The following is a 53,530-nucleotide window of genomic DNA, read 5'->3' on the forward strand; positions in this document are numbered from 1 at the left end:
GCTTCGGGCGGCTGGTAATGACAATAACGAGAAAAGAGCATCTACAACCATGGCATTACTGACTGAACATGAGCAGCGCCAAGTCGCCGAAGCGATTGCCCGGGTCGAAAAAACCACCGATGCAGAACTGGTGACCGTGCTGGCGGCGCGTGCCGACGATTACGCGTACATCCCGTTGCTGTGGGCCAGCCTCATCGCGTTGGTGGTGCCGGGCGTGGTGCATTACTTGTCGGGTTACCTGACCATGTACACCTTGCTGTTGGCGCAATGGGCGACGTTCATTGTGTTGTGCCTGGTGTTTCGTTTGCCCAAGGTCACCACCCGCCTGATTCCCCGTTCCGTTCGCCACTGGCGTGCCTCGAACCTGGCGCGTCGGCAGTTTCTGGAGCAGAACCTGCACCACACGCTGGGCAGCACCGGCGTGCTGATATTTGTCAGCGAGGCGGAACGCTACGTCGAGATTCTCGTCGATGACGGCATTTCCAAACGCCTGGATGACAGCAGTTGGGACGCCATCGTCAAAGCATTTACCCAGCAGGTCAAACAGGGGCAGACGCTTGCCGGGTTTATTACCTGCATCGAGGCGTGCGGGGAGTTGCTCAAGGTGCATGTGCCGGTGACGCAAACGCGCAATGAGCTGCCCAATCGCCTGGTGGTACTCGAATAACCCTGCCAACTCAGTTCCAAATGTGGCTGCTGGAACTGACCATTGGTCAAATAACTCCGTGCCGTTGAGGGTTATCCCCCCTAAAATGCCCGGCATTCTTTGCCCGAGGCGTTTTTGTTCATGTCCGTCATCGCTCAACCCGCCAGCCCTGCGCCGGATCATCACGCTCAGTTCATCCAGTTGCTGAGCACCAGCCTTGCGCAAAACGCCTTTATCAAGCTGGTGCTGGCCAAGTACGTCGGTGAAGAGGCCGAGCTGCAACGGCTGATCATCAAGCCGGTCACCGTCAAGGACCAGCCGTGCCTGTCCTTCGTGTACCGCTACAAGACCCGCGATATCACCAAGAATTTCCCCTTGGCCGACGGCGTAGCGGCGATTGCCGAGCTGTTGCCTGCGTCGTTCAAGAACGCGCATTTGCTGTCGCTGACCGACGAAGCCCAGCTTGAATACAGCAAGAAGAACAAAAGCTCACTGTTCAAAAGCAAACCGCAACAACTGCGCGAAGCACCGTCGGCCGAGCATAACCGTGAGAAGAACCGCTACCTCGACCTGAGCCGGCCGTTCCTCGCCGACCTGGGTGTGACCGACGCCAGGCAGGCGCTGATCCCATCGATGTCGCGCAAGTGGAAGCAGATCAACAAGTTCATCGAAGTGTTCAGCCATGCGCTGACAACGTCGCCGTTGAAGCTGGACCAACCGGTGCGCGTCGCCGATTTTGGTTCGGGAAAGGGCTACCTGACCTTCGCCATTCACGATTACCTGCGCAATACCCTCAAGGCCGAGGGCGAGGTCACCGGTGTCGAGTTGCGTGAAGACATGGTCACCTTGTGTAACAGCGCTGCTGCGCGCCTGGAGCATCCGGGGCTGGTATTCAAGTGCGGCGATGTACGCAGCGTGGCGCCCAGTGAGCTGGACGTGATGATTGCCTTGCATGCCTGCGACATCGCCACCGACTACGCGATCCACACCGGCATCCGTTCCGGTGCGTCGATCATCATGTGTTCGCCGTGCTGCCACAAACAGATCCGCCTGCAGATCCAGAGTCCGGCGTTGCTCAAGCCGATGCTGCAATACGGCCTGCACCTGGGCCAGCAGGCAGAAATGGTCACCGACAGCCTGCGTGCATTGTTCCTTGAAGCCTGCGGCTATGAGACCAAGGTGTTCGAGTTCATCTCGTTGGAACACACGAACAAGAACAAGATGATCCTGGCGGTCAAACGTGCCGAGCCTGTGGACAACGCGCAGCTATTGGCAAAAATCCAGGAGCTCAAGGCGTTCTATCACATCACCGAGCATTGCCTGGAAACCCTGTTGCGCGGGGATGGCTACCTGGCCTGAAATGGGCGCGGTCCCTGTGGGAGCTGGCTTGCCTGCGATGACCATGGTGGCTGCACCACCGCTATCGCAGGCAAGCCAGCTCCCACAGTTGGAATGCGTGTGTGGTTAGAAGAAGCGTGTGACGCTGATCTTCGCATCACGCCCCTTGGTGTAGGCGCGGTCGCCACTCAAGGCCGGGCGGAAGTTACTGTTGAACAGATTGTCCACCGTGAAGTTCACCTCGGTGCCTTTGAGGTAAGCCTGCTGCGGTTTCCATTTAGCGAACAGGCCCTGGGTGTTGTAGCGCTTGTTGCCATACTGGTCGAAGAACGAATCACCCACGCCGGAGCCTGGGCCACCGGAGTATTTGTCGCTGGGCAAGCGGTCGGTGGCACCGATGAACTGGCCCATCCAGCCCACCTGAGCATCCCAGGCCGGGATGTTGGTGCCCAGTACCAGCACCCATTTGGTCGGCGGGATATCCCGCGCCGCCACGTCCGGGCCCCAGGGGTTGGTGTAGGCGCCCTGGTGCTGGCCCTTGGCATAAGCAAACGACACCGAACCAAACAGGTAGGTGGAGTTATAGATCGATTCGAGTTCGACACCCTTGATGGTCATGCCGCCGATATTGCGATAGTTGGACATGGGCCCCGGCGGGCACGCTGAAGCGATGCTGCCGCCGTTGATGGCCTGGTTCTGACAGCCCACACCGGTGGCCTTGAAGATTTCGTCTTCGACCTTGTTGTGGAACAAGGTGGTGCGCAGTTGCAGGTTATCGTCCTGGGCAAACAGGTTGTCGAAGTTGGTGATGTTGCCCAGGGTGATCGAGGTGATGCGCTCCGGGTCCAGGTCCACGCTGGTCGCGGTACGGCTGCCCAGGCCCTGTACTTCATATTGTTCATCGATCACCGGCGCGCGCCAGGTCTGGCTCCAGTTGGCAAACAGCCCGACATTCGGGGTCACGGTCCAGAACAGCGCCAGACGTGGCGACCAACCGGTGTAGGTGCGGTCGCTGTAGTCGTGGCCAACCGCGGGGTCGGGGTTGTTGTAGTAGGGCGCATCGTTGCCCTCGCCGCGGTTGCGCACGTGGTCATAACGCAGCGACGGCGTGATCGTCACGTCGCCCAGGGTGACCGCGTCCTGGATGAAGAAGCTGTTGGTGTCGACTTTGCCGTGGGGCATAAAGCCTGGCTGGAAGTGCCCGTAGTTATAGCGCGGGGTGTTGTAGGTGCTGCCGGGCATCCACATTTCGGTTTCGCGGGTGTGCTTGCGGATCTGCCCGCCGACGGTCACCGCGTGCTGCAAGGGCCCGGTGTCGAAGAGGCTGACGTTGCGGATGTCCAGGTGCTTGTCGGTGTAGGCGGTGTCCATCTTGCGCCCGCCGGTGGCCAGTTGGAAAAACGCGGTGGCGTCACGCTCGTCGGTCTGTTCGGTGTTGGATTGGGAGTATTTGACGGTGAGGTCTACCAGCGGGTTATCCAGCGGCTGGTAGTGATACTTGCCAGACCAGGTGGTGTCGACCGTGTCGCGGTGCGCGAGGAAACGCTTCAACGCACCTTCGTAGCCGTAGCGGTCGATGTTGAACTGGGTGGGCGGCGTCGGGTAGCTCGCGGCGGAAAACGGCGTCCAGCGGTTGCTGTGAGAGCGCGAGTACGACAGGCCGACACTCTGCTCATCGGTGAAATACGCATTGACCTTGAACAACTTGCCGTCCACATCCTGCGCGCTGTTGGGCAGGCGCTGAGGGTTGATCGGGTACTCGTTGTTGTCGTTGGGTAACTTGGCGGCTACCTTCATATCGCCGCCGTCCCGTTGGGTCAGGTAGGCGAGGGCGTCAAAACGGCCATCGTCGGTGCGGCCATACACGGCACCGCTGTAGACCTGTTCATGGTCGTTGCTGGAGTAGCCGTATTTGAGCATCGCGCCGCTGTTGCGCCCGTCCTGGAGCAGGTCCGGGGCGTCCTTGGTGATCATGTTGACGGTGCCGCCGAAGCCGCCATTGCCGGTGAACGGCGAGTTGGGGCCTTTTTCCACTTCGATGCGCTTGATCAGCTCGGGTTCGATAAACACCGTGCCTTGCTGGTAGCGCTCAAAGCCGGTCTTGGTGGCGCCGTCGACGGTCATCGGCACGTCTTCGGCATCGCCGAAACCACGGATGTTGATGGTCTGCCCGCCAGGTTTGAGCGAGCCGCCCTGGCTGACGCCGGGCAGGGTCTGCAACAGGCTGGGAATGTTATTGGACTGGTAGCGGTCGATATCGGCCTGGGTCAGGGTGGAGCGGTTGACGGTGCTGGCGTTCACTTCGTTGCCGGTGCCGATCACGCTCAGTGTGTCCAGCTGGATCGCGGCGCTGCTGGTGGCCTTGCCCTCATCGGGGCGCACTACGTAGGTGCTGCCGACCTTGATCAGGGTGAACTCGCCGTTTTTCAGCAGCGAACGAATGGCCACTTCTGCGCTGTAGTCACCGTCGAGTGCCGGCGCTTTCAGGTTTTTGAGCAGGCTTTCATCGAACAGCAGCTGGATTTTCGCCTGCTGTGCCACCTGGCTCAGGGACGTGGCCAGTGACTGGGCCGGCAGGTGCAGCGTGAACGACTCGGCCTGGGCGTTGAGGCTGAAGGCCAGGCACGTGGCCAGGAGCGTGGGTCGAACAAACAGGTGCGAAGCGTGGCAAGGCGCGCGAAACATGAAATCCCCCGGGGCGGCTAAATAGCCAAAAAGGTGTGCGTATCAAACACGGACGGGAGGAAGACGGGGCAGGCCAAAAAAACCACACATGCGAATGCAAAATATTCTCATGTGTGCAGTGTTAAGGCTATTTGCTCGGCTCGACTCTCACACTGCCATCGGCCAAGACCACGGTTTTTACCGGCAACAGGGCGGGCAGGGCGTTGAGCAGTGCATCGGGGTCATTCACATCCAGGTTGCCCGACACCTTGAGTTGCGCCACGGCCTTGCTGACCTGCAACGGCGGCTGGGGACGGTACAGGCTCAGCTCGTCGATCAGGCTGGCCAGTTCGCGGTTGCGAAACGATAGATGCCCGCTGCGCCAATCAGCCACTTCTTCAGCGCTGAGGGTTTGTTGTTGCAGGGTGCCTTTGGCGTAGCTGTAAGCGGCACGTTGCCGGGCGCCGAGCAGGGTGATGGCGCTTTTGCTGTCCGGTTCGAACGCCACCTGACCATGGGCGACGCTCACCACCAGTTGCTGCTGGCTGCGGCGCACGTCAAAACCAGTGCCCACCACCCGTATGATCGACTCGCCGGCTTGCACGTAGAGTGGCCGCTCCTTGTCCGCCGCCACTTCGATATACAGCTGGCCTTTGTCCAGATGCAGAACCCGTTGATGGGCGCTGAAGTCCACGCGAAGCTGGGTGTTGGCATTCACATACAGGGTGCTGCCATCGGGCAGGTGCATGGTGCGCATACCTTTGGCATGAGCTGCGACCTGGGTGTGATACAGCTCGCGGGGGGCGCCGATGTGTGTCGCCAGCACGGCGCAAAGCAGGGCAGCGGCCACCGCCAGGGCCGGGCGCCAGAGGCTGAGCTTGCGTTTGGGCAGTGGTACCGCTTTGTTCAGTTGCTGCAACTGGGCGAGGTCGGCCCACAGTTGTTCGAATTCGGCATAGGCACGCGCATGGGCCGGCACCGCCTGCCAGGCGGCAAAGGCTTTGCGGTCGGCACGGCTGGCAGCGTTGCGGTTGCGTGCAAACCAACTGGCGGCTTGGGCGTCGATGGAGTCGCTCGCTTGGCTGTCCAGGGCGTCGATGTCGCTCAGGCGGTTCATTCTGGCTGCTCCGTGCCGGGGTCGGATTGAAGGCGTCGCTTGCAATGCAGCAGGGCCAGGGCGATGTGCTTTTCCACCATGCTGGTGGAGATGCCCATGCGTTCGGCGATCTGTGCCTGGCTCAAGCCTTCGAAGCGGTGCAGCATAAGGGCTTCTCGCCGGCGGGGCGAGAGTTCGGCGAGGACTTCTTTCAACTGTTCCAGGCGTTGCAGGCGAAGGGCGGCAGCCATGGGGTCGTGCTGTTCGTCGGTGACCGGCTCGATATCCATTGCGGCGTGGTCGGGATGGGCGGTGTGCCGTACCTTCTGTTTGCGCCAGTGATCGCGCAGCAGATTGCGCGCCATTTGGAACAGGAACGCCCGTGGCTGCTCGACCTTGGCCCGGTCGCGGTAGCCCAGCCACTGGGTAAAGACATCCTGAGTCATGTCTGCCGCGTCGCTGGCGTTGTCCGTGCGTTTACGCAGGAAATACAGAATATCTGCATAAAACCCGCGACAGGCATCGGCCGACGACGGGTCGGGCTTGGGACGAGACATGGATATCCTTCTTGACGAAGCACGGCGTGGAAAAGTCGTGAATGATATCGAGAATTATTGTTATTTGTCTCTGTTAATGTGCACCCTTTCATCACCTGTAGGAGCGAGCTTGCTCGCGAAAAACGAATAGGCGACACGAACACCCGAGGTGCTGCGTTATCGCTGGCGTGATTCGCGAGCAGGGTGTTATTTCAGAAGTATTTTGAGTTGTTCGATCCCTGCCTCGTCTAACGGAAACACCGGCAACCGTGGATCCCCCACTTCCAACCCGGTCAGGCGCAACCCGGCCTTGACCGTCGTCGGCAAGCCGCCCTTGAGGATAAATTGCAGCAACGGCAACTGCCGATAGAACAGCTCGCGTGCCTTGTTCAAGTCATTGGCCAGCACTGCCTGGTACAAGTCCAGGTTGAGCTGAGGGATCAAGTTCGGCGCCGCGGTGCACCAGCCTTTGGCACCGGCCGCGAAGGCTTCCAGGGCCAGCGGGTTGCAGCCGTTGTAGAAAGGCACGTCACTCTCAAGTTTTAACTGGTGCATGCGCTGGATGTCGCCCGTGCTCTCCTTGACCATGGTCACGTTGTCGACCTGCTTGAGGATGCGCAGGATCAAATCCACCGACATGTCGGTACCGCTGGTGGCCGGGTTGTTGTAGAGCATGATCGGCACGCCGACGCTGTCGCCGATCGCGGCGTAGTGGGCGAGGATTTGCGCGTCGCTGAGTTTCCAGTATGAGGCGGGCAGCACCATGACCACATCGGCGCCGTGCGCCTCGGCATAACGGGCACGCCGCACAGCCTTGGCGGTGGTCAGGTCGGACACGCTGACAATGGTCGGCACGCGCTTGGCGGCTTTTTCGATGCTGTAGGCACTGACATCGTCCCACTCGGCATCGCTCAGGTAAGCGCCTTCGCCGGTGCTGCCCAGCGGCGCAATGGCGTGGACGCCGCTGTCGACCAAGCGGTCGATGGAACGCCCCAGGGCGTCGAAGTCAACACGCTGACCATCAGCACTGAACGGGGTGATGGTGTAGCCGATGATGCCGTGAATAGTTGGATTGGACATGGGAAAACTCCGGTCAAAAAGGGGGCGATCAGTTCAGGCAATCGGCGTGTTTACGCAGGTTTTGCCGCGCGTAGTAATTGAACGCGGCGCCGTGGCGCTTGGGCTTGGAAATCCAGTCATGGGCCTCGCGCCCCAACTCCGGCAGGATCGGCTTGACGGTGCCCGCGGACATCGCCAGCAACTGCAACCTGGCCGCCCGCTCGATCAACTGCGCGATGACGCAGGCTTCTTCGATGCTGGCCCCGGTGGACAACTGGCCATGGTGCGAGAGCAGAATGGCGCGTTTGTCGCCCAGCGCCGTGGTGATGATTTCCCCCTCTTCATTGCCCACCGGTACGCCGGGCCAGGCCTGCAGGAACGCGCAATCTTCATACAGCGGGCAGAGGTCCATATGCGACACCTGCAACGGCACTTCCAGCATCGACAGCGCGGCAACGTGCGTGGGGTGTGTATGGATGATGCAGTTTACATCCGGGCGCCCGCGGTACACCCAGGTGTGAAAGCGGTTGGCCGGGTTGGGAATGCCATGCCCTTCGAGCACTTCCAGGTCTTCGTTGACCAGCAGCAGGTTACTGGCGGTGATTTCATCAAAACCCAGGCCCAGTTGCTGAGTGTAGTAGGTGCCCGGTGCAGGCCCCCGTGCGGTAATTTGCCCGGCCAGGCCGGAATCGTGGCCGTGTTCGAACAGAATTCGGCAGGTCAGCGCCAGCTTTTGCCGCTCGGTCCACGTATTATCTGCCAGGCTGTTTTGCATCTGGCTCAGGGCTTGCTTGACCAGTTGGTCTTTTGGGAGTGCTAATGTCTTGGCCATATCGGTGTCCTTTGGGTGGTTCAATGGACGTCGGATTTGCTGCTCGCCCGCTGCTCGCAAGGTCGTTGGGGACATGCAAATGACACTAAAGATGCTATATGACACTTTGTGTCATTGGCAAGCACGGCTCATCGCTTTCTGCATGGATTAACCGCAGCAAATGTCTATCCGTTTGAAATTATTGAGAAAAAAACTTGGCGTAACCCTGGAATCCCTGGCCGAAAAATCCGGGATGACCAAGAGTTACCTGTCGAAGGTGGAGCGCGGGCTGAACACGCCGTCCATTGCCGCTGCGCTGAAACTGGCCAAGGCCCTGAACGTGAAAGTCGAAGAGTTGTTCAGCGAAGACAAGGTCAGCCTCGACAGCTATAGCCTGGTGCGCAGCCATGAACGGCCCGACACGTCGCCGGGTTACGCGGTGCTTGCCCATCAAGTCAGTGAACGCAGCTTGTTGCCGTTTATCATCTACCCGCCGGCGGAGTTCACCGACAAGACCTTCAAGGAGCACTTGGGGGAAGAGTTTCTGTTCGTCCATGAAGGCCAGGTGGAAGTGGATTTCATGAGCGAGCGCGTGCTGCTGGAGCGCGGTGACGCGCTGCATTTCAATGCGCAGAAACCCCACCGGATTCGCTCGGTGGGGGAGGTGCAGGCGCAGTTGCTGGTGGTGGTGCACAGCGCGGAAGAATGACCGCGATCAGTATGTGAAATCAGTGTTCGACCGGGACTGAAAGCGCCGGATTACCCAGCGGATGCGTGCGCGCTGCGAAGAACTTCAACTGCGCCCCAGTCCCTTCAAACAGCTGTGAATACCGCTGCTTCTGCTGACGAATAAAGCCCTCAGTGCGCCCCGACACCGAGATTGCCAGGGTGGTGATGCCGGCCTGGCGAATCGCATCCACCAGGTGCTTATCCTGCGGCCCCAGGTCATGGCCGAAAATGCACAACGCGCCTGTATGGGTCAGCAACTGCTCATAACAGAACGACAGATAATCCGAACTGCGAATGCTCTTGAGCTTTTCCTCAACCTTGCCTTCGCTGACAAACAGCGGCACATCGTCCAGGGTCTTGATCGTGTTGTTGATCGCAAAACTGCTGAGCAAAGTGCTGTCGGTGGACGGCAGTTTGCGCGCCGTACCGTCAAGGTTGCGCACCAGATGCAGGCCGCCGTGCAGGTAGAGAATGCGCGTGGTGTCGGTGTGGGTATTGCGCAGATCAAAGCTTGAATCAGCGCTGCGGAACAGGTCGTCGATCCCTGGCGTGTGCAGGATTGCCCAGTAGTTGAGCAAGTCGTAGTTGCTGGTGAAGACGGTGGCGTAGCGTGCCAACTCAGCGTTGATCGTCGCCAGGGTCGATGGCTGCACCAGTCGCCACGGGATGTGGACGGTGTGGATGGTGTTGATCAGCGCTTCCTTGATTGCGTAGTAGCGATTACGCGGCGCCGCCGAACTGACCGCCAGGGCCTTGTTGACCCGGCTGGTGGTTTTCAAGGCGCCCAGGGCTTGCTCGAAACTGCGGGTTTGCAGGGCATCGAACACGCTGAGTTCGGATTGGCTCAGGGGCTTTTCTTCCACGGTGCGGGCGTTTTCGAACAACGAGTCGTAGGCAAAGTCTTCCCAGATCGTGCGGCTGGCGCCGTTGCCGATCAGAATCCCGCTGAAGTCGACGGTGTCGCGCAGGGCGCTCCAGTCTTCAAGGTGGGCGTCAATATCCTGGAAATCCTTCATTGCGGCGGGTCTACTCGAAATCGGCTGGGGGGTGACTTTATCACGAGCCGGCGTTGATCCTGATCAAGATGCGCCATGCGGTACCGGTGGATTCTGTCGGCATAAAGCCTCTGAGGATCGACCATGAGCAGCACATTCTTCATCCCCGCCGTCAACATCATGGGCAGCGACTGCCTCGACGAAGCCATGACCGCCATTCGCGCCTACCACTTTCGTAAAGCCTTGATCGTCACCGACGCCGGCCTGGCCAAAGCCGGTGTGGCGAGCCTGATCGCCGAGAAGTTGGCGATGCAGGATATTGACTCGGTGATCTACGACGGCGCCAAGCCCAACCCCACGGTAGAAAACGTCGAGAAGGGGCTGGCGCTGTTGCAACAGACGGCCTGCGATTTCGTGGTGTCCCTGGGCGGCGGTTCGCCCCATGACTGTGCCAAGGGCATTGCTCTGTGCGCAACCAACGGCGGACGCATCGGCGACTATGAAGGCGTCGATCAGTCGAGCAAGCCGCAACTGCCACTGGTCGCCATCAACACCACCGCCGGCACCGCCAGCGAGATGACGCGGTTTTGCATCATCACCGACGAAACCCGTCACGTGAAAATGGCCATCGTTGATCGTAACGTCACGCCGCTGCTGTCGGTCAACGACCCGGCGCTGATGGTTGGTATGCCCAAGAGCCTCACCGCCGCCACCGGGATGGATGCGCTGACCCACGCCATTGAAGCCTACGTGTCCACCGCCGCCACACCGATCACCGACGCCTGTGCGATCAAGGCCATCGAGCTGATCAGTGCCAACTTGCGCCTGGCGGTGCGCGACGGCAATGACATGGCCGCACGGGAAAACATGGCTTACGCACAGTTCCTCGCCGGTATGGCATTTAACAACGCGTCTCTGGGGTTTGTGCATGCCATGGCGCACCAACTGGGCGGTCTGTACGACCTGCCCCATGGCGTTTGCAACGCCGTGCTCCTGCCTCACGTACAAAGCTTCAATGCCAGCGTCAGCGCCAAGCGCTTGAGCGACGTGGCCCGTGCCCTGGGCGCGGACATCAAGGGCATCACCGTGGAGGAGGGCGCCCAGGCCGCCATCTCGGCAATACGCCGGCTGTCTCAGGACGTGGAAATCCCCGCGGGCCTGCGTGAGCTGGGTGCCAAGTTGCAGGACATCCCGGTGCTGGCTGCCAACGCGTTGAAGGACGCATGCGGGTTGAGCAACCCACGTCGGGCGGATCAGCGCCAGATTGAAGAGATATTTCGTAGCGCGTTTTGATGGGGCAGCCTCCGGCGGCAAGCGTTAAGCTACACGCTCAACACGTTCCACTTGAGCAAGTTTGCGGCGTGCCGCTGAGGTTCCCTAATGAGAGTTCTGTTATTCGGCGCCACCGGTATGGTCGGCCAGGGCGTGCTGCGCGAGTGCCTGCTCGCGGCGGATGTGCAGGAAGTGGTCGCCGTCGGCCGCACGCCCCTGACACAGGCACATGGCAAGCTGCATCAGGTGCTGCACAGCGACATGCTCGACTTCCAACCCCTGGAAAACCTGCTGCAAGGTTTTGATGCGTGTTTCTTTTGCCTCGGCGTATCGTCGGCGGGCATGAACGAAGCCCGGTACACCCACCTCACCTATGACCTGACCCTGGTGGCTGCCAGCACGCTGGCGCGGCTTAATCCGCAGATGACGTTCATCTACGTGTCCGGCACCGGCACGGACAGTTCCGAGACGGGCAAGTCGATGTGGGCACGGGTCAAGGGCAAGACGGAAAACGCTTTGCTGCGTCTACCGTTCAAGGCGGTGTATCTGTTCCGTCCGGGGATCATCCAGCCGTTGCACGGCGTGCGCTCAAAGACGCCCTTGTATCAAGCTTTCTACAGTGTGCTGGGGCCGGTGCTTTCGTTTGTGCGGCGGGTAAAACCGGCTTGGGTGGTGAGTACCGAGGCTGTTGGCCGGGCAATGTTGCAGGCCGCGAGCCAGGGCGCGCCGCAGCCGGTGGTGGAGCAGGCCCAGATCAATCGCTTGGCTGCTGAGCGCCACTGAACTGAATCAACGCCACGCCGCCGATCAGCAGCAACGCGCCCAACACTCGCGGCGTTGTCAGTTGGCGTTGCACCAGGCCGAACAGGCCGAAGTGGTCGAGCAGCAACGACGCGAGAATCTGCCCGGCCATTGCCAACGCAATAAACCCTGACGCGCCGAGCTTGGGCAACAGCATCAACGCCAGTGAAATAAAACACACGCCAAAGGCGCCACCGGCCCACATCCACAGCGGTGTCTTGGCGATAAACGTCAGGCTCGGCAAGGGTAGGCGCAGGGCGATAATCACCGGCAGCAGCACGATGATGCTCACTAACAACGACGCCAGCGTGGCCCACAATGGGTGGCCGAGCCCGCGCCCCAGGTTCGCATTGATCGCACTTTGAAACGGCACCACGGCTCCGGCGATCACCGCCAGCGCTAACAAACCCACCCAATGCAACACGCTCATCTTCACGCTCCCAGAAGTTTTGCTGGACTCTAGGCTATTCGTCACGCAAATTTAAATTCCAAGTTCTTATGTCGACCATGCATCTGATGAATGAACTGCGCCGCATCGACCTTAACCTGCTGGTGGTCCTGGACGCCTTGCTCAGTGAGCACCATGTGACCCGCGCCGCCGAGCGCCTGCACCTGAGCCAGCCGGCGGTGAGCCACGCGTTGGCGCGGCTGCGCGATATGCTTGGCGACCCGCTATTGGTGCGTCAGGGCGGCGCGCTGGTACCCACGGCTCGTGCCCTGGAGTTGGCAGCGCCATTGGCCCAAGCGCTGGGCCAGGTGCAGGCATTGTTGGCGCCGAATCGTTTTGACCCCGCCTCGGCCAAGCGCCGCTTTCGCGTGGCGATGTCAGACTACAGCGCGGCGATCCTGCTACCCGGGTTGGTTCGCATCCTGCGCAATGAAGCGCCTGGCATCGACCTGCAGATCATCCAGGCCAGCCGCGAAGGCATGGTTGATGGCGTGCTCAATGGCGATCTCGACCTGGCGGCTGGCGTATTCCCCGACATGCCCGCTGAACTGCGTACGACGGCCTTGTTCGAAGAGCATTACACCTGCCTGGTCGACCGCCACAGCCTTGCACCCGGCGGTGTGTTGGACCTGCCGACTTACCTGTCACGCCCCCATGTGCTGTTGGAAATGCGCGGCAGTGGCACGCCGGAAATCGAACGGGCACTGTCTGCAATTCGTGAACGGCGGCATGTGGCAATCAGCCTGCCGCATTGGGGCGTGGCGCCGCAGTTGATCAAGGGTACGGACCTGATTTTGACGGTGTCGTCCCGGGGTTTACTGAATATCGATCATCAACAGTTGCTGACCGTGCCACCGCCGTTTCATATTCCTTCGTTTGCTTTTGAGCTGGCCTGGCATATGCGGCGGGGTGGGGATGCTGGGTTACAGTGGTTGATTGCGCGAGTGCGCGGTGTATTGTCCGATGATCACCGATAATAAGAGAAAACCTGAATGCTGACCGGCTTCAACCACCTGACCCTGGCCGTCACCGACGTGCCGCGCAGCGTCAGTTTTTATCACGATCTGCTGCGCCTTCAACTCGATGCCACCTGGGATAACGGTGCGTACCTTTCATTGCCCGGGCTTTGGCTGTGCGTGTCGCTGGACCCGATGCGCTCGACCACTGAGGCAGTGGACTACACCCATTACGCCTTCACCGTCGATGCTGTTGATTTCACCGCGTTGGTCGGACGCCTGCGGGCCGCCGGCGTGCCGGAGTGGCGTGACAACCGCAGCGAAGGCGCGTCGTTTTATTTCCTCGATCCCGACGGCCACAAACTGGAGGTGCATGTCGGCGATCTGGCCTCGCGCCTGCAAGCCTGTCGTGCCAAGCCCTATGCCGGAATGAAGTTTTACCCACCGCACTGAAACATGCAGAATCCATCATCTTTAAGTGTCCGTCGGAGCGTCTATTTATGACCCTATCCTTGCTGCTCGCCGTACTGGCTTCGGGTTTTATTTACGGCATTACCCCGGGCCCTGGCGTCCTGGCGGTGTTCGGCATCGGTGCGGCCCGAGGCCGGCGTGCCGGTGCGGGCTTTTTGTGTGGGCATTTGCTTGGCGATGTGGTGTGGTGCAGCACTGCGCTTATTGCCATCGTCGGTGCGCGCGAAGTCGGCAGCAGTGCGTTCGATGTATTGGGTGTGCTCAGCGGTGTGTATTTGTTCTGGCTCGGCTGGCGTGCGATTCGTACCCAGCGTCGCAGCAGCGATGCGCCTCAGGGCGCGGCGCGCCACCCATTCTGGCATGGCATTGTGTTTGGCTTGACCAACCCCAAGGCTTACCCGGTTGCCGTGGCGACCTTCACCGCATTGCTGTCCAGCCGTGCCGAGTTGTTGACGTGGTCGATGCTGCCGACGTTGATATTCCTCAGCTTTGTAGGCGGCTTGTTGGCCTATGGGATTTTGATCGGTGTGGTCGGCGCCCAACGAGTGCGTACGGTGTATCAGCGCCATGAAATTCTGATCACCAGGCTCTGCGGCGTGATGTTCATCGGCTTTGCCATTAATGCTCTGGCGCACGCATTGCCGGGCTTGTTCGCAAACAAGTCGGCGTGAGGTAAAGACAACCGTTCGTCGCACTGGCAGGTTTTTTCGAAACCTTTGTGGCTCTGAAAATTCGAATTCAGGGCGGGTGTAGATCCCCGCACCTATTTTTGCTCTGGAGGAACCCATCATGAGCCGCATGGCTATCCGGTTACGCACCGCCAGTTTCGCGATGCTGCTGGGCCTCGGCGCCAGCAATGCTTTCGCCCAGTCGCCTGCTGAATTTATCGAGCAGGCTTCGGCCAAAGGTATGGCCGATATCGAAACCAGTCGCATGGCCCACGCCAAGACCTCGTCCCAAGAGATCAAGGACTACACCATCGAGGTCATCAACGAGCGCACCCTGGCCAATCAGCACTTGGCCGCCATCGCCAAGAAGCTCGATTTGCCGGTCGCGCCAAGGGAAAAGATCGTCGATAAAGCCGAAACTCTGATGCCTGAACTCAAGGACGGCGACTCCTTTGACGCCGCCTATACAGCCCAGCAGGTCAAGGAAAGTGAAGACGCCATCGCCCTGTTCAAGAAAGAAGGCGCCGCGTCGGATGTGCCGGAGATAAAAGCGCTGGTGGATGAGACGCTGCCCAAGCTTGAGGAGCGCCTGCAAAAAGCCCGTGCCCTGGCATCTACCTATGGCAAGGGTCACCAAGGTGACGGTTAAGACCGTCACCTGAAATGAAAACGGCGGTGGGAGCTATCCCAACCGCCGTTTTTTTATGCCTGGTTCAAGTCAGTCTTGGCCGGCGCCGCGTTGTCAGCGCAACCGTTGTTCACACTCAGGCTGCTGGCGCTGCCAATGTTGCGGTATTCCTGGCGAAGCTTTTCCAGCTCCTTGCGGTCCAGGCCATCGAGGCTGAGCACGGCGTTCTGGGCATCTTTGGACACGCGCAGCAGCTCGTCAATCTTGATATGCAGGATATCGTTGTCGCGGTTTTGCGTGTTCTGGATCAGGAACACCATCAGGAACGTGATAATGGTCGTCGAGGTATTGATGATCAGTTGCCAGGTGTCGTTATAGTGGAAATAGGGCCCACTCAGGCCCCATATCAGGATCAGCGCCACCGCTGTGTAAAAGGTTCGGGGGCTGCCCGCCCAGCGCGACAGGGTTTGGGAGACTGTGGAAAATTTCATTACCGTTTCCTTTGTGAAGAGGTGATAAATCATTGACCACGGCACCTCTCTGAAATTTCTTTTAACAATTGTCTCGCTGCCCAGCGCTGTAGGGTTCGGTCGCCTTTTAAGTTAGAACGCCAGCTCTGCCTGACCTGCGCCTTCCAGCGCCAGCAAATACTGCTTGGCCTGCAACCCGCCGGCAAACCCGGTCAGGCTGCCTGATGCGCCAATCACTCGGTGGCAGGGGGCGATGATTGAGATTGGATTACGCCCATTCGCCGCACCGACTGCGCGTACAGCCTTGGGGTTGCCGATCTGTTGGGCAATCTGGCTGTAGCTGCGCGTTTCGCCGAAGGGAATTGTCAGCAGAGCCCGCCAAACCTGTTTCTGAAAATCGGTACCGGCGAAATCCAGCTCCAGCTCAAATTGATTACGTGTTCCGGCGAAGTATTGCGTTAACTGGCGTTGGGTTTCCAGCAGTATCAGGCTGTCGTTGGCCTCGACCAATTGACCCAGGCGCACGCGGTTCGCGCGTTCCACTTCCCATAAAATGGCGCTCAGTTTGCCGTTGCGCGCCACCAGCGTCAGTTCACCGACAGGGGAAGGCATGAGCTTGAATTGGTAGGTCATGAGCGGGCTCCTCGAACAGGCGATTAATGGGGATGACGCTACTCTAGTTCCGCCAGCCGGTCGGGAAACTACGTTTCTTGCGGTCAAATTCTTTTCAACTGACTGTTCCAGTAAACCCTTCGGTTTTGCTCCGCCGCGATTATCGAGCCTGTTGCAATACCTTGAGTGCGGCCGAGGCCAGAAACCCCGAGCGGCTTTTTTCTTCCGGGTGATTCAGTACATAGTCATCGATACGATTCAACAGATACCCCGGCAGGGTGATGTTGAGTTTTTGCGCCTTGCCCAGGTACTTGGTGACGTCGATGTCTACCACCGCCCAGGTGCAGCCTGCGTACTGTGGGTTGGCGGCATGCAAGGTGACTTTCTGAGCGCTGGGGATCGGCGCGCCATCTTCTGCAAGGATTTCGAAGTGCCCCTCGATGGCTTCGCGAGCCATGGCCATGGCGTCGTCCAGGTCATCGCCGGCGGAATAGCAACCAGGAATATCCGGGACTTCCACGCCCCAGGCATGGTCCTTGTCGCCCGTTGAAATTGCGATGGGATAAAGCATATGTGTTGCCCTCCAGGGCCGGTTAACTCAGCAGAGCCTGTTTCAAAATGCTCTTGGCGGTTTTATCCAACAGGTCCTTTTTAGGATGAGGAATCGTGACCAGTCCGGGCTTTGTCGGGGGCTTGAAGTGGTGATGACTACCCCTGATGCGCACCAGATACCAACCGTCTGCAACGATGTGACCTATCAAGTATCGGCTATCCACATCACCTCCTTGTGGTGTGTGTTGGTGGTGACTATAACTACTGAAAAAAAATTATCAACACTCTACCTACCGACGGTCGATGTCCGGTATTTCGGTAGCGGTTGAATGAAGTGTATGAGGCCCGTGGAATGGCGTCGCCGAGACGTATTGCGGGATTTTTCGCGGTATTACCGGATGTGGAATGCCTCCCCGAGTACCCCCAGAAATGCGTCCACCAATACGCCTCTTTCTGACGTTGGGGTAAGTACCAGCAACTGCGCACATGCCTCCGCTTCCTGCATCGGCCGATACGTTACGCCTTTGTTCATCAAGCTCTGGGTGCATTCCGGCACCAGCGCCACGCCTTGCCCGGCCGCCACCAGGGCGATAATGGAGGTGATCTGTCGCCCGGTCGGCCCGGGGCGCAGCGGCTGGCCGTGGTGTCGGTAAAGTTGCTCAATGGATTGGTTCAAGCCAGACCCATAATCGGCCGGAAACAGAATCAGCGGATAAGTGCTCAGTTGCGCCACGCTGAGCATGGTTTGGCTGGCCAATGGGCTGTCGCTGGAGACGGCGGCCACCAAGCGCTCCTCGCCCAGCGATAACGCCTGGACCTCGGCGCTTTGCGGCCACAGCCGGCTCAAGCCGATATCCAGGCGTCCGTCCGCCACCTGGGCGCCCAAGCTGCCGGAGGCGCATTCCACCAGGGTCAATTGCACTTCGGGAAAGCGCTGGGCGAATGCCTGGATCGCCTGGCTGAACAGGTCCGACAGGGCAATTGAGCTGGCATATCCCAGCGCCAATTGGCCCGCGGTGCCGGCGGCCAATTTACCGGCAATCACTTGCGCCAGTTCTACTTGCTCCAACACACCGCGGGCATAGGGCAGGAATGCACGGCCCTGGGCGGTGAGGGTGACTGTACGGCTGGTGCGGTCAAACAGCTTGAAGCCCAACTCGGCCTCCAGCGCAGAAATCTGCCGTGTCAGCGGCGGCTGCGCCAGATGCAGGCGAAGTGCCGCGCGGCCGAAGTGCAGCTCTTCAGCGACCGTCAGAAAGTAACGCAGCTTGCGTAGGTCGAGCATCCTGGTCCTTGGGTATCAATCGGTCGGAATTCGGTATTGGTTAAAGACACGCCAGCCATTCTATAAAGGCCGCACGAAATAAAACGAGAGGTTTCATGAAGCCGCATTTGCATTGTGCCCGCCTTGCCCTGTTCCTGTGTGGCTGTGCGGCGTTCCTCAACCTCTACGCCACCCAGAGCATCCTGCAGGTGTTTGCGGCGCAGTTTGGCATCAGCGCCAAGGCTGCGGGCTGGAGCATTACCGTGACCACGCTGGCGGTGGCGATTACCGCGCCATTCGTCAGCCATCTGACGCGGCGCTTCGAGCAACGCACGGTGATAAGCGTAGCGGCGCTGCTGCTGGCGGGGCCGGCCTTGATGACGGCTTATGCTGACAGCTTCACTGAAGTGTTGGTGTGGCGCTTTGTCGAGGGCATGTTGATCCCCATCGTGTTTGCCACGAGCGTGGCTTACATCGGCGATCGTTGGAGCGGCGGCACGGTGACTGAAGTCACCAGCCTGTATGTGGCGGGTACGGTGCTGGGTGGGTTCGCCGGACGGTTCGTCACCGGGGTGGTGACCGAGTATGTGGGCTGGCGCGAAGCATTTGAGTGGCTGGCCGTATTGAGCTTGATGGTGGGTGGTTTTATCCAATTTCTGTTGCCAGCCAACCGCCCGCGGGTGAAGCCGGGCAGGGCGGCGTGGTCAGGTGTTTTGCGCAAGCCGCTGTTGGCCGCCTATGCCGTAGGCTTTTGTGTTTTGTTCTCGCAAGTCGCAGCCTTTACCTACGCTGGTTTGTACCTCGGCCTACCGCCGTTCAACCTTGGGCCCGCGGCCTTGGGAGCGTTGTACACGGTATTTCTATTGGCACTGATCGTGATACCTATCGCCGGCCGCCTCAGCAAAGCCCGCCCCCAGGCCGAACTGCTGAGCATCGCCGCGGTGCTGGGCGTTTTTGGTTCGGCCCTGACCCTGGTGCCTTCGCTGTGGTGCATTGTGGTGGGCCTGGCCTTGAGCTCCACCGGCGTGTTCCTCGCGCAGGCCGCCGCCAACGCCTTCATCACCGCCAGCGCGGGCAACAGCAAGGCAGGAGCGGTGGGGGTCTACCTGACCTGTTACTACCTGGGCGGCAGTTGCGGAGCTATCGTGCCGGCGCTGATTTGGGCGCGCTGGGGCTGGGCCGGGTGTGTGGGGCTGATCATCGGTTTGCAACTGCTGATTCTGTTGATCGCGCTGGTGGGCTGGAGGCCTGTTAACCCCGGGCTGATGAGTGCGCAACGTTCTTGAACCTCAAATCCCAGGCATAAAAAAACCGGTCACCAGGGACCGGTTTTTATGCATCCTTCGTCAGATTCATCCTGACGCAGGTGCCCCATTCAAGTGGAGCGGGTAGAGGGCTTGGAACTGATCACGTATTACGGGGCCTGTAGGTTCTCTCTTTTTAACTCCATACACGCCGCCATACAGAAAATGAGGGGCTGTTGCGGATCGCTAAGCCCCAGGGAGAGTGTTGCGTGACTGCTATTCGGTGCTGCCAGAATGGTCACGCGCGGCCTTTTTGTTGGCGATCCACTGTTCTATCTCGGCTGGATCAAATCGGAGTCGTGCACAGCGCGCGTCGCTGGTGGTGATCGGCTTCGGAAAGGACTTATCGCGCTCCCTCAGCTTATTCAATCCTGAGACGCTCTGCATGCCGATCATCTTGCTTGCTTCGACGTTGCTGATCAGGTTCGTGCGTTGTTGTTCCATGGTGGTTCCTCGCCGCTACAATGGCTTATTTGATTGGGTGAATAACTTGTCGTTTAGTCGTTTGAGTTCGTCGTCGTAGGCATTCCAGCCAAACCAGAAGCCCATGCCCTCGTCCGTTTTATGAATTTGCTTAGGTTTTCTCTCCGGTAAATTTAATACGGGCTCTGCCCCTGGCGCGTACAAGGTGTATCCGTCCAAATTAATAATCAGCCCGTTCTCAGTGGGTTTAATCGGGCACGGGGTATTCCCGGTCCCAATAACCTTTGCTCCGTTCATTATGAATTTGTCGCGGCCAGCTGGCGGGGTTGAATTTGTTTTGTCGTGGTTGATCCAATGTTTTGGTTCTGTCTGCACATAGCCTGACTTTTCATCACCATGCGGCTCTGGTGCTAATGGCTGGGTGTGCCGGACGAACTCGACGTTGTGCGCGATTTGTTCAGCTGGAATATCCGCCGGTGCGTCGCTGTATCGCTCCACAATCACCGTGCCAGGATTACTACATTCGTGTCGCGACACGTCTTCGGTATCCGTGGATGGTGTCGCGACATCTGCATTGAGCGCGGCGCTGGCGATCGCCTTGATGGTTTCGCACTCGGCGTAGAAGTCGTTCGGGTTGATCTTGGGCGTTCCCCAGTTGACAAGGTCTCGCACCAGGCACTCGGTGTTGCCCTCGACGTGGCTGAACACATTTGTCAGGCCTTTGCGCAGTCGCTCGTTCTCGGCTTCCAGCAGGTTCGCCCGGCCAGTTGCAAAAGCTCCCGCCTTGCTTTCGGTATTGATGATCTGTTCGGCCTTCGCGCAGGCAGCGGTAAGCCTGTCGATTTCTGCGGTGAGCACCAATATTGCCTTTGGATTCGCTCCCGCAATGAAAGCGGCGTTCGCCCGGCACTGCTCGTCAGTCTTGACCAGGCAGTTGGCGAAGGTGTTGGCGATCCGTCCACCGCGTTTGAGGCCGCTGGCGATGTAGCTGTACAGCACATTGTTGTGCTCGTTGATGTAATCGCCGTCGGTGATCCACGGCCCAGGGGTAGCGGCCTTGGCCAGGGCCGTCAGGTCAATGGCGAGCTTCTTTGCCGCATTCTTCTTACCCATGATTCGCGCCTCGTTGAAAGTGGTCAGCCAGCACCCGGCGTGCGTCGATACCGCACGATGCAGACATTGCGTATATCTGGCCGAACGTGGTTTCCCGGCGCTGCAGGGCGTTGAACAGTTCGATCAGGCGCTGGCCCACCGGCCCGTTGCGGCGGCTCATAGTTGGAACCCCTTGTTCTGTGGGAGCGGGGTGGCCTGCAATGGGCTAATTTCCGCCAATGAACTCGCCTGAGAAGCCCGAGCCGCCTCACTTGATGGGGCGGCCTGCTGTAGGAGCGAACTGTCCGGCAGGCAACTGATCCCGGTGTTATTTAATATCCAGCAGGTCACGCCGCGCGCGCTGTCGTGCTGCACGTCGATCACCTGCTCACCGGCCGAGGCCTGGCCGAAGATAAGCAGCAGGATCATAGGGATTATGGTTTTCATGCTGAACCCCGGTGCGGCCGAAGCCGCAGAAGAAATAAATGAATTGTTGAATTAGCAAAGGATTCTGCGGACAGGGCGCGCGAGCCGCTCGTTGAGCTTGACGTCGCCGTAGAGCCAGCCACCTCCAAAGTCCATGATGTAGGCGTGGTAGGCGGAGCGCTGCGTGCTGCTGATGTACCAGTCCCTCTCGAACGACTCGGGCAGGTACAGGTAGCCGTGATGCAGTTCGCCAGAGGAGGGCAGGTAGAAGTCGTTGTGCCCGTCGCAGGTGTAGGCATATGCAGCGTCTGCGGCCGGGTGAGAGCCGTCACGGTTGACCAGGACGGTGGTGTTCTCACGCCCGTCGATGTTGCTGGTGGCCTCGACGTTGGTGCCGTGCTCGCCGTAGGCGTGCCTGCCCAAGTCCACACTGGCAAAGATGATGTGGCACAAACCTTCGGGGTAGTGGCGCAGGCCGCCGTAGATCCCACCCTGTCCGGGCCAGTATTCGCCGATAGCTGGCGTAGCCATGCCCACCAATGAATCGGCGCGATCGCGAGCATCTGTATAAGGTCGGATCGGGGTGGTGACAGTGTTGGCCAACGCGTCGAGCAGGATCTGCTGGCGGTTCTGCCCATCCAGGTACTGGCGCACGGCCTGGATGAAAACACTGTTCATGCTGCGGTCGCTGGTATTCGCTGCAGCTTCAATATCGGCGCGCAGTCCGTCGGGCAGGCGCACCACAAACTTGTCAGCGGTGCGGGAATCGTAATTTGTGGCGCTCATGCGGATCTCCTTGCCGATGGCGCACATTTGCGCCACCTGCCGTTGGTGGTCGGTTACTTGCCGATGCCAATGAATGGGGTGGCGGTGCCGCTGGTCATGTACACCGGCAACTTGCCGTCCCACTTCTCAATAGCGTTGAGCTCGACCACGCCCGGGTTCTTGCGCAGTGCCTCACCCCGGATGTTCAGCGACTCAGCTTCACCCTGAGCCTTGAGGATGGCGGCGTCTTTGTCGCCCTGGGCGGCGGCGCGAACCTTGGCGGCTTCTGCCTCGGTCTGGCGCAACTCGTTCTCGCGCTGCTGGGCCTTCTGGGTGGCGGTGATACTGGCGTTGAGCGCCTCGACCACCTGGGGCGGCAACACGATTTCGCCATTCAGGTAAAGCGACTCGACTACGATGCCTTTGCTGTCAAAGTGTTGCTGAACCTGGGTCTCGATGGCTTTCAGGAACGCTTCCTTGCCCGGGCCATAGACCTCAGACGCCTTGACCTTCGATCCGGCGTTGTTGAAGGCATTGCGTACCACCTGCGGCACGTTCACCTCGATGATTTCATCCATCGACTTGCGGTAGGTCTGGAACAGCAGCGGTGCGGCGCCTTGCTTGGCGCGCAGCGTGATCCCGATCGGGGCGCTGATCGTCATGCCGTCCCGGTCCTGAAACTTGACCTGCTGCAGGTTGAAGTTCTGGTTGAAGGTGGGGAACAGGAACAGTTCTTCGTTCGGCGTCAGCCACTTATAGCCGACGGTGGCCTCGGTTGAAGCCACCCCCTTGTCACTGCCCATTAGGTTAACGATAACGCCCGTATAGCCGGCGGGGACTTTCGAGCAGCCAGCCATTACGGCAAGCGCGCACAGCATTAAGACGGCGGCAATCCGCTTCATTGGTCTTTCTCCAGGGGTGCGGCCGATTGGCCGGGTTTGGGGGTGGTGACGTAAACGAATATGCAGGCACTGGCGATAAGCCAGACGGCGGTGCCGAAGAAGCCGCCCACAACGTCTGGGGTGGAATCGCTGCTGATCAACTGTCGAGCGGCGAACAGCATCCAGGCGGCTGAAGCGCCGATGTAAAGCAGTGCCAAAAACAGGACCTTGAACAGTCGCCAAGGGGACAAAGGGGTACGGGGCATTACGTTTCTCCTGGCCGAGCGAATCCCGGCCGCGCTGTTGGCTTTCGCAAAAACTGGGTAGGTACTGACCTGGACCCGATACGGAGCCAGGTCACTACTTACTTCGGCGTGATGATTCCTTTGCGCATGGCCTCGGCCACCATGGCCGGGCGCTTGTACACCGACAGCTTGTGCATGACGCTTTCGATGCGACCCTTCACGGACCGCGGGGAAAGATCATCGCGTTGGGCAATCTCCTTGTCGGTCATGCCAGAGGCGACACTGAGTAGGCAGATCAGCTCTCGATCAGCCAGCCCTTTGTTCTTGTGCCCAATCCAGCCCGACATAGCGATTTTGTTGCGCATTTAGAAAGTACCGTTAGTTCCTTTTGAAAAAGATTGGGCTATGCGAAAGCGCATGTCAAGAACCAAAAGTTCTTTCTTTGTGCGTGGATGTTCCTTGGGTATGGGTTTAAGCGGGATCAAAGAGGTTTGTTAGGGGGATATGATATTGGCGCCAGATCAGGCGCCAGAGGGGTTAGCGGGCAAACATTGCCCACCAGAATACATGCCCAAGAATTTCGATCTGCTGCTCTTGGATTTCCTGATAGGTGTAATCCTCGTCAGGGTGTTCGTCACGGTTGAAGCTGCGCAGGCGAATCCCCATCGGCTGGCGATATATCTGCTTAACGCGTAGCAGGCCGTTATGACTGATGGCGTAGAGGTCGCCGTCCACGACATCTGCGAGCGAAGTCTTACCAGTGTTCACGCCCACCACCGCGCCGTCTCGAAGTACCGGGGTCATGCTGTTGCCGCGTACTGTGACGCACCGGGCCTTATCGAACTGCACACCGTTCTGGCGAAGACTTTTCTTGCCAAACCGTAAGTTCGAGTCGTGGATCTCTTCGATGGCGAAGCGGCCAGATCCCGCTGCCAGCTCCACTTCACGCAGAAACGGTACTGACACCTCATCGTCATCCAAGGGGGTCGATTCATCCCACACGGATAGCGAAAGAAGGTCAGGGTGATCGTCAGCCAATGACTGCGCCGCTTCGACACGATGATCTGCCTGGGCGCTTTCGCCAGAGCCCCAGGCCAGCCATTCAACCTTCACGCCCAACAGCTGCGCGAGTTTCGTCATCTTGGCGGCACCAGGAAGAGTTTCGGCATTCAGCCATTTGCCCACTGCTTTCGGGGTAACCCCTACATGCCTGGCCAGATCTGCGGCCATTCCGTAGGCAGGGTAGCCGGCCTTGAGAGCGGAGTTTTTGAGGCGCTGCGCGAATGCTTCGCGTGTTTCGTTGAGTACCATAAGTTCTATTGTCTCTTCTCTTGACGGAACATTCAGTTCCTGCGCAGAATGTACCCAAAGTACCTTCTTGAAATGGCAGAGGTGCCGCATGAACAGAATCAAAAAGGCCGTGGGGGATGTTGGCGGTACGCCGACGGCAGCAAAAACCTGCGGGGTTTCGACGCGATCCGTGAACAAGTGGATCGCTGCTGAGCGCCTGCCGCGCACCGAGTACACCGGTGAAACAAGCTACGCCAAAAAACTTGCTGCTCTATCGGAAGGAAAGTTCACGGCAGCTTGGTTGCTTGAAGTCGTGAATCGAAACCATGTTTTACCCGATGGCGTTGATTCTACGGCAGCCGGAACCTAAGGTTCAGCGCTTAAAGTACCTGTTAATTCGTACAGTCATAGACCGGAGTACGCCCGTTTTGAGCGGTTAGAGCATAAATTTTAGGCAATAAAAAACCCGCTGTGGAGGCGGGTTCTTAGTCGCTACCAGTGTGGAGCTGGTGGCTTTGGTACTACTTCGTCTGTGGAGGACGAAACAATGCAAGCGAAAAATAGCAATAAACCACCTGTAGCGCAAGAGGTGCTGCTTACTGACGCTATGCCGATCTTCGAAACTGATGAGGGCGGTCCGGAATCAAGCCTTATTCAGGTGTGCTCAGGCAAGCCCGCAGCCGAAGCCCTTAATCTCTCATCAATGCTTCTGGGAGCTGCGATGGAGATATTGACGAGTCTGACGGAGCGCGGCATGTCGACGAACGAAATCTTCGGAGTTCGTTTTCTCGTTGAGGCATCCGCAGCGCTGGTGGATGGATCTGTTCGCAGCGTTGAACTGGGCAATCGCCAGGGCGGTGTGCAATGAGCGATCAAATCCTCCCTGCTCTCGATTCAGACGTCATAGCCATCGTTCCAAAGGATCACCAGGATGCTGTCGTAGCGCTGCTGATCGCAGAGCGTGAACACGCTTCAACTTGGTGGACCATCCTAAACGAAATGCGCTGCCGAAACCTGCTGCCTGACTGGGCTCTGAAGATGGGTGCAGGTAGTCATCCTTCCTACGATAAATGGGACGCTGATTGTCGGGCCTCCAACCTGGCGTTGCTTGCCTATAAAGGGAACCTGAACGCTTTGATTTACCCAAGCAACAAGTTCGCGCCACATTCTGAGCAATCCGTGATCGTGGCGCGTGAATCGGGGGTGAAGCTATGAAGACTGACACCACTCTTCGCCTCACCCGCGCCCAATACCGCTCCTTTGCCGAACAGACTAAACAGGCCGGCTGTGCGCTGAGCCTTTCGACGTTCCGCGCCCTGGGCAATTGCTGGGGCATCTTCGATCCTCGTGCAAAGCTTGTCTGCCTGGACGTTTCGGCGGATGAACTGAAGTTCACTGAAGGCTGCGGCATTCAACTGTCCATCAGCGTGGATGCGGGCCGGCTACGCGGCAATCAGAGGCCCGAAATCGATTGGTCTGCGCTCGAAGACCACGAAATCTATCCGTTCATCGTCGCCCATGAAATCGGGCATCGCGTGGATAACTTCTGCTACTGGGACGCGGCTCGTATCGCTGATCAACAGGTCCGCAGGCGCTGCGAAAGTGTAATCCGCAGCATTAACGAGGTCTTGGCTGATCGCTATGCCTGGAGCCAGATCCGCCCTGGTGAGCCCGTCCCGCTGTGCGAGCTTGGGAAAAGCCTTCAGGAAGAGGTCGCCGGCGACATCGAACTGATGGACAAGTACATGCCCAGGGTTCGGCGTCAGCCCCGCGCGCTTCCTTCGGGCCGCTATCTCCACATTCCTGAAAAGATGCTCATGAGTGACGTGCATGTTTCTTTCATAGGCACCGGCGTCTCAGCTGCAGCAATTGAATCAGCTCGCCGCCCAAGAACCTACCGCCGCGACTCTCGTTCGAGGGTTTTCTGATGACCATCGCTAAATTCCAAGGTGGCGATGCCGTCACCATGTCCTCGCGTGAAATTGCCGATCTTGTCGGCTCTCGCCATGACAAGGTCAAGCAATCCATTGAGCGCTTGGCTGCTCGCAACGACAACACTGGGAAGCCCGTTATTTGTCTTCCCCCACTGGGGGAATACCTCGACAGCCTTGGCCGGCCTGCTACTGAGTACCTGGTCAACAAGCGTGACAGCTTCGTCGTCGTCGCGCAGCTCTGCCCGGAATTCACCGCGGCGCTGGTTGATCGTTGGCAGGCCCTGGAAGAGCAGGCCGCTCGCCCAATGACCCAGGCTGAGATCACTGCCGCCAATGCGAACCACCTGGTGGCTGTCGAGCGCCAGCAGCGGGAGCAGCAGGTGGCGCTGGAGCGGATCGAAACCCGGGTGGCCAGCGTCGAGCAGGTTCGCTACCTCGACTCAAGGCCCGCCGGCTTTGAGTCGATGACCACCATCCGCGAGCGCATCAGTCTGCGCCACGGGATGCCTCAGTGGGTAATCAACGCCGTGATGCGCGATATCGCCGGCGCGCCGTTGCCGTTCGCCATGGTGCGCAGCAAGCACGCTGACGACGGTGCCCAGCCATACCCGATCTGGCCTACCGCCGATATCACCCGACGCTTCGATCGGTTCGCCGCCGAGTGCACCTTTGTCACCTCCGAGCGCGCAACCCATCCCGACATTCAGCAAGGCCGCTTCAAGCTGCGCCAGAGGAATCACGCATGAAAAAAGTATTAGATATCCCTCCGCAGGTGCTGCCAACGGAATGCATCGACGAGAACCTGTATGAAAAAAACAACGACGCCGCACTGCTGTTGAAGTGCTTCGAAGTAGTGAAGGACGCGTTGGACGTGATCGCCGAGCCTGAGTATTCCATTGAAGATGGCGATGACACCCACATTGACCTTTACCGGGCCTACTATGCGCTTAAGGTCCTATTCCGGCGGCGCACCGGGCACGACGCCGCGCAAGTTGCCAAGGATCACTACGAGGCAATGGGCCGTCACCTGCTGGCGGGAGAGCCGCGCCCCGAAAACAAAATCCCCGTCCTTGTGTATCCGGCAGAGTGCCTGCCGGACGAAGCGTTCGACGGGCTAACCAATCAAGCGCTGGCTTGTGCTGCCTTCAACTACAGCGATCGTGTCCGGCGACTACTCAACGATCATTCTCCGACCGGTCTATCGCTAGACGAGGCGCGCACATTCTCCATTGACTCCACCACCGCCCTGCGCCTGCTGGTGTTGCGCCTGTCTGGAGGCTCTGTGGAGGCCATGGGCGCAAGCCTGGGCCGCAAGCCAGGGGAGACTCTGCAATGACCACTCCCATGGAATCAACTACCGGAATCCCGGTAGTTACGCCCGCCACCGGCGAAGTGGTCGCCGGCCCCTGGCCCTGCTATTCCAACTGCCGCAACCTGCCTGAACGCGAGCGCTGGGAGATATACGGCTTGGCCAAGGCTGGCCGTATGGCTCTGGAGGATCGTGGCGTCGTCATGACTGAGAGCTACGACGACTTCATCCGACGCGTTACGCGGGAGTTGGACATATGAGCATCATTCGCGCCCCTCGACCGGAGGGAAATTTCTACTTGCTCAACAAGTCGATCAGCGAAGACCAGCGCCTCAGCTGGGGGGCTCGCGGGATGCTGGTGTTCCTGCTGGGTAAGCCTGACCACTGGGAGGTTTCCACGAACCACCTGATCGGGCAGACCAAGGATTGTCTGGGAAAAGCATCGGGTCGCGACGCCGTACGCGGCTTGATTCGTGAGCTGGAGCAGGCTGGTTACCTGCAAATCTTCCTTGAGCGCGCCGAGGGTGGCGAGTTCGGCGGGCGGTCTTACACCGTGTCGGAATCACCGGCGACGGATTATCCGGGCCCGGTTGAACCGTCGCCGGTAAATCCCCCCCTAGTAAGTATTGAAGGTAAGCAAGGATTGAATAAAGCAGTAAGGACTGAAAAACCTTTGTGCGAAAACGAACTGGCGGAAGCGTTTGAGTTGTTCTGGAAGCTGTATCCCAACAAGAAGGCCAAGGCCAGCGCACGCAAAAAGTGGCTGAAGATCAAGCCAGACGCCGAACTGCGCCTGACCATGATGAACGCACTTGGCAATCACCGCCTTTCCCGAGACTGGACCAAGGATGACGGCCAGTACGTGCCGATGGCGGTGACCTGGCTCAACGGCGAGCGCTGGACGGACGTACTTAAGCCAGCAACAGCCGCCGGAGGCCAGGCGTTCAACAACCTGCCCAACCACACCACGGATATGTATCAAGGAGGCGGCAATGGCCCAGCGTTCTAATTTCCGTCGCCAGCCTGAAATGCGTACGTTCGAGGGTGGTTGCCCGCAGCACCCTGCAGTGAAAACCCGAAGTGAAGTGGAACAGTTCGACGGATCAATGCAGACCCGCCCATGCAAGCAGTGCCAGTTCCACGGGTTGCGTGTAGCTGAGGTGGGCAGTGAGGCGCATACGCAAGCGTTGGCCAGCCTCGCCGCTGAGCGCCTGAACAGCGCGCTGGTTGGCTCTGGAATCACGCCACGGTTTGCCGGATGCACGTTTGAGACCTACCGCGCCAAAACGCCAGAGATGGCGACGGCTCTGGAAAAGTGTAGGGCCTACGCTGATGACTTCGCCGAGCAGCACTACCCGGCCGGCCGCAACCTGCTGATGACCGGCAATATCGGTACCGGCAAGACGCACTTGGCCTGCAGCATCGTTCGGCGGGTGATCGAAATGAAGGCTATCGCGGTGATCACCACCGCCGCCGAGATCATCCGGGTATTCAAGCGCTCAATGACGCGAGACTCTGGTTACACCGAAGGAGACGTGATCGACGAACTTTCGGGTTTCGACCTGCTGGTGATCGATGAGGTAGGCGCCCAGGCCGGCACTGCGTATGAGCTTGGGGTGTTGCATGAGGTAATCGACAAGCGATACCAGCTCTTAAAACCCACGGTACTGGTATCGAATTTACCAGCAAAACCTGCCACTGACGCCGACGGCAAGCCGCTGCCCAGCCTGGAGCAGTACATTGGGGCTCGAGCTCTGGACCGACTCCGTGAGAACGGCGCGTTGCTGGCCGGATTCACCTGGGCTTCGGCGCGGGGGCGTGTATGAATCCGCAAGACAGGTATTACCGCCTTGAAGCGGAGCAGGGCGTGCTGGGCGCGATAATGATTGCTTCGCTCAACGAAAGCTCTGGAATGCTGGATGACATTATTTCGCAGATGAAATCCGGCGACTTCTGGCATCTGGATAACGCGGCACTTTTCGATGTGATTTGCGACTGTCATGCCCAGCACATGCCTGTGGATGCCGTCACACTCGGATCAATCCAACGAGCTCTGCCCAGTGGGGCGTCCACGCTGCAATACACCATGGATATTTGCCGCGGAGTCCCCTCGGCAGCGAACTGGAAGAGCTACGCCCAGACAGTGAGGAAGTGGGCGTTGGTGCGCCAGTTTCGCGACCTAGGGCGAATCGTGGACAGTTGTGTCGACGACGACCTGCCGGCTGATGAAATCCTTGAGCAGTGCGGCATGGCGCTGGCTGACTTACGAGACCTTCAGTCAGCAGGGAAGGGTGGTTACAAACGGATGAGCGAAGTGCTTCCGGTGGTTCTGGATAACATGGACGACGTGCTTAACGACCGCGCACCACCGAAACTTTCCACCGGCCTGGCTGATCTCGACAAGCTGATTGGCTTCCTGCGCCAGAAATCGATGGTGGTAATTGGTGGCCGGCCTGGCCACGGCAAGACGATGCTGGGCCTGCAGATCATGAACCACGTTGCTACGCGCGGCAGCGGCGTGGGGCTGGTAGTCAGCCTTGAGATGCCAGGTGAAAAACTGACTATCCGCACTATCGCGAGTCTCGGCGGCGTAGATCTGCGCCGCATGGATGAGGTCAAGTGCCTAGAAACCGAGGAGTGGAACCGGATCGGTCTTGCAGCGGCGAAGATCAACGATGCAGAGCTCTACCTTCTTGATACCCCTGGGCTGACGATGCCGGCAATCCGCGCTGAGGCCTTGAGACTCAAGCGCGAGGTGGGGCTCGATATCTTGATGATCGACTACGTGCAGATCGTTGGCACCGACGGCAAGTCGCAGAACCGCGCCGACGCGGTGGCCAAGGTGTCGATCGCCATCATGAACCTGAGTCGAGAGCTCGCCATTCCGATCCTGGTGTTGGCGCAACTGAACCGTGGCCCAGCCAATCGCCCGGGTAAGAAGCCGCAAGCGAGCGATCTCAAGGAAAGCGGGCAGATCGAGCAGGATGCCGACGCGGTGATCCTGGTGCATTACGACCGAGATTCTGAAATGGGGCAGCAGGGTGTCACTGAGCTGATTCTCGACAAAGGCCGGGAAGCTGAAGCCGGGTCATGCCTAGTGCAGCGCCAGGGTCAGTTTGGCCGATTCGTCAACTTTGCGGGCCGTGAACCCACCCAGGAAGAGGTGGAGATAAGCCGCCCCTTCTCCGAACAGTACAGAGGGAGAAAAAAGCCATGAATCTTTCGAAGCTATGGCCGCGCGCCAAAAAAGCGCCCGCCACCATGACCATCAAGGTCAGCTCTCGGTCGGTCGTGAAGGATAAGCGACCAACACTGAACGGGCCGCGCGAACTGCCAGACAACCTACCGGAGTGCGAGCAGCTCGATGAAGAGTTGCTCCGCGATTCCATTCGTCTGGAATGCCAGATCGGCATCGTGAGGGGAAAGTCCCAGGCCGAAGGGGAGTATGCAGACCCAAACTGGTACCACAAAGCAAATGCCGCGCTGAAGTACCTCCGGCATGACCGTCAGCGGCTGCTGGTGCACATGAAGCAACTGCGCACCGCGGCCAGGCGCACCGATCCTCATTGGCAAGGTCGGGACCAGGCACTCATCCGGGCACTGCGTGAAGAGCTGCCAGAAGGGCGCTTCGAGCAGATTGTCGAAGAAATCGAAATGAACATTGAAGCGGGGATACCCCAGTGAGCGAAGCCACCCAACTTATCCCTCGCAAAACGTTGAAGCCATTGGAGCGTGAACTGCTACGCGCCGGTAATCGATTGCTCCTTGAAGAAACCAACGGCCGTATCGGCTCGGCAGCGCTGATGGATCTTGTAACTGATTGGCTTGGTCATCGCTCGGCCATGGGATTTGAACAGTTCGCCGTATCGTGGATCGCCCAGGGCGGGGCAAAAAACAAAATCGCCGAGAGGCTGCTGCGAAAAATGTTCGGAATGAATGAGCCAGACCCAAGGAGAGCCGCATGAAGAAGCGCACCTACACCGACAAGCCCTTGGGCGACACCGAATACCTGCTGGAGCAATGGGGCTGGTGGCGCATGGATGGAATGGGCATTCCTCGGTATGTCTCCCCGCTGCTCGCGCTGATGCGTGACAAAGTTCAAATGGCGAGCGCTTCCAGCTACGTGATCACGGACGATCAGGCGCTTGCGGTGGATTCGGCCATGGCCAAGCTTACGCAGCGCAACGCACAGATGGGCTTGTTCCTCTGGCTCTACTTCGGGGCCAAATGGACGATGGTGCGTATAGGGGAGTCTGCTGGTATTTCTGAGCGGTCTACGCGGGAGTTGATCAGGTCCGGCGTTGGCTGGGTTGATGGTGTACTGCATGGAATGAGTGATGCCGCGTAGAAAAAGCTTTCAGGCCTGATAAAGACCTGTTTTTATGGCACGGTGTTCAGCTGTTCCAGCGCGACACAGAGGGATTCAAAGAGAGCTCGGCCGCAGAAATGCGCAGCCGGGCTTTTTTTCGTCCCGTATTTGGCGGGCTGTGCTTCGCGGGAGGCGACCGGCTTTGAACCCCGGACCACTGGAAACGGTGACTGTTCGACTCAGTGGCCCGCCGCCAATTCCAATGCCCTGCCACTGTGCGGGGCTTTTTCGTATCTGGAGGCCCGTATGGCAGCCCCGGACAGGAGTAGAAACATGGCCAACCCGACGCCCGAGAGCATCGTAGAGGTGGTGGGTGCGTCAGTGGCCAACAAGGGCATGCTGGTTGGCGGTGCTGCTGGCATGGTCGGCTGGTTGTCGCAAGTCAACTGGATCGGTATCGCTGGTGTGGCGGTTGCGGTGGTGGGTTTGCTGATCAATCTGTTCTTCCAGGTCCGCAAGGATCGCCGCGAGTCCATCGAAAGCGCTGCACGCCTGGAAGCCCTGAAAGAGCGGGCGCGGGCATGAATCCGGTCATCCGCCAGCGCATCGCCGTCGCGGCGCTGAGCCTGAGCGCCGCCGGCTTCGCCACCTGGCAGGCGAGCGAAGGGTTCACGCCTGTCGCTGTGATCCCCACCAAGGGCGACGTGCCCACCATCGGCCACGGCTCGACACGCTACGAAGACGGCCAGCCAGTCCGCATGGGCGACACCATCACCCCGGCCCGCGCCGAAGTCTTGGCCCGCAACCTGAACAGCCAGGCAGAGAAGCAATTCGCCGCATCGCTCCCGGGTGTGAAGCTGTACCAGGACGAATTCGATGTGTACATGGACTTTGTGGGCCAGTACGGCATTGGCACCTGGCTCAAGGGCTCGCCGCGCCGTGACCTGCTGGCCGGCAATTACGCCCAGGCGTGCCACGACCTGCTCAAGTACCGCTACGCCGCTGGCTTCGACTGCTCCACACCGGGCAACAAGCGCTGTGCTGGCGTATGGGCTCGGCAGCTTGAGCGCCACGCCAAGTGCATGGCCGCGCAATGAATCCCCCAACCCCCGAGGCAATCACCGTGAACGACCAAGCTATCGAACAGGAAATTCAGGCCAAAGGCTTGACCGCGCCGCGCGTCACCCCCGCAGACCTGCAAGCCAATATCGCGCACGAACACTACTTCACCGCCGCAGATGGCGTTCAGGCTGCTGGTGCTGTGCACCTGCCAGCGGGTGAGGGCTGGACGCTGGGCACGCTGCAGTTGCTGACCATCTGTGTCCTGGTGCTGCGCAATGGCTTCACGGTCACCGGCGAGAGCGCTTGCGCCAGTCCGGAGAACTTCGACGCCGAAGTGGGTCGCAAGATCGCCCGTGACAACGCTGTCGCCAAAGTCTGGCCGCTGATGGGCTACGAGCTGAAAGAACGCCTGCATCAGCGGGCTTTGCCGGCACAGTCGCCCACTGATCTGGAGCGCCAGCAATGACTCAACACTACGTCGGCACCAAGATTGTTATGGCTTGGGCCCAGGCTCACGCTGATGGCCGCGAAGGCTACACAGTGAAATACAGCGACGGTTACACAAGCTGGTGCCCCAAAGCTCAGTTCGAAGAATCCAACGTCGCTATCGGTCACGTCGGCCACATGCCACCGCACCAGCAACGCGTGATCGCCGAGCGTGAGCAACTGGCCGACCGCATACAGAAGCTGGAAGCGTTCCTGCACACCGATCTGTACGCCGGCCTGCCTGAGGACGAGCAACAACTGCTCAAGATGCAGGCCGATGCGATGGTGCTGTATCTCGGCATCATCAACACCCGCACCTCTAAATTCGCCTGAGGAATCCAGCCATGTCCCGCTACGTGATCGCCGCCATTGCGTTGCTGGTGATCGTGGCGGGCATCCAGACGCACCGCTTGGACAATGCGCAGACCGATCACGCGCAGTACGTGGCCAACGTCGCTACCCAGGCCCATGAAGCCAGCGAGAAGGCACGCCAGACCGAACAGCAACACCAACGAATCATTGACCAGGTACGCACCGATGCATCCAATCAAAAGATCAGCGACGACGCTCACGCTGCTGAGCTTGTTGCTGTGGGTGTCAGCCTGCGCGAGCAACAAACCAGCCTGCTTGCCGACCGCGCCGCCCTCCGTTCCCGCCTTACCGCAAGAGGCAAGACAATCGACGACCTTACCGATTTGCTCGCCGAGCTGCGCACAGAATCTGACAACCATGCGGGCGAATTGGCAGCAGCGCTTGACGCAAGTCGCCGGGCCGGTTTCGCCTGCGAACGCTCCTACGACGCCATGAGGGCACCCAAATGACCAAGTACCAAGTCAAGTCCGCCGGCGAAGTCCACGAAGTGCTGGCTGTCACGTTCACCCAGGGCGACGATCTGCGCCTTATTGGTGAGGGTGGCGCAGTTGTAGCCATCTTCGGCGCGTTCGACTGGCTCAAGGTTGTCCCTGTTGTGACTGCGCCAGTCGTGGAAGGTGATCCATCCACCGATAAGCCTGCGCTGGCTGGTGAGTAAGGATTCCTCATGGCACTGACACAAAAGCAGCGCCTGTTCGTTGATGAGTACTTGATTGACCTCAACGCAACACAGGCCGCTATCAGAGCCGGGTACAGCAAAAGGACTGCCGGGCAGATCGGCGACGAGAACCTGAAAAAACCTCAAATTGCCCAGGCCATCAAGGAAGCGATGGATTCTCGCAGCAAGCGGGCACAGATCAATGCTGACTATGTGCTGGGCCGGCTGGTCGAGATTGATCAGTTGGACGTGTTGGATATCCTTTGCGACGACATGAGCTTCAAGCCTCTGTCCGAGTGGCCCAAGGCTTGGCGTCAGTACCTGGTCGGCTTCGACATCGCCGAGATGTTCGAAGGCCACGGTGAGGACCGTTCAATGGTCGGCCTGATGAAAAAGATCAAATGGCCGGACAAGGTCAGAAACCTTGAGCTGCTCGGCAAGCATGTCGGCGTCAATGCATTCCGTGATCAGGTTGACCTGAACGTGATCGGCGGCCTGGCGGATGACATTGCCCAGGCCCGCAAGCGTGCAGCCAGCGCTGAATAAATCCGCGCCACGTTTTCGAATGCGCCAAATCGTGGCGCGCGGGATTGAGCATGGCCAGAACAAGATCGCCGTACACACCGTGCAAGCTGTACGTTGATGGCGCCGAGGGCATTGCTGTAGGCGACTTCATCACCACCGCTGCCGGATCTGCTTACCTGGTACAGACGCTTCGGGTAAGTCGCACTCGGCCCGAACGTAAACACATGAACTGCTTGCGCTGGCCGATTGACCTGATCCCGGTCGATGCGAAGTGTTATCGGTTGACCTGGTATCGCAGGTGAGGAATACAGGTATCAACTGCCCATTTGTATGGTTTTTTGTATGGTGAAGGCCTAATTATGTCGTAAGCCTTTGATTTATATGATTGGTTCGGCTCCCTAAGGAGGCTTCGAATGGCCTCCGGGCAACTGTCACCACAAGAAAGCGCTGAGCGTCAGCTACGTGAGGATATTGGCAGCTTTGCCCTAGATCCACTGAAACACGCCATGTATGCCTACACCTGGGGCGAAGGGGATTTAGCCGGCGTCGATGGACCACGCGAGTGGCAAAAGGACGTGTTGCGCGATATCCGCGATCACCTCAAGAACCCTGAGACGCGGTTCCAGCCCCTCAAGATTGCCGTCGCATCAGGTCACGGCATCGGCAAGTCGGCCGAGATTGGCATGATCGTCAAGTGGGCCATGGACACATGCCCGGACTGCAAGGTGGTGGTGACGGCCAACACCGAGAAGCAACTGCTGACCAAGACCTGGCCAGAGATATCCAAGTGGTTCAAGTTGGCGATCACCAGCCACTGGTTCAAGACCACCGCCACCAAGATCGCGTCCACCGAGCCAGGTCATGACGATTCATGGAAGGCCGACATGGTGCCGTGGAGCGAGAACAACACCGAGGCATTCGCCGGCCTGCACAACAAGGGCAAGCGCATCGTCCTGATCTTCGACGAAGGTTCGGGCGTGGCCGACAAGGTGTGGGAGGTTGCTGAGGGCGCGCTAACGGACGAAGACACCGAGATTATCTGGATCGTCTTCGGCAACCCCACGCGCAACACTGGGAGCTTCCGCGAGTGCTTCCGCAAGTTCAAACACCGCTGGATTCACCGCCAGATCGACAGCCGCACCGTCGACGGTACCAACAAGACACAGATCGCCACCTGGGCGGCGGACTACGGCGAGAATTCAGACTTCTTCAAGGTCCGAGTGCGAGGTCAGTTCCCTGCATCGTCCAGCGTCCAGTTCATCGGGCAGGACCTGGTGGATGCGGGCATGTCGCGCGTTCTGCAGCAACGCCAGGTTGACCATGCACCGGTGATCATTGGCGTTGACCCGTCGTGGTCCGGCGATGATGAGTTCGCCATTTACAAGCGGCAGGGCCTGCATAGCAAGCTGCTCGCCACCTACATGAAAAGCGACGATGACGTGCTGATGGCTCAGCGCATCGCCCAGCTCGAGGACGAGCACAAGGCTGACGCGGTATTCATCGACTTCGGTTACGGCACTGGCATCTACTCGGCAGGCAAGGCCATGGGGCGCAACTGGCGTCTGGTGCAGTTCGGCGGCGCATCAAGCGATCCGGCGATGCTCAACAAGCGCGGCGAGATGTGGAACGCCGTCAAGGCCTGGCTCAAGGAAGGCGGTGAGCTCAAGGATCAGCAGACAGCCGACGAAGTGGCAGCGCCCGAGTACAGGGTGAAGCTCGACGGCAAGATCGTTCTGGAAGATAAGGCCGAACTCAAGAAGCGTACAGGCGTCAGCCCAAACCGGGCCGACGCCCTTGCGCTGACGTTCGCCTTCCCCGTCGTCAAGAACCACAACAGACCCCACGGCGGCTCATCCTCGTATGAGTCGGACTATGACCCCTACGCGAGCAACTGACATGTGCGGAAAGAGCATTAAGAAACTGGTTAACAAGGTGGTTGAGCTAGACCCTCTGCGCGGCGGTGACGTCCTGCTTGAAGGTATGGGCCTGCCGAACATGTTTGGCGAGAACACCGGCATGTTCAACAAGGCCGAGCGCGAGAAGGCAGCGGCAAAGGCAGCAGCCGAAGCGGCGGGCTCAACATCCCCTGGCGCGGCACCGACCACTTCCAGCGACTCAGTGCAGGCCGCTGTAGAAGCTGAACGCAAGCGCCGCCTGGCCCAATCCGGCCAGAACGGCACCATCCTGACCGGTTCGTCTGGCGTGCTTGGCGGTGCCAACACCAGCCAGAAAACGCTGTTGGGGGTGTAAGTTGGCCGACTCCCTGCGTTCACAGCTGGACAAGCGCCTGACGCGGCTCAAGTACGAGCGCGACAGCAACTGGCTGCCCGAGTGGCGCGACCTGAGTGATTACATTCTGCCCAGGGCTGGCCGGTTCAATACCTCTGACGTGAACAAGGGGCAGCGCCGCGACAAGAAGATCATCAATCCGCGTGCCACCTTCGCTGCCCGCACACTGGCAGCCGGTATGCATAGCGGCATGACCAGCCCTGCGTCACCATGGTTCAAGCTCGGCACGCCTGATCCTGGCCTGATGCAGTACGGCCCGGTCAAGGAATGGCTCTACGCGGTCGAGAAGGCCATGCGCGAAGTTATGGCGCGTTCCAACCTCTACAACGTCTTGCCCACCATCTATGGCGAAGAGGGCGTGTTCGGCACCGCCGCCATGGCTGCATTGCCGGATGAGCGCGATACCGTGCGCTTTTACCCGTTCACCGTGGGCAGCTACATGATCGCCAACAGCGACCGCCAGCAGGTCGACACGCTCTACCGCGAATTCAAGATGACCGCCCGCCAGATGGAGCAGCAATTCGGCAAGGAGGCCTTGAGCGGCACCACGCAGCAACTGCTTAGCACCAACTCCGAAGCCTGGATTGAGGTCTGCCACGCCACCCAACCCAATGAGAGCCGAGAGCATGGCCGCAAGGACAACACGAACATGGCCTACCAGTCCGTGTACTGGGAGAAGGGCGGCGACAACGACAAGCTGTTGCGCCAGTCGGGGTTCCAAGAGTTCCCGGTGATGGCGCCGCGCTGGGACGTGCTGGGCGAGGATGTGTATGGCACGGGCCCAGGCTCGCAGTGCATCGGCTCCACCCGCGCCCTGCAACTGATGGAGCGGCGCAAGGCTGAACTGGTAGAGAAGGGTGTACGCCCGCCGATGGGGGCGCCGGCCAGCCTGCAAGTGCAGAAAGCCTCAATCCTGCCGGGCAGCATCACCTACCTGGACGACATGCAGCAGGGCGCCAAGTTCGCCCCGTTGTGGGACGTGAACCCGGCCTGGCTCGGCCAGTTGCGCGGGGAGATTGCCGCAGAGGAGCAGATTGCCGACACGGCATTCTTCGTCGATCTGTTCCTGATGATCAGCCAGATGGACACCGTGCGGACGGCCTACGAAATCGCCACCCGCAAGGAAGAGAAGATGCTGATGCTCGGGCCTGTGCTTGAGCGCCAGAACGATGACCTGCTGGACCCATGCGTTGACCAGGTGTTCCACCTGATGGTTGAGCAGTCGATCCCCCGCTGGATGGGCCTATTGCCGGGTAACCCGCTGTTGCCACCGCCACCCAAGGAAATGGGCGGCCTTGACCTGCGCATTGAGTACACCAGCATCCTGGCCCAGGCCCAGCGCGCCGTCGAAGGCTCGGCCATTGAGCGTGCTATCGGGTTCGCTGGCACCGTGGCCAACATTAAGCAAGACCCGTCGTCGCTGGATCTGCTGGATACCGACAACGCATTACGCGAGTACTTCAAGGTCACCGCCGTGCCGCCTGCGCTCATCCGCTCTGACGACGCCGTGCAGGCCATCCGCGAGCAGCGCGCCCAGGCCCAGCAACAGGCGGAAATGCAACAGCAACTGGGCAGCGCCATTGAAGGCGTCAAGGTGCTGAGCCAGGCCGACACCGGCGGCAACAACGCTCTGACCCAGCTCACGGGGATGATGTGATGGGCGGTGATGAGCAGCAATCCCGGCAGGACTTGGAGAAGCAAGTAGCCGTCGAGCAGCGCGAAGCCGACTTCCGCTGGCTGATGGCCGATCCCCGCGGGCGCCGCTTCATGTGGGCAACGCTCGGCGACTACGGGTTGTTTCGAACATCGTTCAACCATCTGCCCGGGCAGACAGAATTCAACGAAGGCCAGCGCAATGCTGGCCTTCTTCTTTTGGGGCGCATTACCAGGCTGTGCCCTGAGCAATACGGGGTTATGGCAGCCGAGAACGCGCCCAAGCCAACCGAACCTTCGAACGATCAGGAGACTGATGAATGAACGCTTTGATGATGAAACTGCTGGGCCGCGTGTACATGAACGAGGCTGATGCAGGAGGTGGCGGCGGCGGTGATGCAGCTGCATCAGATTCTGCAGCTGCTGACGCCACAGCACCGGCCACCGAGGGATCAATCCTGGTCCCAGCGGCCTCTGACGCCCCTCCGGCCACGGACGCCAAGACCCCTGAGCAGATTCAGAAGGATGCGGACGACGCTAAGGCGAAAACCGAAGCCGACGCCAAGCTCACCGGCGCGCCAGAAGCCTATGAGGACTTCAAACTGCCCGAAGGGATGGAGATGGACGCAGATGTCCTGGGCGAGTTCAAGGGCCTGGCCAAGGAGCTGAACATTCCGCAAGCCAAGGCCCAGCAGTTGATCGACTTCCAGACCCAGTTGGCCGCCAAGCAGGCCGAGGCATACCAGGCCGCCGTGACCAAGCAGTCTCAGGACTGGGCGGCATCCATCAAGAACGACCCTGAAATTGGCGGCGCGAACTACGACAAGAGCGTCGAAAGCGCAATCAAGGTCATTCAGTCCTTCGGCGATCCGGCATTGACCGAGTTGCTGAATACCTCCGGGCTGGGCAACCACCCGGCGCTTTTCAAGTTCTGCCACCGCATCAGCTCGGCTATCTCGGAAGACAAGTTTGTCTTGCCTGGCAGCCAGTCATCCACCGGTCGTAAGTCGGACGCGGAAGTGTTCTACGGCCAAGCAAAGTCCTAAACCACGGAGTAAAACCGCATGGCCACTATTGGTAACACTGCAAAAACCCTGTCTGACTGGGCAAAAGAGCAAGACCCGGACCAGAAGCAGGCCCGCATCGTTAATCTGTTGGATCAGACGAACGAAATTCTCACCGACATGCTGTTCCTGGAAGGCAACTTGCCAACCGGTCACCGCACCACCGTCCGCACCGGCCTGCCTACTGGCGCCTGGCGCGCCCTAAACGCCGGTATCCCGAGCGAGAAAGCCACTTCTGCCCAGGTTGATGAAACCTGCGCGATGCTCGAATCGCTGGGTATCGTCGACGAAGCGCTGGCTGACTTGAACGGCAATACCGCCGCGTTCCGACTTTCGGAAAACTCGGCGTTCATCGAGGGCATGAACCAGACCATGGCGTCCGGTGTTTTCTACAGCAACGACGCGCTGGCACCGTCGCAGTTCCTGGGCCTGTCGCCGCGCTACAGCGACAGCACCGCCAAGAACGGCCAGAACATCATCAAGATGGGGGGCTCCGGTTCGGATAATGCCTCTATCTGGCTGATCGTCTGGGGTGATCACACCATTCACGGTATCTATCCGAAGGGTTCGAAGGCTGGCTTGGACCATAACGACATGGGCATCGACCTGGTGGACGACGGTACTGGCAAGAAATTCCGCGCCTACCGAGACCACTACAAGTGGAACACGGGTGTTGCTCTGCGTGACTGGCGCTACGGTGTGCGCATCTGCAACATCGATGTTTCCGACCTGCTGGCCGACACCACTGGCGCCTCGGTGAAGCTCATCGAAGCAATGATCCGCGCCGCTCACCGCATCCCGAACCTGAAAATGGGCCGTGCTGCTTTCTACATGAACCGCACCATTCGCGAGTGCCTGGATATCCAGGCGATGAACAAGGCGAACGTCCAACTCTCCATCAAAGAGTTCGACGGCGAGTTCATCACCAGCCTGCGCGGCGTGCCATTCCGCACTGTCGATGCCCTTCTCAACACCGAGGCCCCAGTAGTCTAAGACTGCTGGTACCTCTGGCTCATTGGAGACAGAAACATGATCACCGACAAATTGAACACGTTCAGCGCTGCGCAGGACGTTACCGCCTCGGCAGCGTCCACCGACGTGATTGACCTCGGCCCGTTGACTGGCGGTAACACCCGCCGCGACATCGGCGCCGGCGAGCCGATCTATCTGGTGGTAGCCACTCTGATTGCTGCCGCTGCCGCTGGCGCGGCCACCACCAACATCCAGTTGCAGACCAGCGACGACAACGCCACATGGGTGACGCTGTTCGATTCCGGTTCGCTGGCATTGTCCAGCCTGACCGCTGGCACCCGTCCGGTACAGGTCGCCGTTCCGCGTGGCGTTCGTCGCTACCTGCGCGTGAACTACGTGGTCGGTACTGGCCCACTCACCGCTGGCCGCTTCTGGGCTGGCCTGGTCAAAGACGTACAGGACAACACCAAGTACGCCAGCGGCTTTGCGATTCTTTAAGGAGGCGTCATGGAAGTTACAGCGAAAGAACGTGGCTACTACGGCGAGGGTATCAAGGAGATTGGCGACACCTTCACGCTTAAGAGCGCTGACCACTTCGGCACCTGGATGGTGAAGGGCAAAGGATTGCCCGATGAAGATCCGGAAAAGTTCACTGGTTACGTTGCAGCCCGCAGCGCCGCCGGCAAGTTCGTCGTCAAGGACGCGGCGGGCATGGTGGCGGGCAAGTTCATCGGCACCAAGGATGAAGCCGAAGCCGAGGCGCAACGCCTCAACGATGGCGGCGAAGTCGCCTGATCCACAGCAGTAACCCTAAGGGCCCTCACGGGCCCTTTCTCATTTCTGAGGTTCCAGAATGTCCAGCGACGTAGAGATTTGCAACATCGCCCTGTCGCGGGTTGCGTACACCCAGCCGATTGTGTCGTTCACGGAAAAGAGCAAAGCGGCCGAGCTGTGCCGGGTGTTCTACGGCCCGCTTCGTGAGCTGGTGTTGCAGGCTTTTCCCTGGCCATTCGCGGAATCCATCGTTGCCCTGGCGAGCCTGGGCAGCCCTGCGCCTGGTTGGGCGTTCCGGTATCGCTATCCGGCCGACTGCCTCAAGGTGCGCAACATCGTTGTGCCTGGCCAGCGCATGACCATGACCAGTGATCAGCGTATTCCGTACAAGATCGGCTATGACTCGGGCGGCCGGGTGATCCATACCGACCAGATTGACGCTGCGTGCCGCTTCACGTTCAAGGTCGAGGACTCCACGTTCTTTGATCCTGCCTTTGCCGACGTTCTGGCTTGGCGCCTGGCTATGGATCTGGCGTTGCCGCTCAGTTCGAAATCAGACCTGCAGCAATTCGCTACCCAGCAATACAACCTGGCCCTGTCGATTGCCAAGGGTTCAGCCTTTCAAGAATCCCAGGACGATCCAGATCCTGAGTCTGAATTCATCAGGGTGCGATCATGAGCGGAATACTCCAGCCGACCTTCGCGGCGGGCGAGCTTTCGCCGTCTGCCAGTGCGCGCACCGACATTGCCCGCTACTACACGGGGCTCAAGCTGTGCCGCAACTTTATGGTCATGCCCTACGGCGGCGTGCGTAACCGTGCCGGCACGCGCCTGGTGGCCGAGGTGAAGGATTCGACCAAGCTTTGCCGGCTGGTTCCGTTCCAGTTCAACGACGTGCAGACCTACGTCCTGGCGTTTGGCGACTTGAACATGCGGGTTATCAAGGACGGTGGCCAGGTGCTGTACAGCGCCGGCCCCAACATCGGCACGCCCTTCGAACTGGCCATGCCGTACACACAGAGCGATCTGGCGTCCCTGAATTACACCCAGTCCGCTGACGTGATGACCTTTGCGCAGCCAGGATACAAGCCGCGTGAACTGAACCGCCTGGCCCACGATAACTGGACCACCGCCGAAATCAACCTGGCCCCCCGCATTGCCGCTCCGGCATCTGCCACGGCGGTAAGCGGTGGAGGCACTGGCACGGCCCAAACCTGGCGCTACCAGGTCACCGCTGTGCTGGATGACGGCAACACCCTGGATGAATCCCTGCCTGCCACGTCCAACCCGGTCACCACCCACACAGACGTTGCGTCGGCAACTATCACCTGGCCCGCCGTTACCGGCGCGACGTACTACATCATCTACAAGGACAACGCCGGCGCCGGGATCTACGGATTCATTGGGCGCGCCACCGGTACCACCTTCACGGACCAGAACATCACGGCCGTCAAGACCGACACGCCACCGAACGGCAATGACCCCTTTGTTGGCGCCGGTAACTTCCCGGGCGCCGTGGTGTATTACCAGCAGCGCCTGATATTTGCCGGTAGCAATTTGCAGCCGCAGACCGTGTGGACGAGCAAGACCGGCCTGTTCAAGAACTTCGGTTATTCCGTCCCGAACAAAGACGATGACGCAATCACCTTCACCTTGAGCAGCAACAAGGTGAACCGGGTTCGCCATCTGTTGGGGCTGCGTAAGCTGCTGGCGCTCACCACGGGCGCAGAGTTCACAATTTCGGGCGGTGACACAGGTTTGTCGGCAAAGACCGTGCAGGCCGTTCCAGAGGGCTACGACGGCACAGCCATCGTTCCGCCCGTGGTGGTGGGTAACAGCGCCGTGTATGTCCAGGCACGGGGTAACCGGGTGTCATCGTTCGGTTACTCCCTGAATGCTGACGGGTTTGCCGCTGATGACCTAACGCTATTCAGTGCTCACCTGTTCAAGGGGAAGGAGCTGACGAACGTTGCTTACCAGAAGGTGCCCGACTCGATTGTCTGGTATGTGCGTGATGACGGTGTGCTGCTGGGCCTGACATACGTTCCCGAACAGCAGTTGGTGGGCTGGCACTGGCACGACACTGACGGCTTCGTCGAGTCCATCGCCTGCATTCCCGAAGGCCAGGAAGACGTGCTGTACATGGTGGTGCGCCGCAACATTAACGGCGTGCAGAAGCGTTACATCGAGCGCATGGAAAGCCGGCAGATAACCAGCATTGAGGACGCTTTCTTTGTTGATTGCGGCCTGACCTACGACGGGCGCAACACCGACGCCGCCAAGACCTTCACCCTGTCCGGTGGCACAACCTGGCAGTTTCCCGAGGTGGTCACCATGACAGCCGTGGGTCACACGCCATTCACAGCGGGGAGCGTGGGTGTCGATTACTCGCTGAAGCGCCAGGTGATCGACGAGAACGGCGACCCGGCAACAGAAATTGTGCGGGTTGAAGTGGTCGGCTACACCAGCCCCGGCGTGGTCACGGTCAAGCTGCTGATCATCTGCCCGGTATCGCTGCGCGGTGTGGCCGTATTTGCCTGGGCGCGCCAGGTGCAAACGCTATCCGGTCTGGGCCACCTTGAAGGCAAGACCGTTTCAATCCTTGCCGACGGCAGCGTGCACCCCCAGCGCGTGGTTACTGATGGCTCCGTTGCATTGCAGGAAGCCGCAGGCATCGCCCACGTTGGACTGCAATACATCTCCGACATGGAAACCCTCGATCTGGAGTTGAAAAACGCCAACGAAACAGCGCTGGACAAGAAGATTGCCGTCACCAGCTTGACCGTAATTGTCGAGGAATCACGGGGCATCTTCGCTGGCAATGACAAAAACCACCTGTACCCACATAAGACTGACCGGGATGACTATGAGTCGCCTATCGAGTTGCTCACCGGCCAAGCGGAAATCTCTATCTCCAACAACTGGCAGGGCAAGGGCCGGGTATTTATCCGGCAGGCTGACCCGCTGCCGTTGTCCGTGCTGGCAGTGATCCCGGAGGTGACCATTGGCGGTCGCTGAGGTTTTGCCCATTGAGCCCGAGGATATCCCGGCGATCCTGCGCGACGTGCGACAGGCCGATATCGACGAAATTGTCGAAGGTCTCGGCGTATCGCTGGAGCGTGAGCTGCTGTCCGGCATCAACGATAGCCTCAACGCCCGCAAGATCGTGGTCAACGGCCACATCGTCGCCGTGTTTGGGGATGCGGTGCACAGCCTTCTTGGATCGGTCGGCGTGCCCTGGCTGATCAGTACCACTCACGTCGAGCGCCACGCCCGCGCATTCCTCAAGGTCTGCAAGCCCGAGGTGCAAGGGATGCTGACCAGACACCGCCACCTCATTAACTACGTCGACGCCCGCAACACCTCGGCCATTCGCTGGCTGAAATGGCTGGGCTTCGAGTTCGGCGAGGCCGTCCCGTATGGGCCCAAGCGCCTGCCGTTCTATCCCTTCACCCTGAACCGAGAGGAATAACCATGTGCTGGATGGCATTGATACCCGTAGCCATTGGCTTGGCCGGCAGCATGATGCAGGCCCAGGGCCAGAAGCAAAACGCACAGTTCCAGTCTGGAATGATGGAGCAGAACGCCGCGTTCAAGCGACAAACCGCCGACGAAACGATCAACGCCGGCAACACCTCGGCGGATTGGCAGCGCGTGCGCACCGGGCAGGCAGTCGGCACCCAGCGCAGCGTGCAGGCCGCTAACGGGATCGACGTGAACAGCGGCAGTTCGGCCCAGTTGCAGGACGACACCGCCATGCTCGGAGAGCTGGACGCGCTGACGATCCAGAACAACGCCGCCCGCGAAGCATACGGCTACCGCGTGCAGGCCAAGCAAGACTTGCTCAATGCCAACCAGACCGTGCAGAACGGTAAGACCGCCGCCATGGGTTCAATCCTCGGCGGCATCGGTGGTGCATTCGGTTCGTTCGCGGGGGCTCGCTAATGCCACGGGTACCGACATACGACACGGCGCAGGTTCAGCAGCAGCCAACCCGGCCCATTCAATTGCAGGGCGTTGCGCCTGATACCACCTCGATTGCCCAGGGCTTGCAGAGCTTTCAGCGTGGCGCGGAAATCCTGGCCAACAAGTCCAGGGAGCAGGCCGATACCGCCTCGATCATGGATGCTGATCGCAAGCTGACCGAGTGGCAGCAGAACACCATGTTCAACCCGGAAGGCGGCGTGTACACGCGTAAGGGCGGGGCTGCGCTCGATATCACCAACCAGACGCTGGGCCAGTTCGAAGAAGCCCAGGCCAAGATCGCCGAGACCTTGACCAGCGAGCAGCAGAAAGCGCGCTATGCGCAGATTGTCGCCAGCCGCCGCAACTCGCTATCCAACGAACTGAACAAGTACGAGTTCGCCCAAAGGGAACAGCATTACGACGACACGGCCGAAGGGCAGCGCCGGAGTGCCATCCAGGGCGCCGCCCTGTACGCCAACGACCCGCAACAACTCGCCTACTACCAAGCCAAGATGAATGTAGTTGAAGGGTCTGAGGCGCAGCGCAAGGGCCTTGCGCCCGAGCTTGCCGAACAGAAACGCCTGGAGGCGAACACCCGGCTTAATGCGGCAGTGATTGAACAACTGGCTGCGCGTGACCCGATGAAGGCAAAGCAGTACTTCATGGATAACGCTGTCAGCATGACCGCCGACGCGCAGCTCAAGGCGGCCTCAATGCTCAAGCCGCTTATTGATCGCCAGGTTGGCGTCAGCGTGGGCAGCCAGGCCGTGCAGGATGTCAGCAGCCAGGACAACCGGGTGTTCGCCTCAATCCTGCAGGCTGAAAGCGGCGGCAAGCAATTTGACCGCAACGGCCAACCGATGACGTCGAGCCGTGGCGCCATTGGTACCGCTCAGATCATGCCCAGCACCGGGCCAGAAGCGGCAAAGCTTGCCGGCGTTGAATGGGATGAAAACCGCTTTCGCAATGATCCGGACTACAACCGTCAGCTCGGCCAGGCCTATTTCCAGAATCTAACCAACGATTTCAAGTCGCCGGCGCTGGCCGTGGCTGCCTACAACGCTGGCCCAGGCATGGTTAACGACTGGATCAACGGCACCAACACCACCGGCAAGAACGCAAGCAAGCTCAAGCTGGGCGACCCGCGTACAGGCGAAATCAGCCAGGCCGAGTTCCTGGACAAGATCCCGTTCAAGGAAACCCGCGAATACACCGAAAAGGTGCTGGGCAAGGCATTGCAGACCCAGGAACCCAGCTTTGGCCAGGTGGCCCAAGCCATTGATGCGCGTGACGATCTGACCGCCGATCAGAAGTCTATTGCGCTTAAAGCCGCAAAGCAGCGCATCGACTGGCAAGCCGAGCAGCGCAAGCAACAGGATGCGCAGAACCTGGAATCCGCATGGGATGTGGTTTTGCAGGGTAATAGCTGGGACACGATTCCGGCCAACACTTGGGCCGCGCTGCCCGCCGAGGGCCGCAAGCAGATCATGGATTACAAGCCAGGCCGCCCAACAGACCAAGAGGTCTATTACCGGGCTCGCGACGAGATTGTCAGCGGCAACGAGCTGAATCTGCTGGGGATGCGCGCCAAGCTTTCCGACTCCGACTTTCAGGAGCTGACGAAGCTGCAGCAGGACCGGCGCGAGAAGGGCGCCGAGGTCACATCGTCCATTGGCAGCAATGACGATATTTTCAAGGAAGCCCTGCGCAATGCCGGTATTGATCCCAATGCAAAGGCCGGGAAGTCCGACGCAAAGTCGGTGGCCGCTGCCCGCCGGTACGTCGACACGCAGATCCGCGCCCTGGAGCAGGACCAAGGCAAGAAGGCCACCCCCGACCAGGTGCAAAAGGTCGTAGACCGGGCATTCATCCAGGGTGATGTGCCTGGCTCCGGCTTCATGGGGATGTTCTCGTCCAAGAAGCGAGCCTTCGAACGTGAGCCCGGCGATCAGGTGATTGTTCGGGACATCAAGCAAATTCCAGCAGATGAACACCAGCAGATCGTCGAAGCGCTCAAGCGCCATGGTCGCGTGCCGAATGACGCCGACATTCTGAAACTGTTCAATGAGGCCAATCAATGAATCGCTACGACGAAATTCTCACCAGCACCGGTGAGCAGGCCGCCGCCGAACCCAACAAATACGACGCAGTGATTCAGCGCCAGCGTGACCTGCCGAACCCGCGCAACACCTTGAGCTATGTCGCTGACACCAACCCCGACGAGCAGGCGAACATCCAGCGCCTGGCCGAACTGACCGGGCTGGCGCCGGAAATGGTCTCGCGCAACCGGCCGGAGATTGAGCGCAAGGCGAAGCTCGACGCCGTGGACTACGACGCGCTATTGAGCCGTGCGCCGGTCACCAACCAGTTTTTGACTGACCCGAATAACGCAGGCGTGGCCCATGACGATATCGACGGTCTGTCGAACGTTGAGGGGGCTTTCGACAGCTTCGTGAAAGAGTCGGGTCAGCAGCACTCCACCGGCACCTTGGATGCGCTTTCCCGTGGCGTCGGCCAGCTTGGATTGATCGGTGAGGCCGGGGCCAACCTGCTTGACCGGTCGCTTTCCTCGGTCGGCGGCTTCTTCGTCAACATGCTGGCCCCGCAAAGCGCCCTCGATCGCAACGGTACGGATGAGCCGAACTACACCGGGCGAACCGAAAACAACGTCGTCAGCGCTGTTGAGGGCTACATGGCCATGCCTCGGGACCAGCGCATTGCCTTCGCTGGCCAGGTGTTTGATCAGGCGCGCTCTGGCGGTGCTGGCTTTGGTAGTGCGGCGGCGGACACCGGTATGTATGCACTGCGCAACCCTGGGCTGATCGGTAGCGCGCTGACTGAGGCATTGCCAAGCCTGGTGGCCGGCGGTGGGCTGGGTGGGCTTGCGGCTCAACCGGCGAAGAACTTTGCTGTCAGCCGTTTGGCCAGCACCTTCGCCCAGCGTGCCGCAGAGAAGGCGATTGTGGTGGGTGGCGTGAACTTCGGCGCCGGCGTTGCTGGTGGTGCTGGTGAAAACCTGGCCGAAGGCTTCAAGAAAACCGGCGATATCGACCAGTCCTACGCCTACAGCCTCAAGCGCACGTTGGCCGAAGCCTCTGTAAACGCCCTGGGCGGGATGCTACCCATCCCATTTGCTGGGCGCGGCATTGGCGGGAAACTGGGCAATGTCGCCGCCGAAGGTGCGGCACAGGCCGCAGGTGGTGCTGGTGGTGCAGCAGCAGGCGCCGCCGCCGTGGGCGAAGAGGCGAGCGGGGGAGAGATGTTCCTGAATGCCGCCCTGGGCCTGGCGACCGCGCCGGTTGACGTGGCGATTGCCGGCGCCAGCTCTGGCCGGCGGTACTGGCAGATCGAACAAGACCTGGCCGCAGTACAGCGCCTGGGCGATATGGCGAAAAGCTCCAAGATGTTCCAGCGTTCGCCACAGCGCGCCGAGGCATTGATTGCGCGATTGAAGGAACAGGCCGGTGGAAACGTTGAAAACATCTTGGTTCCGGCTGAACAGTTCCAACGTTACTTTCAGGAAAACAACCTTGACCCTGAGCAGTTCGCCACGGCGGCCACGGGCAACGCTGGCGCCCTTGGTGAGGCCTTGACGCTGGGCGGTGACATCTCGATCCCGCTGGAAAAATGGGCATCTGTTATCGCGAAGGATGGTCACCACCGGGGGCTGGAGCAGGACATGCGCGCCACCCCTGACGCAATGACCCTGCGCGAGCTGGCCGAATTCCAGCAGCGTGTGCCGGAAGAGTTGGACCGCCTGCGCGACCGCGTTGAACAGGACACCGTTGCAGCCTCAGACCGTCGAGTATTCGAGGACGTGCGCGGGCAGTTGCTGGGCATTGGCCGAGAAGCACAGACCGCCGACCGCGAGGCCTCGCTGTATCAATCGGCGTTCCGGTCCCTGGGCGAGCGTTCCGGCATTGATCCCTACGACCTGTTCAATCAGTACCAGCTTCGCGTTGGCCGGGACATTCCCGAAGTGCTGCGTAGTCCGGCAAGCGCTGATCAGTTGGATTTGATGCTTGACCGGCTGCGAACTGGTGACATACCGGATGACGCCACAGTCAACGGCCCGTCGCTGATCGACTTTATCCGCGAGCGCGGCGGGATCAACGACGAAGGCGGCGAGCTGGCGGCCCGTGACGCCGACGTGGGGCGCCGTGGTGCTAACCGGATAGCCAGGAAGGGCGGTCGCAGTCTCGACGATATGGCGACTCAGGCCGCAGAGGCCGGCTACTTCGGCAATGTCGCAACTGCCACCCCCGACATGCTGCTGGCATCGCTCGACAAGGAATTGCGTGGCCAGCGCCAGTCAGCGCCAGGTAACGTCAATCAGGAACAGTTCAACACCCGGGCAACCCTGGACGACCTGCAGCGCGCTATTGATCAATCTGGCCTAGACCTGAACGCACTGGATAACGCGGCCGTGCGCAAGGCATTGCTGGGTGATGACGCCGTTCGGTTTGATCAGGCCGAAGACGGTGCCCGTGGGTTTATCCAGTTCGGCGCCGACCGCAAGTTCAATATCAAGCTGACCGACAAGGCCAACCTGTCCACGTTCCTGCATGAAACCGGGCACTTTTACCTGGAAGTGATGGGTGATCTGGCAGCACGCGCCGACGTGCCGGACCAGGTAAAGCAGGATTACCAGACGGTCCTTGATTGGTTCGGTGTGAAAGATCGCTCAGGCGTTAAGGTCGATCAGCACGAACAGTTTGCCCGTGGGTTTGAGGCATATCTGCGCGAAGGCAAGGCGCCCAGTGCTGCATTGCAGTCGGCCTTTTCCCGGTTCAAGGCTTGGTTGACCCAAATCTACCGGGATGCGAGCCGCCTTAACGTTCAGCTTAATGACGACGTGCGCCGGGTGTTCGACCGCCTGTTGGCCACCGATGACGAAATCGCCGTAGCCCAGGCACCGTACCGCAGCCTGTTCACTGACGCACAGACGGCCGGCATGTCACCCGCTGAGTTCGACGCGTACCGCGCCACCGCCGACAAGGCTGGCCAGGCCGCCGAGGAACGACTTACCGCCGAAGCGCTGCATGAGCTGACTCGCGAGCAGCAGAAGTGGTGGAAGGAAGCCCGTGGCGTTATGCAGGAAGCGGTGACCAAGGAAGTCGATGCTCAACCCGTTTACCGCGTACAGGATCTGTTGCGCAAAGGTCTGCAGACAGATGGCACCGCGGGCGAGCCGGTCAAGCTATCCCGTGGCCCGCTGGTGGAGCGTTATGGCAAGCCGGTTGTGTCCCGCCTGCGCGGCATGACCAGCGATGATGGGATTCATCCCGATATCGTGGCCGAGCAGTTCGGATACACCTCTGGCGATGAAATGGTTCAGGCCCTGGTGGGCGCCCGTGGGCGCAAAGAACTGATCCAGGCTGAAACCGACGCCAGGATGCGTGCCGAGTATGGCGACATGCTCAACGACGGCTCACTGGCTGACCGCGCTATTGATGCGGTGCACAACGATGACCGGGCCCAGGTTGTGCGGGAAGAGCTGCGCGCCATTGACCGCCTGCGCCGCCAGGTGGAGAAAGTCCAACGGGCACAGGATGGCAACTCCCGCGCCTTGCGCGAAGACGCCTACAGCGCCATTCCATCCCTGAAAGATATACGCGCCGTGTCCAAGCAGGTGATCGCTGACAAGGTGGTGCGCGATATCCAGCCACACCTGTACTTGAACGCCGAACGCAAAGCCAACCGTGATGCCTTCAACTTCGCCACCAACAACCGCTGGCAGGAAGCCGCCGAGGCCAAGCAGCGCGAGCTGTTGAACCACTATCTGTACCGGGAAGCGACTGCCGCCCGCAAGGAAGAGGAAAAGATTTACACCTTCATGCGCCGCTTCGAAAAGCCTTCGACGCGTGAACGCATCGGCAAGGCCGGCGCCAGCTACCTGGAGCAGATCGAGGGCCTGCTTGATCAGTACGAATTCCGCAAGGTCAGCGGCCCGCAGGTAGAGCGCCGTCGTAGCCTGGCTCAGTTCGTCAGCGAGCAAGAAGCCGCCGGCAACGTCGTGACCGTTCCACAGCACTTGATCGAACAGAGCGCCCGCGTCAACTACCGGGACCTGACCTTTGAAGAGCTCAACGGCGTGCGCGATGCCGTGGTGAACATCGAACACCTGGCCAAGCTGAAAAACAAACTGCTGAACAGCAAGTATAAGCGCGATTATGAGCAGGCCCGTAGCGACCTGATCCGCTCCCTCAATGACAACGTGCCTGTCGATGCGCGAAAGGTCGCAACCTCCGAAAGTAGCGAGACCACCGCCGACAAGGCTTTTGGGGCCCTGGCCGGTCTCGATGCTTCGCTGACCCGCATGGAAAACGTGATCAATCGCCTGGATGGTAAGAACACCAGCGGCCCCTGGCATGAACTGGTGTGGAACCCATTGGCCGAAGCCCAGGCCAACGAGCGCACACTGTTCAAAAATGGCATTCGCTCCATTGTTGAGCGCTTCGCGGGCATGGATTCCAAGCGCCTGGCCGACCGCTTCTATATTGCCAGTGCCGGGAAGTCGTTCAACCGCCGCGAAATCCTGATGCACGCGCTGAACACTGGTAACGAGTCGAACCGCACCAAACTGCTCAAGGGCAACAAGCTGAATGACGCGGCGCTGGCTGACATGCTGGGTCGCCTGGACAAACAGGATTGGGACCTGGTGCAGTCGGTGTGGGATTCCTTTGACAATCTCTGGCCTGACATCGCAGCCATGTACAAGCGCCTTTCAGGCGTGGCGCCGCCGCGTATCGAGCCCAAGCCAGTCAGCACCGCGTTTGGTGAGTACCGTGGCGGTTACTTCCCCATCATGTACGACCGCAAGCGGGCAGGTGCGCCGCCGGCAGCGGTGGGCGGCGAGCTGTTCAACGAGGGTTTCGAGGGCGCACTGCCGTCCAACGGGTTCACCAACCAGCGAAACGACAACGCCAGCGGCCCGCTGCTGCTCGACTTGAGCGCCATCCCCCAGCGCCTGGCCCAGCACGTCCACGACCTGACGCACCGCGAGGCATTGCAGGACGCTCACCGCCTGACCAAAGACCCGCAGATAAGGGCGGTGCTGATCGACAAGCTGGGGCCGCGTGGCGCTGATTCGTTCTTGCCCTGGTTGAAGGCGATAGCCAATGACCGCAACCCGCCAGAGACCGGTAACTTCAACCGGTTCCTCGACGCGGCCAGAACGAATACGTCCATAGTGGGCCTGGGCCTTTCCAGCACCACGCTGCTGGCCCAGGTAGGCGGCTTGATTCCGGGGCTGCTGTACGTGAAGCCCCAGCTTCTTGCAAAAAGCCTGCTTGATGGCATCCGGTCACCTGTCGAAACGTACCGGATGATCACCGACGCATCCCCGGCAATGCGCCTGCGCTGGGATACCGAGGACGGCCGACTGGCTTCTAGCATGGCCGACCTGATCGGCAAGAACGCCTTTTTCCGCAAGCGTGACGACCTGGTGCGGTTCTCGTTCAACCTGCTGGGATACCTGGACCGTGGGATTTCCGGAGCGATCTGGATGGCCAGCTACCGCGAAGGGCTGGCGGCTGGCAAGGATGCAGCGGCGGCGGCGCTCGATGGAGACAAGGCTGTGCGCCTTTCGCAGGGTGGTACCGGGGCAATGGATATCGCGGCTATCCAGCGCAAGGACCAGGGCGCCGCCATGCGCTTGCTGACGATGTTCTACACGCCGTTCAGCGCCTACTACAACCAGAACCGAGACCTGG

At 59.8% G+C, this 53,530-nt stretch carries 66 protein-coding genes and 1 tRNA gene (1 of these 67 cut by a window edge); 46 read left to right on the forward strand and 21 right to left on the reverse strand.

Features of this window, described 5'->3' with window-relative positions; all coding sequences use genetic code 11:
• Positions 1 to 49: 49 nt before the first annotated feature.
• Positions 50 to 667 carry a TPM domain-containing protein gene (locus tag JFT63_RS24980; RefSeq protein WP_198844954.1) on the forward strand — a complete coding sequence of 206 codons (618 nt, stop codon included), beginning with the start codon at positions 50 to 52 and terminating at the stop codon, positions 665 to 667.
• Positions 668 to 787: 120 nt separating this feature from the next.
• A complete protein-coding gene (locus tag JFT63_RS24985; RefSeq protein ID WP_198844955.1) occupies positions 788 to 2,005 on the forward strand; it encodes a class I SAM-dependent methyltransferase in 1,218 nt (405 codons plus the stop codon).
• Between the two features lie 105 nt (positions 2,006 to 2,110).
• On the opposite strand, the gene JFT63_RS24990 is transcribed toward JFT63_RS24985, so the two are convergent.
• From JFT63_RS24990 to JFT63_RS25010, 5 genes are all read right to left on the reverse strand, one after another.
• Positions 2,111 to 4,669 (reverse strand): TonB-dependent receptor, encoded by a 2,559-nt coding sequence (locus JFT63_RS24990; RefSeq protein WP_198844956.1) that lies wholly within the window; start codon positions 4,667 to 4,669, stop codon positions 2,111 to 2,113.
• A 127-nt stretch (positions 4,670 to 4,796) separates the two neighbouring features.
• Positions 4,797 to 5,765, reverse strand: coding sequence for a FecR family protein (locus JFT63_RS24995; protein ID WP_057701220.1), 969 nt, complete (start codon positions 5,763 to 5,765; stop codon positions 4,797 to 4,799).
• Positions 5,762 to 6,301 (reverse strand): RNA polymerase sigma factor, encoded by a 540-nt coding sequence (locus JFT63_RS25000; protein ID WP_057701219.1) that lies wholly within the window; start codon positions 6,299 to 6,301, stop codon positions 5,762 to 5,764. Before JFT63_RS25000 ends, JFT63_RS24995 begins: the two co-directional genes overlap by 4 nt.
• A 186-nt stretch (positions 6,302 to 6,487) precedes the next feature.
• Entirely contained in the window at positions 6,488 to 7,360 is an 873-nt protein-coding gene (locus JFT63_RS25005; protein ID WP_198844957.1) for a dihydrodipicolinate synthase family protein, read from the reverse strand.
• Between the two features lie 28 nt (positions 7,361 to 7,388).
• Positions 7,389 to 8,171, reverse strand: coding sequence for an aldolase (locus JFT63_RS25010; RefSeq protein WP_198844958.1), 783 nt, complete (start codon positions 8,169 to 8,171; stop codon positions 7,389 to 7,391).
• A 160-nt stretch (positions 8,172 to 8,331) separates the two neighbouring features.
• Between JFT63_RS25010 and JFT63_RS25015 the strand changes: the two genes are divergently transcribed.
• On the forward strand, positions 8,332 to 8,859 hold the full coding sequence (locus JFT63_RS25015; RefSeq protein WP_057701216.1) for a helix-turn-helix domain-containing protein: 528 nt from the start codon (positions 8,332 to 8,334) through the stop codon (positions 8,857 to 8,859).
• Positions 8,860 to 8,878: 19 nt separating this feature from the next.
• Here JFT63_RS25015 and JFT63_RS25020 read toward each other — a convergent pair whose 3' ends face one another.
• Positions 8,879 to 9,895, reverse strand: coding sequence for a DUF4917 family protein (locus tag JFT63_RS25020; protein ID WP_057701215.1), 1,017 nt, complete (start codon positions 9,893 to 9,895; stop codon positions 8,879 to 8,881).
• 123 nt (positions 9,896 to 10,018) lie between these two features.
• On the opposite strand from JFT63_RS25020, the gene yiaY reads away from it, so the two are divergent.
• Together yiaY and JFT63_RS25030 are read left to right on the forward strand one after the other, a co-directional pair.
• The gene (yiaY, locus tag JFT63_RS25025; RefSeq protein WP_198844959.1) at positions 10,019 to 11,167 is read left to right on the forward strand and encodes an L-threonine dehydrogenase; all 1,149 of its coding nucleotides are present in this window, start codon (positions 10,019 to 10,021) and stop codon (positions 11,165 to 11,167) included.
• A gap of 87 nt (positions 11,168 to 11,254) precedes the next feature.
• Positions 11,255 to 11,929 carry an NAD(P)H-binding protein gene (locus JFT63_RS25030; RefSeq protein WP_198844960.1) on the forward strand — a complete coding sequence of 225 codons (675 nt, stop codon included), beginning with the start codon at positions 11,255 to 11,257 and terminating at the stop codon, positions 11,927 to 11,929.
• On the opposite strand, the gene JFT63_RS25035 is transcribed toward JFT63_RS25030, so the two are convergent.
• Positions 11,901 to 12,377: a DMT family transporter gene (locus tag JFT63_RS25035; RefSeq protein ID WP_198844961.1), complete on the reverse strand. Its 477-nt coding sequence runs from the start codon at positions 12,375 to 12,377 to the stop codon at positions 11,901 to 11,903. The genes JFT63_RS25030 and JFT63_RS25035 overlap by 29 nt on opposite strands.
• Positions 12,378 to 12,454: 77 nt before the next feature.
• On the opposite strand from JFT63_RS25035, the gene JFT63_RS25040 reads away from it, so the two are divergent.
• The 4 genes from JFT63_RS25040 (at position 12,455) to JFT63_RS25055 (ending at position 15,139) form a co-directional block, all read left to right on the forward strand.
• Entirely contained in the window at positions 12,455 to 13,372 is a 918-nt protein-coding gene (locus JFT63_RS25040) for a LysR substrate-binding domain-containing protein (protein WP_442963721.1), read from the forward strand.
• A gap of 15 nt (positions 13,373 to 13,387) precedes the next feature.
• Positions 13,388 to 13,804 (forward strand): fosfomycin resistance glutathione transferase, encoded by a 417-nt coding sequence (gene fos / locus JFT63_RS25045; protein WP_186561155.1) that lies wholly within the window; start codon positions 13,388 to 13,390, stop codon positions 13,802 to 13,804.
• Positions 13,805 to 13,851: 47 nt separating this feature from the next.
• On the forward strand, positions 13,852 to 14,493 hold the full coding sequence (locus JFT63_RS25050) for a LysE family translocator (RefSeq protein ID WP_186561156.1): 642 nt from the start codon (positions 13,852 to 13,854) through the stop codon (positions 14,491 to 14,493).
• A 118-nt stretch (positions 14,494 to 14,611) separates the two neighbouring features.
• Positions 14,612 to 15,139, forward strand: coding sequence for a DUF4142 domain-containing protein (locus JFT63_RS25055; RefSeq protein WP_057701208.1), 528 nt, complete (start codon positions 14,612 to 14,614; stop codon positions 15,137 to 15,139).
• A gap of 53 nt (positions 15,140 to 15,192) precedes the next feature.
• Here JFT63_RS25055 and JFT63_RS25060 read toward each other — a convergent pair whose 3' ends face one another.
• The 5 genes from JFT63_RS25060 to JFT63_RS25080 form a co-directional block, all read right to left on the reverse strand.
• Positions 15,193 to 15,609 (reverse strand): low affinity iron permease family protein, encoded by a 417-nt coding sequence (locus JFT63_RS25060; protein WP_057701207.1) that lies wholly within the window; start codon positions 15,607 to 15,609, stop codon positions 15,193 to 15,195.
• 111 nt (positions 15,610 to 15,720) lie between these two features.
• Complete coding sequence (locus JFT63_RS25065) at positions 15,721 to 16,221, reverse strand: methylated-DNA--[protein]-cysteine S-methyltransferase (protein ID WP_057701206.1); 501 nt, start codon at positions 16,219 to 16,221, stop codon at positions 15,721 to 15,723.
• 139 nt (positions 16,222 to 16,360) lie between these two features.
• Positions 16,361 to 16,771 (reverse strand): type II toxin-antitoxin system HicB family antitoxin, encoded by a 411-nt coding sequence (locus JFT63_RS25070; RefSeq protein WP_186561158.1) that lies wholly within the window; start codon positions 16,769 to 16,771, stop codon positions 16,361 to 16,363.
• Between the two features lie 22 nt (positions 16,772 to 16,793).
• Positions 16,794 to 16,976 (reverse strand): type II toxin-antitoxin system HicA family toxin, encoded by a 183-nt coding sequence (locus JFT63_RS25075; RefSeq protein WP_178921000.1) that lies wholly within the window; start codon positions 16,974 to 16,976, stop codon positions 16,794 to 16,796.
• Between the two features lie 167 nt (positions 16,977 to 17,143).
• Positions 17,144 to 18,037 carry a LysR family transcriptional regulator gene (locus JFT63_RS25080; protein ID WP_198844963.1) on the reverse strand — a complete coding sequence of 298 codons (894 nt, stop codon included), beginning with the start codon at positions 18,035 to 18,037 and terminating at the stop codon, positions 17,144 to 17,146.
• Positions 18,038 to 18,132: 95 nt separating this feature from the next.
• Here JFT63_RS25080 and JFT63_RS25085 point away from each other — a divergent pair, with 95 nt between their 5' ends.
• Positions 18,133 to 19,302: an MFS transporter gene (locus JFT63_RS25085; protein ID WP_198707992.1), complete on the forward strand. Its 1,170-nt coding sequence runs from the start codon at positions 18,133 to 18,135 to the stop codon at positions 19,300 to 19,302.
• A 234-nt stretch (positions 19,303 to 19,536) separates the two neighbouring features.
• On the opposite strand, the gene JFT63_RS25090 is transcribed toward JFT63_RS25085, so the two are convergent.
• The 9 genes from JFT63_RS25090 to JFT63_RS25130 form a co-directional block, all read right to left on the reverse strand.
• Positions 19,537 to 19,764 (reverse strand): helix-turn-helix transcriptional regulator, encoded by a 228-nt coding sequence (locus tag JFT63_RS25090; RefSeq protein ID WP_198844964.1) that lies wholly within the window; start codon positions 19,762 to 19,764, stop codon positions 19,537 to 19,539.
• 15 nt (positions 19,765 to 19,779) lie between these two features.
• Entirely contained in the window at positions 19,780 to 20,856 is a 1,077-nt protein-coding gene (locus JFT63_RS25095) for a hypothetical protein (RefSeq protein WP_198844965.1), read from the reverse strand.
• The gene (locus JFT63_RS25100; protein WP_198844966.1) at positions 20,849 to 21,016 is read right to left on the reverse strand and encodes a hypothetical protein; all 168 of its coding nucleotides are present in this window, start codon (positions 21,014 to 21,016) and stop codon (positions 20,849 to 20,851) included. The genes JFT63_RS25095 and JFT63_RS25100 overlap by 8 nt, the downstream gene beginning before the upstream one ends.
• Positions 21,013 to 21,282 carry a hypothetical protein gene (locus tag JFT63_RS25105; protein ID WP_198844967.1) on the reverse strand — a complete coding sequence of 90 codons (270 nt, stop codon included), beginning with the start codon at positions 21,280 to 21,282 and terminating at the stop codon, positions 21,013 to 21,015. Before JFT63_RS25105 ends, JFT63_RS25100 begins: the two co-directional genes overlap by 4 nt.
• Positions 21,283 to 21,333: 51 nt before the next feature.
• Entirely contained in the window at positions 21,334 to 22,047 is a 714-nt protein-coding gene (locus JFT63_RS29920; RefSeq protein WP_269835583.1) for an Arc family DNA-binding protein, read from the reverse strand.
• A gap of 53 nt (positions 22,048 to 22,100) precedes the next feature.
• Positions 22,101 to 22,928: an SPFH domain-containing protein gene (locus JFT63_RS25115; protein ID WP_198844968.1), complete on the reverse strand. Its 828-nt coding sequence runs from the start codon at positions 22,926 to 22,928 to the stop codon at positions 22,101 to 22,103.
• Positions 22,925 to 23,173 carry a hypothetical protein gene (locus JFT63_RS25120; RefSeq protein WP_198844969.1) on the reverse strand — a complete coding sequence of 83 codons (249 nt, stop codon included), beginning with the start codon at positions 23,171 to 23,173 and terminating at the stop codon, positions 22,925 to 22,927. Before JFT63_RS25120 ends, JFT63_RS25115 begins: the two co-directional genes overlap by 4 nt.
• Positions 23,174 to 23,271: 98 nt before the next feature.
• Positions 23,272 to 23,517 (reverse strand): LuxR C-terminal-related transcriptional regulator, encoded by a 246-nt coding sequence (locus JFT63_RS25125; protein WP_233102404.1) that lies wholly within the window; start codon positions 23,515 to 23,517, stop codon positions 23,272 to 23,274.
• A gap of 172 nt (positions 23,518 to 23,689) precedes the next feature.
• Positions 23,690 to 24,463: a S24 family peptidase gene (locus JFT63_RS25130; protein ID WP_198844970.1), complete on the reverse strand. Its 774-nt coding sequence runs from the start codon at positions 24,461 to 24,463 to the stop codon at positions 23,690 to 23,692.
• An 88-nt stretch (positions 24,464 to 24,551) separates the two neighbouring features.
• On the opposite strand from JFT63_RS25130, the gene JFT63_RS25135 reads away from it, so the two are divergent.
• From JFT63_RS25135 to JFT63_RS25310, 36 genes are all read left to right on the forward strand, one after another.
• Positions 24,552 to 24,812: a hypothetical protein gene (locus JFT63_RS25135; RefSeq protein ID WP_198844971.1), complete on the forward strand. Its 261-nt coding sequence runs from the start codon at positions 24,552 to 24,554 to the stop codon at positions 24,810 to 24,812.
• Between the two features lie 177 nt (positions 24,813 to 24,989).
• Positions 24,990 to 25,310 carry a hypothetical protein gene (locus JFT63_RS25140; protein WP_198844972.1) on the forward strand — a complete coding sequence of 107 codons (321 nt, stop codon included), beginning with the start codon at positions 24,990 to 24,992 and terminating at the stop codon, positions 25,308 to 25,310.
• A complete protein-coding gene (locus tag JFT63_RS25145) occupies positions 25,307 to 25,657 on the forward strand; it encodes a hypothetical protein (RefSeq protein WP_198844973.1) in 351 nt (116 codons plus the stop codon). The genes JFT63_RS25140 and JFT63_RS25145 overlap by 4 nt, the downstream gene beginning before the upstream one ends.
• Positions 25,654 to 26,370, forward strand: a complete 717-nt coding sequence (locus JFT63_RS25150; protein WP_198844974.1) for a hypothetical protein — start codon at positions 25,654 to 25,656, stop codon at positions 26,368 to 26,370. Before JFT63_RS25145 ends, JFT63_RS25150 begins: the two co-directional genes overlap by 4 nt.
• Entirely contained in the window at positions 26,370 to 27,122 is a 753-nt protein-coding gene (locus tag JFT63_RS25155; RefSeq protein WP_198844975.1) for a Rha family transcriptional regulator, read from the forward strand. The genes JFT63_RS25150 and JFT63_RS25155 overlap by 1 nt, the downstream gene beginning before the upstream one ends.
• A complete protein-coding gene (locus JFT63_RS25160; protein ID WP_198844976.1) occupies positions 27,119 to 27,712 on the forward strand; it encodes a hypothetical protein in 594 nt (197 codons plus the stop codon). Before JFT63_RS25155 ends, JFT63_RS25160 begins: the two co-directional genes overlap by 4 nt.
• A gap of 8 nt (positions 27,713 to 27,720) precedes the next feature.
• Complete coding sequence (locus JFT63_RS25165; RefSeq protein ID WP_198845013.1) at positions 27,721 to 27,945, forward strand: hypothetical protein; 225 nt, start codon at positions 27,721 to 27,723, stop codon at positions 27,943 to 27,945.
• The gene (locus tag JFT63_RS25170) at positions 27,942 to 28,694 is read left to right on the forward strand and encodes a hypothetical protein (RefSeq protein WP_198844977.1); all 753 of its coding nucleotides are present in this window, start codon (positions 27,942 to 27,944) and stop codon (positions 28,692 to 28,694) included. Before JFT63_RS25165 ends, JFT63_RS25170 begins: the two co-directional genes overlap by 4 nt.
• Complete coding sequence (locus JFT63_RS25175) at positions 28,678 to 29,511, forward strand: ATP-binding protein (RefSeq protein ID WP_198844978.1); 834 nt, start codon at positions 28,678 to 28,680, stop codon at positions 29,509 to 29,511. Before JFT63_RS25170 ends, JFT63_RS25175 begins: the two co-directional genes overlap by 17 nt.
• A complete protein-coding gene (locus tag JFT63_RS25180) occupies positions 29,508 to 30,902 on the forward strand; it encodes a replicative DNA helicase (RefSeq protein WP_198844979.1) in 1,395 nt (464 codons plus the stop codon). The genes JFT63_RS25175 and JFT63_RS25180 overlap by 4 nt, the downstream gene beginning before the upstream one ends.
• A complete protein-coding gene (locus JFT63_RS25185) occupies positions 30,899 to 31,369 on the forward strand; it encodes a hypothetical protein (protein ID WP_198844980.1) in 471 nt (156 codons plus the stop codon). Before JFT63_RS25180 ends, JFT63_RS25185 begins: the two co-directional genes overlap by 4 nt.
• Positions 31,366 to 31,650 carry a hypothetical protein gene (locus JFT63_RS25190; RefSeq protein ID WP_198844981.1) on the forward strand — a complete coding sequence of 95 codons (285 nt, stop codon included), beginning with the start codon at positions 31,366 to 31,368 and terminating at the stop codon, positions 31,648 to 31,650. The genes JFT63_RS25185 and JFT63_RS25190 overlap by 4 nt, the downstream gene beginning before the upstream one ends.
• Entirely contained in the window at positions 31,647 to 32,033 is a 387-nt protein-coding gene (locus JFT63_RS25195) for an antiterminator Q family protein (protein ID WP_198844982.1), read from the forward strand. Before JFT63_RS25190 ends, JFT63_RS25195 begins: the two co-directional genes overlap by 4 nt.
• A gap of 131 nt (positions 32,034 to 32,164) precedes the next feature.
• Positions 32,165 to 32,250 (forward strand) — tRNA-Ser (locus JFT63_RS25200).
• A gap of 77 nt (positions 32,251 to 32,327) precedes the next feature.
• Complete coding sequence (locus JFT63_RS25205) at positions 32,328 to 32,579, forward strand: holin (RefSeq protein WP_060772912.1); 252 nt, start codon at positions 32,328 to 32,330, stop codon at positions 32,577 to 32,579.
• The gene (locus JFT63_RS25210) at positions 32,576 to 33,091 is read left to right on the forward strand and encodes a glycoside hydrolase family protein (protein WP_198844983.1); all 516 of its coding nucleotides are present in this window, start codon (positions 32,576 to 32,578) and stop codon (positions 33,089 to 33,091) included. The genes JFT63_RS25205 and JFT63_RS25210 overlap by 4 nt, the downstream gene beginning before the upstream one ends.
• A gap of 26 nt (positions 33,092 to 33,117) precedes the next feature.
• Positions 33,118 to 33,522, forward strand: a complete 405-nt coding sequence (locus JFT63_RS25215) for a Gp49 family protein (RefSeq protein WP_198845014.1) — start codon at positions 33,118 to 33,120, stop codon at positions 33,520 to 33,522.
• Positions 33,519 to 33,875, forward strand: a complete 357-nt coding sequence (locus tag JFT63_RS25220; protein WP_198844984.1) for a crAss001_48 related protein — start codon at positions 33,519 to 33,521, stop codon at positions 33,873 to 33,875. The genes JFT63_RS25215 and JFT63_RS25220 overlap by 4 nt, the downstream gene beginning before the upstream one ends.
• Positions 33,876 to 33,886: 11 nt before the next feature.
• Positions 33,887 to 34,363 (forward strand): DUF2514 family protein, encoded by a 477-nt coding sequence (locus JFT63_RS25225; protein ID WP_198844985.1) that lies wholly within the window; start codon positions 33,887 to 33,889, stop codon positions 34,361 to 34,363.
• Complete coding sequence (locus JFT63_RS25230) at positions 34,360 to 34,572, forward strand: hypothetical protein (protein WP_198844986.1); 213 nt, start codon at positions 34,360 to 34,362, stop codon at positions 34,570 to 34,572. Before JFT63_RS25225 ends, JFT63_RS25230 begins: the two co-directional genes overlap by 4 nt.
• Before the next feature lie 9 nt (positions 34,573 to 34,581).
• Entirely contained in the window at positions 34,582 to 35,118 is a 537-nt protein-coding gene (locus tag JFT63_RS25235; protein ID WP_198844987.1) for a terminase small subunit, read from the forward strand.
• A 50-nt stretch (positions 35,119 to 35,168) separates the two neighbouring features.
• Positions 35,169 to 35,399 (forward strand): hypothetical protein, encoded by a 231-nt coding sequence (locus tag JFT63_RS25240; RefSeq protein ID WP_198844988.1) that lies wholly within the window; start codon positions 35,169 to 35,171, stop codon positions 35,397 to 35,399.
• 111 nt (positions 35,400 to 35,510) lie between these two features.
• Positions 35,511 to 36,992: a terminase gene (locus JFT63_RS25245; protein ID WP_198844989.1), complete on the forward strand. Its 1,482-nt coding sequence runs from the start codon at positions 35,511 to 35,513 to the stop codon at positions 36,990 to 36,992.
• A 37-nt stretch (positions 36,993 to 37,029) separates the two neighbouring features.
• Complete coding sequence (locus JFT63_RS25250; protein WP_198844990.1) at positions 37,030 to 37,347, forward strand: hypothetical protein; 318 nt, start codon at positions 37,030 to 37,032, stop codon at positions 37,345 to 37,347.
• A gap of 1 nt (position 37,348) precedes the next feature.
• A complete protein-coding gene (locus JFT63_RS25255; protein WP_198844991.1) occupies positions 37,349 to 39,043 on the forward strand; it encodes a portal protein in 1,695 nt (564 codons plus the stop codon).
• A complete protein-coding gene (locus JFT63_RS25260; protein WP_198844992.1) occupies positions 39,043 to 39,363 on the forward strand; it encodes a Bbp19 family protein in 321 nt (106 codons plus the stop codon). Before JFT63_RS25255 ends, JFT63_RS25260 begins: the two co-directional genes overlap by 1 nt.
• Positions 39,360 to 40,085 (forward strand): hypothetical protein, encoded by a 726-nt coding sequence (locus tag JFT63_RS25265; protein WP_198844993.1) that lies wholly within the window; start codon positions 39,360 to 39,362, stop codon positions 40,083 to 40,085. The genes JFT63_RS25260 and JFT63_RS25265 overlap by 4 nt, the downstream gene beginning before the upstream one ends.
• Before the next feature lie 18 nt (positions 40,086 to 40,103).
• On the forward strand, positions 40,104 to 41,096 hold the full coding sequence (locus JFT63_RS25270) for a major capsid protein (protein WP_198844994.1): 993 nt from the start codon (positions 40,104 to 40,106) through the stop codon (positions 41,094 to 41,096).
• A 36-nt stretch (positions 41,097 to 41,132) separates the two neighbouring features.
• Positions 41,133 to 41,573 carry a Bbp16 family capsid cement protein gene (locus JFT63_RS25275; protein WP_198844995.1) on the forward strand — a complete coding sequence of 147 codons (441 nt, stop codon included), beginning with the start codon at positions 41,133 to 41,135 and terminating at the stop codon, positions 41,571 to 41,573.
• A gap of 9 nt (positions 41,574 to 41,582) precedes the next feature.
• Complete coding sequence (locus JFT63_RS25280; protein WP_198844996.1) at positions 41,583 to 41,870, forward strand: hypothetical protein; 288 nt, start codon at positions 41,583 to 41,585, stop codon at positions 41,868 to 41,870.
• Positions 41,871 to 41,928: 58 nt separating this feature from the next.
• Positions 41,929 to 42,528, forward strand: coding sequence for a hypothetical protein (locus JFT63_RS25285; protein WP_198844997.1), 600 nt, complete (start codon positions 41,929 to 41,931; stop codon positions 42,526 to 42,528).
• Entirely contained in the window at positions 42,525 to 44,867 is a 2,343-nt protein-coding gene (locus JFT63_RS25290; protein WP_198844998.1) for a hypothetical protein, read from the forward strand. Before JFT63_RS25285 ends, JFT63_RS25290 begins: the two co-directional genes overlap by 4 nt.
• Positions 44,854 to 45,321, forward strand: coding sequence for a phage protein Gp13 family protein (locus tag JFT63_RS25295; protein ID WP_198844999.1), 468 nt, complete (start codon positions 44,854 to 44,856; stop codon positions 45,319 to 45,321). Before JFT63_RS25290 ends, JFT63_RS25295 begins: the two co-directional genes overlap by 14 nt.
• Positions 45,322 to 45,332: 11 nt before the next feature.
• Positions 45,333 to 45,794 carry a hypothetical protein gene (locus JFT63_RS25300; protein WP_143192531.1) on the forward strand — a complete coding sequence of 154 codons (462 nt, stop codon included), beginning with the start codon at positions 45,333 to 45,335 and terminating at the stop codon, positions 45,792 to 45,794.
• Entirely contained in the window at positions 45,794 to 47,896 is a 2,103-nt protein-coding gene (locus JFT63_RS25305; protein ID WP_198845000.1) for a transglycosylase SLT domain-containing protein, read from the forward strand. The genes JFT63_RS25300 and JFT63_RS25305 overlap by 1 nt, the downstream gene beginning before the upstream one ends.
• Positions 47,893 to 53,530, forward strand: partial view of a hypothetical protein gene (locus JFT63_RS25310; RefSeq protein WP_198845001.1) — the 5' portion only. It continues 482 nt past the right edge of the window; only the first 5,638 of its 6,120 coding nucleotides appear in the window; its start codon is at positions 47,893 to 47,895; its stop codon lies off the right edge, out of view. The genes JFT63_RS25305 and JFT63_RS25310 overlap by 4 nt, the downstream gene beginning before the upstream one ends.

The sequence above is a fragment of the Pseudomonas sp. MF7453 genome (genome assembly GCF_016405455.1).
Taxonomy (GTDB): Bacteria; Pseudomonadota; Gammaproteobacteria; order Pseudomonadales; family Pseudomonadaceae; genus Aquipseudomonas; species Aquipseudomonas paralactis.

What these genes read in the sequence shown, in the direction of transcription:
- JFT63_RS24980 (WP_198844954.1), top strand. Translation starts at nt 50, where the DNA reads ATGGCATTACTGACTGAACATGAGCAGCGCCAAGTCGCCGAAGCGATT.
- JFT63_RS24985 (WP_198844955.1), top strand. Translation starts at nt 788, where the DNA reads ATGTCCGTCATCGCTCAACCCGCCAGCCCTGCGCCGGATCATCACGCT.
- JFT63_RS24990 (WP_198844956.1), bottom strand. Translation starts at nt 4,669, where the DNA reads ATGTTTCGCGCGCCTTGCCACGCTTCGCACCTGTTTGTTCGACCCACG.
- JFT63_RS24995 (WP_057701220.1), bottom strand. Translation starts at nt 5,765, where the DNA reads ATGAACCGCCTGAGCGACATCGACGCCCTGGACAGCCAAGCGAGCGAC.
- JFT63_RS25000 (WP_057701219.1), bottom strand. Translation starts at nt 6,301, where the DNA reads ATGTCTCGTCCCAAGCCCGACCCGTCGTCGGCCGATGCCTGTCGCGGG.
- JFT63_RS25005 (WP_198844957.1), bottom strand. Translation starts at nt 7,360, where the DNA reads ATGTCCAATCCAACTATTCACGGCATCATCGGCTACACCATCACCCCG.
- JFT63_RS25010 (WP_198844958.1), bottom strand. Translation starts at nt 8,171, where the DNA reads ATGGCCAAGACATTAGCACTCCCAAAAGACCAACTGGTCAAGCAAGCC.
- JFT63_RS25015 (WP_057701216.1), top strand. Translation starts at nt 8,332, where the DNA reads ATGTCTATCCGTTTGAAATTATTGAGAAAAAAACTTGGCGTAACCCTG.
- JFT63_RS25020 (WP_057701215.1), bottom strand. Translation starts at nt 9,895, where the DNA reads ATGAAGGATTTCCAGGATATTGACGCCCACCTTGAAGACTGGAGCGCC.
- yiaY (WP_198844959.1), top strand. Translation starts at nt 10,019, where the DNA reads ATGAGCAGCACATTCTTCATCCCCGCCGTCAACATCATGGGCAGCGAC.
- JFT63_RS25030 (WP_198844960.1), top strand. Translation starts at nt 11,255, where the DNA reads ATGAGAGTTCTGTTATTCGGCGCCACCGGTATGGTCGGCCAGGGCGTG.
- JFT63_RS25035 (WP_198844961.1), bottom strand. Translation starts at nt 12,377, where the DNA reads ATGAGCGTGTTGCATTGGGTGGGTTTGTTAGCGCTGGCGGTGATCGCC.
- JFT63_RS25040 (WP_442963721.1), top strand. Translation starts at nt 12,455, where the DNA reads ATGCATCTGATGAATGAACTGCGCCGCATCGACCTTAACCTGCTGGTG.
- fos (WP_186561155.1), top strand. Translation starts at nt 13,388, where the DNA reads ATGCTGACCGGCTTCAACCACCTGACCCTGGCCGTCACCGACGTGCCG.
- JFT63_RS25050 (WP_186561156.1), top strand. Translation starts at nt 13,852, where the DNA reads ATGACCCTATCCTTGCTGCTCGCCGTACTGGCTTCGGGTTTTATTTAC.
- JFT63_RS25055 (WP_057701208.1), top strand. Translation starts at nt 14,612, where the DNA reads ATGAGCCGCATGGCTATCCGGTTACGCACCGCCAGTTTCGCGATGCTG.
- JFT63_RS25060 (WP_057701207.1), bottom strand. Translation starts at nt 15,609, where the DNA reads ATGAAATTTTCCACAGTCTCCCAAACCCTGTCGCGCTGGGCGGGCAGC.
- JFT63_RS25065 (WP_057701206.1), bottom strand. Translation starts at nt 16,221, where the DNA reads ATGACCTACCAATTCAAGCTCATGCCTTCCCCTGTCGGTGAACTGACG.
- JFT63_RS25070 (WP_186561158.1), bottom strand. Translation starts at nt 16,771, where the DNA reads ATGCTTTATCCCATCGCAATTTCAACGGGCGACAAGGACCATGCCTGG.
- JFT63_RS25080 (WP_198844963.1), bottom strand. Translation starts at nt 18,037, where the DNA reads ATGCTCGACCTACGCAAGCTGCGTTACTTTCTGACGGTCGCTGAAGAG.
- JFT63_RS25085 (WP_198707992.1), top strand. Translation starts at nt 18,133, where the DNA reads ATGAAGCCGCATTTGCATTGTGCCCGCCTTGCCCTGTTCCTGTGTGGC.
- JFT63_RS25090 (WP_198844964.1), bottom strand. Translation starts at nt 19,764, where the DNA reads ATGGAACAACAACGCACGAACCTGATCAGCAACGTCGAAGCAAGCAAG.
- JFT63_RS25095 (WP_198844965.1), bottom strand. Translation starts at nt 20,856, where the DNA reads ATGGGTAAGAAGAATGCGGCAAAGAAGCTCGCCATTGACCTGACGGCC.
- JFT63_RS25100 (WP_198844966.1), bottom strand. Translation starts at nt 21,016, where the DNA reads ATGAGCCGCCGCAACGGGCCGGTGGGCCAGCGCCTGATCGAACTGTTC.
- JFT63_RS25105 (WP_198844967.1), bottom strand. Translation starts at nt 21,282, where the DNA reads ATGAAAACCATAATCCCTATGATCCTGCTGCTTATCTTCGGCCAGGCC.
- JFT63_RS29920 (WP_269835583.1), bottom strand. Translation starts at nt 22,047, where the DNA reads ATGAGCGCCACAAATTACGATTCCCGCACCGCTGACAAGTTTGTGGTG.
- JFT63_RS25115 (WP_198844968.1), bottom strand. Translation starts at nt 22,928, where the DNA reads ATGAAGCGGATTGCCGCCGTCTTAATGCTGTGCGCGCTTGCCGTAATG.
- JFT63_RS25120 (WP_198844969.1), bottom strand. Translation starts at nt 23,173, where the DNA reads ATGCCCCGTACCCCTTTGTCCCCTTGGCGACTGTTCAAGGTCCTGTTT.
- JFT63_RS25125 (WP_233102404.1), bottom strand. Translation starts at nt 23,517, where the DNA reads ATGCGCAACAAAATCGCTATGTCGGGCTGGATTGGGCACAAGAACAAA.
- JFT63_RS25130 (WP_198844970.1), bottom strand. Translation starts at nt 24,463, where the DNA reads ATGGTACTCAACGAAACACGCGAAGCATTCGCGCAGCGCCTCAAAAAC.
- JFT63_RS25135 (WP_198844971.1), top strand. Translation starts at nt 24,552, where the DNA reads ATGAACAGAATCAAAAAGGCCGTGGGGGATGTTGGCGGTACGCCGACG.
- JFT63_RS25140 (WP_198844972.1), top strand. Translation starts at nt 24,990, where the DNA reads ATGCAAGCGAAAAATAGCAATAAACCACCTGTAGCGCAAGAGGTGCTG.
- JFT63_RS25145 (WP_198844973.1), top strand. Translation starts at nt 25,307, where the DNA reads ATGAGCGATCAAATCCTCCCTGCTCTCGATTCAGACGTCATAGCCATC.
- JFT63_RS25150 (WP_198844974.1), top strand. Translation starts at nt 25,654, where the DNA reads ATGAAGACTGACACCACTCTTCGCCTCACCCGCGCCCAATACCGCTCC.
- JFT63_RS25155 (WP_198844975.1), top strand. Translation starts at nt 26,370, where the DNA reads ATGACCATCGCTAAATTCCAAGGTGGCGATGCCGTCACCATGTCCTCG.
- JFT63_RS25160 (WP_198844976.1), top strand. Translation starts at nt 27,119, where the DNA reads ATGAAAAAAGTATTAGATATCCCTCCGCAGGTGCTGCCAACGGAATGC.
- JFT63_RS25165 (WP_198845013.1), top strand. Translation starts at nt 27,721, where the DNA reads ATGGAATCAACTACCGGAATCCCGGTAGTTACGCCCGCCACCGGCGAA.
- JFT63_RS25170 (WP_198844977.1), top strand. Translation starts at nt 27,942, where the DNA reads ATGAGCATCATTCGCGCCCCTCGACCGGAGGGAAATTTCTACTTGCTC.
- JFT63_RS25175 (WP_198844978.1), top strand. Translation starts at nt 28,678, where the DNA reads ATGGCCCAGCGTTCTAATTTCCGTCGCCAGCCTGAAATGCGTACGTTC.
- JFT63_RS25180 (WP_198844979.1), top strand. Translation starts at nt 29,508, where the DNA reads ATGAATCCGCAAGACAGGTATTACCGCCTTGAAGCGGAGCAGGGCGTG.
- JFT63_RS25185 (WP_198844980.1), top strand. Translation starts at nt 30,899, where the DNA reads ATGAATCTTTCGAAGCTATGGCCGCGCGCCAAAAAAGCGCCCGCCACC.
- JFT63_RS25195 (WP_198844982.1), top strand. Translation starts at nt 31,647, where the DNA reads ATGAAGAAGCGCACCTACACCGACAAGCCCTTGGGCGACACCGAATAC.
- JFT63_RS25205 (WP_060772912.1), top strand. Translation starts at nt 32,328, where the DNA reads ATGGCCAACCCGACGCCCGAGAGCATCGTAGAGGTGGTGGGTGCGTCA.
- JFT63_RS25210 (WP_198844983.1), top strand. Translation starts at nt 32,576, where the DNA reads ATGAATCCGGTCATCCGCCAGCGCATCGCCGTCGCGGCGCTGAGCCTG.
- JFT63_RS25220 (WP_198844984.1), top strand. Translation starts at nt 33,519, where the DNA reads ATGACTCAACACTACGTCGGCACCAAGATTGTTATGGCTTGGGCCCAG.
- JFT63_RS25225 (WP_198844985.1), top strand. Translation starts at nt 33,887, where the DNA reads ATGTCCCGCTACGTGATCGCCGCCATTGCGTTGCTGGTGATCGTGGCG.
- JFT63_RS25230 (WP_198844986.1), top strand. Translation starts at nt 34,360, where the DNA reads ATGACCAAGTACCAAGTCAAGTCCGCCGGCGAAGTCCACGAAGTGCTG.
- JFT63_RS25235 (WP_198844987.1), top strand. Translation starts at nt 34,582, where the DNA reads ATGGCACTGACACAAAAGCAGCGCCTGTTCGTTGATGAGTACTTGATT.
- JFT63_RS25240 (WP_198844988.1), top strand. Translation starts at nt 35,169, where the DNA reads ATGGCCAGAACAAGATCGCCGTACACACCGTGCAAGCTGTACGTTGAT.
- JFT63_RS25245 (WP_198844989.1), top strand. Translation starts at nt 35,511, where the DNA reads ATGGCCTCCGGGCAACTGTCACCACAAGAAAGCGCTGAGCGTCAGCTA.
- JFT63_RS25260 (WP_198844992.1), top strand. Translation starts at nt 39,043, where the DNA reads ATGGGCGGTGATGAGCAGCAATCCCGGCAGGACTTGGAGAAGCAAGTA.
- JFT63_RS25265 (WP_198844993.1), top strand. Translation starts at nt 39,360, where the DNA reads ATGAACGCTTTGATGATGAAACTGCTGGGCCGCGTGTACATGAACGAG.
- JFT63_RS25270 (WP_198844994.1), top strand. Translation starts at nt 40,104, where the DNA reads ATGGCCACTATTGGTAACACTGCAAAAACCCTGTCTGACTGGGCAAAA.
- JFT63_RS25275 (WP_198844995.1), top strand. Translation starts at nt 41,133, where the DNA reads ATGATCACCGACAAATTGAACACGTTCAGCGCTGCGCAGGACGTTACC.
- JFT63_RS25280 (WP_198844996.1), top strand. Translation starts at nt 41,583, where the DNA reads ATGGAAGTTACAGCGAAAGAACGTGGCTACTACGGCGAGGGTATCAAG.
- JFT63_RS25285 (WP_198844997.1), top strand. Translation starts at nt 41,929, where the DNA reads ATGTCCAGCGACGTAGAGATTTGCAACATCGCCCTGTCGCGGGTTGCG.
- JFT63_RS25290 (WP_198844998.1), top strand. Translation starts at nt 42,525, where the DNA reads ATGAGCGGAATACTCCAGCCGACCTTCGCGGCGGGCGAGCTTTCGCCG.
- JFT63_RS25300 (WP_143192531.1), top strand. Translation starts at nt 45,333, where the DNA reads ATGGCATTGATACCCGTAGCCATTGGCTTGGCCGGCAGCATGATGCAG.
- JFT63_RS25305 (WP_198845000.1), top strand. Translation starts at nt 45,794, where the DNA reads ATGCCACGGGTACCGACATACGACACGGCGCAGGTTCAGCAGCAGCCA.